The following is a 55,439-nucleotide window of genomic DNA, read 5'->3' as shown; positions in this document are numbered from 1 at the left end:
GTCAGAGGCCGGCGTCCGCAAGGCAGGTTCCCCAGACGTGGCCTCGCCCGAAGCCGCCTGCGCAACTTCTGTGGGCTTCGCACCTTCTGTGGGCCTCGCACCCTCTGCCGGCGCACCGGCTGCAGGAGATTCCGCCTCGGCGGTGTCGTCCGCGGCTGGGTCGTCGACGACGGCGGCCGGATTCTCGTTCTTGGTCGAGCCGACCTTGCTGCGGCCGGGAAAGTAGCTGATGACACGCGCCAACTCCTGGCCCAGGGCGGTGCCCGCAACGACATCAGGAGGCAGCGCTTCGTGCTCAGCTTTCCGTGCCGCCTCCAATGCCTGACGGCCTGCCTCCGTAATGGATACCTCGTTGTGCCGCCTGTCCTGCGAACGGGATTCCCGAACCACAAGCCCGGCACCCTCGAGCCTCGAAAGCACACGGCCAATGGACTGGCTGCGAACCTTGATGGCAGCGGCCAACTCTTCCTGGTTCAGCGGACCGTCCAGGAGGCCCTGCAGCGCGATGACTGCGGCGTGCGTGAGGCCGAGTTCAGCCAAAGCCTGGTCCTGCCTGCGCTGGACAAGCCTGGCGGCCATGGACAGCAGCTGGTGAGGCCCCCACTGCTCCGCGTCAGGATTCGGGACCATCGGTTTAAACCCTTCTTTCCCCTTTGAGCCCGTGCTGACAACACCGCCAGCCCAACACGCCGACAACGCCGGGGCCGGTAACCCGGCCCTGGCGTTAGGCACGTTAACGGCGGGTGTCCTCTACGCCGTCGGTCTCAATGCGCTCCTTGCGGACCTGTTCATCCACCGTCACTTCGTCCGTGACGGTTTCCGTGTCCAGCCTGACCCGCTCGACGGGAACAGTTTCCTTGTCCACCACGGGACGTTCCTCGTGGAGCACCACCTCGTGTTCTGCTTCGCTGATGTGCCGTCCCCTCAGCGCCTCGTCCTGGTTTCCTTCGGTGATCGGTTCACGCTCCAGCCGTACTTCCTCGCGCTGCACGGGAACTGTCTGGGTCACGTTTTCGGTCACCACATACTTGCGCAGACGGGCCCGGCCGGCAGCCTGCCTTTCTGTACCAACATTCAGGCGTTCCTCCGAACGCGTCATGGCGTCGCCATCGGCGAGTCCGGACGTATCACGTTCGAACCTGTCATCCGGAGCGCTGTAAGTTCCACCGCTCCCTGCGGCAGCGAACCCCGCATCCCGCTCGGTGGCGGAAAGGCCGGCAGCGGACTGGTCGGCCGTCCGGCTGGAGTCGGCGCGGCGCCCGTTCGCAGCCTCGGAATAGGTGACGTTGCCGTTTAGCTGGTAGTGCTCGTAGAGCCGGTCCTCTTCTGACGGATCAAGGTGGCCCTCAGCGTCCACGCGTGGTGCGTCCTTGATCTGGTCCTTGCTGTAAGGGACAACAATGTCGGATCCCTCAAGCCGTGCCCCCTCGAGCGGAATGAACGACTCATGGTTCCCGAAAAGGCCAGTCCGTGCCGTCACCCACGTGGGCTGTCCGTTGTCATCATCCGCATACACCTGGCCGAGGGAACCAATCTTGTCTCCGTCTGCGGAGAGGATGTTCCCCTTCTTGTTGAGCAGGCCGTCGATGTGTTCCTTGGTGAGCATGCTGTCTCCTTGGAGTTTGACTTCGTATTCACATTTGGCTGTACACGCTGAGGCCGACGACGGCGCAGCGGCAGGTTAGGACACACTGTCGCCGCCCTGGAACGGCATCTGCCGCACCTGCCAGGGCAATCCGCCGTCGCGGCCGAGACCGGCAATCCGACCTCACACCTATACCCTAAGCATGCTTACTATCAGATTGGCAAGCCTACTTAGCTTTTTTCTTGGGGTCCCCACCCAGGGGGCACGCGGCAAGCTCCCCCAACAGCCACGCCCGCCGCCGCTTTACGCCTGGACGGAAGAAGTGGGGGTGGGAAAAAATGGCAAGGGTGCTTACTATTTATTAGTAAACATGCTTACCATTGCATGCCAGCAACGCTGGTTCCTGTACAGCAGCTGCCCCTTTCGGAAAGAGAGCGCGAAGATGACTGAGAACCAATGGCCGCAGGATGAAGACCTCACCACTCCCGCGGTCCCACAGAATTCGGGTTACGGCGCCGGAACCACCGGCTACGGCGCAACTGGAGCGGGAACCACCGGCTACGGCACTCCCGGCTACCAGGACGATGCGTCCTCGAAGAAGGACGTGGCAAAAGAAGAGGCCGCGAACGTCGCCGACGAGGCTAAAGGTGCCGCCCAGAACGTGGCCGAGACGGCCAAGTCCGAGGCAAAGAACGTCGCATATGAAGCCAAGAACAGCGCCCGGGATCTGCTGCACCAGGCGAAGTCGGACCTGACCAGCCAGGCCGGCACCCAGCAGACCAAGGCCGCCGAAGGCATCCGCACCATCTCCTCGCAGCTGCGCACCATGGCCGACGCACCGGACCAGCAGGGCGTGGCCTCGGACCTGATCCGGCAGGCCGCCGACCGCTCCGAATCCGTCGCGTCCTGGCTGGATAACCGGGACCCGGGCTCACTGCTGAACGAAGTCAAGTCCTTCGCCCGCCAACGTCCCGGGACCTTCCTGCTCCTCGCGGCAGGCGCAGGACTTCTCGCCGGACGCCTCGGCCGCAGCCTGCAGGCCGGCGCCCCTGAAACCCGGACCTCGTCCGGGGTCGGATACGCCACCGGCACCGTTCCGCCCTACCCCGTGCAGCCGCCGGTCACGGAAAGCAGCCTGGACGCCGGAGTCGGCGCGCCGCTCTATGACCAAGCCGAACTTGGAGAACCCGCCTACACCCAGCCGGCCTACGGCGAGACAACCTACGGGGAGCAGGCCACTGATCAGCCCGCCTACGGCGGACCCGCCACCGGCCAGCCTGCCTACGGCGAACCCGCCACCGGCCAGCCGGCCTACGGCGAACCCGCCACCGGCCAGCCGGCCTACGGTGAGCCCGCTACGGGCCAGCCGGCCTACGGTGAACCGGCATACGGCGAACCGGGCGTCGGCGAGCCAGCCATCGGTGAGCCGGGTTATGGCGAGCCGAGGCGGCGGGACACTGATGATACCGAAGGTGGAGGTCGTCCCCTGTGAGCAGCCAGATCCCCGATACCCCGCCAACGGCCGCGCACGCCAAGGCCGACACCACCTCCCTCGGTGACCTCCTGGGCGAGGTCACCCGGGACCTGTCCACCCTGATCCGGCAGGAAATCGAACTCGCCAAAGCCGAACTGAAACAGTCCGGCACCCGCGCCGGCAAAGGCGGCGGCATGCTCGCCGGCGCCGGCATCGCCGGGCACTTCGTCCTCCTGTTCCTCTCCATCGCCCTCTGGTACGCCCTGGGCGAGCTGACGGGACTGGGCTGGTCCGCCGTCATCGTCGCCGTGATCTGGGCCATCATCGCCGCGATCCTGGCCAGTGTGGGACGCAAGGAACTCAAAACCATCAAGGGCATGCCCCAGACCGTCGAAACCGTCCAGGAAATCCCGCCCACCCTCAAACCCAATGGAGACCACCGATGAGTGAGAACCCGGACGCCATCCGCGCCGACATCGAAGCCACCCGCGAACGCCTGGGCACCAACGTGGACGCCGTGGCCGACAAAGTCACCCCGTCCAACATCGTCCACCGCCAGACCAGCAAGGTCAAAGACGCCGTCTTCGGAGTAAAGGACAAAGTCATGGGCACCGCAGACCACGCCACCCACAGCACCTCCGGCAGCCTCCACCACGCCGCGCACAGCACCACCGGCGGCCTCCACCAGGCCACCGACGCCGCCGGCAACGCCATCAGCACCGCCGGCGACGCGATCGCCGACGCACCCCACCAGGTCGCCGCCAAAACCCAGGGCAACCCCCTCGCCGCCGGGCTGATCGCGTTCGGCGCCGGGCTGCTCGCCTCCTCCCTGATCCCGGCCAGCCAGAAGGAACGCGAAGCCGCCGACGCGCTGAAAACCGCCGCCGAACCCATGACCAGCCAGCTCACCGAAGCAGCCAAGGACATGGCCCAGGGCTGGAAGGAACCCGCCCAGGACGCCATGGAAAACGTCAAGGCCACCGCCACCGACGCCGCCCAGCACGTCAAGGACGAAGGCCAAACCGCCGCCTCCGACGTCAAAGCAACCGCCACGGACGCCAAGGACCACGTCCAAAACACGTAGCGGTCAAAACACCTACCAGTCAAAGTACGACGACGGCCGGCCCGCTTAGCGCGGGCCGGCCGTTTGTGTGTGGCCAGGTGCGGCAACAACCGGCCAGAGCCCGGACCCGACTCGGATGACCTTGAGAGCCCGCTCTCCGAAAGCGGCGGAATTGCTGGACTATGCCCCGGCGCACCACCACACTGTCTATTACAGCTGGTCATCCCGCATTTCATGGTTTACCGGTTCCGCAAATCCCGTGCTTATCCGGCAGGTTTCCCGACCGGAAAAAGGCCGGGCCTCGCATTTGGGCCTTCTAATTGCACTGAGAGGACACCGCCATGGAGAACCTGGCAGCCATCCTGCCCCTGATTGTCACTGTTGTCTCGGTGCTTCTGGGCGTTCTGGTCATTTGGCTGGCCGTCAAACTGATGTGGAAGGTGGCCGAGCCAAACGAGGCCCTCATTATTTCCGGATTGACGCGCGGCACCCTGGAAAACACCGACGGTATGGACTTCAAGATCGTCACGGGCAGGGGCGCACTGGTGGTTCCGGGCCTGCAGACCGTCCGGACGTTGTCCCTCACGCTGAACGAGACAGAGCTGAAGGTCTCGTGCGTCACGTCCCAAGGCATCCAGGTGGTGGTCGAAGGCGTCGTCATTTACAAAATCGGGGATGCCCCCGCGTTTATCGCCAACGCGGCACGAAGGTTTCTTGGCCAGCAGCCGAAAATGGAAAGCCAGGTATATAACGTCTTCGAGGGACACCTTCGCTCCATTATCGGCAGCATGACCATGGAGGAAATCATCCGCGAGCGCGATAAGTTGGCGTCCCAGGTCCGCGGCGCGAGCGGCGTGGAAATGGAAAAACTGGGCCTCGTGGTGGATTCCCTGCAGATTAAGGACCTCCAGGACCCCACAGGCTACATCCAGAACATCGCCAAGCCGCACATCGCCCAGGTCAAAGCGGAAGCCCGCATCGCCGAGGCCACCCGGAACCGCGAGGCCGCGGAACGGGAAGCCGAGGCCGCGGCTCAAATTGCGGATGCCCAGAGCGCCTCGGCAATAAAGCAGTCGGTGGCGCAGGCAAACGCCGAACGGGCCAAGGCCAATGCGGCGCAGGCAGGCCCGTTGGCCGACGCCACAGCCCGCCAGCAGGTGGTGGTCCAGGAAACCGAAGTGGCCAAGCTCGAGGCGGACCGCGAGGAACAGAAGCTGCAGACCACCATCCGCAAGCCCGCCGACGCCAAGGCCTACGCGCAGCGGACCGAGGCGGAGGCACAGAAGGCAGCGGACATCAGTGCCGCCGAAGCGCGGGCCAAGCGGACGGAACTCGAAGCCCAGGCCAATGCCCGCAGGGTTGAAGTCGAGGCCCAGGCCAATGCGAGCGCGGCCGCGGCAACTGCAGGGGCCACCCGGGTGACCGGTGAGGCCGAAGCGGCAGCCACGAAGGCACGTGGCGATGCTGCGGCCTCCGCCATCAAGGCCAAAGCCCTGGCCGAGGCGGACGGCATCAAGGCCCGCGGCGAAGCGCTGGAGAGCAACCAGGACGCTGTCATCGCCCAGCAGCTGGCGGAGAACATGCCGGCCATCGTGGCGGCGGCGGCCGAGCCGTTCGGACACGCGGACCAGCTCACCGTCCTGAACGGCGCTGACGGCCTCAACAGCATGGTCGGCGGGATCATCACCCAGGCCGGCTCGTTCCTGCCGCGGCTGTCGACTGCCCTGAAGAATGGGCAGAGCCACGCCAAGCAGCCGCCGAAGCAGCCCGGCGCCTAGGCACAGTACCAGGGAATCCGGGGAAGCCAAGGAACATGGTGCACAGAAACGTTGACCGGAGTCTGACCGGGAAGATCGGCCGGGTAACCGGGCGGATCGGCCCCGGCACCGTCGGGGAAGTCATGCTCCCGTACCGTGGCGGCGTCAGCGCATTCCACGCCTACCCGTTCGACAAGGTCAGTGTCTTTCCGGTGGGTGACGAGGTGCTGGTCATCTACCTCGACCCGCCGCAGACCGTCTTCGTGGACGAGCTGCCGGATGTTCTCCGCCACGAGGAACGCTAGCCCCGCCTGTTAACCCAACTTTCCCTTCCCGGTCACGCCCGCTCCCCCGCACGGTTAGACGGCGGGAACACCGTTGAGGGGTGAGGATCGCTATCGTTGCCGAATCATTCCTGCCGCTGATGAACGGAGTCACGCACTCCATCCTGCGAGTGCTTGAGCATCTGCAGGACCGGGGCGATGAGGTACTGGTGATTGCGCCGTCGACGTCGGACGCTGATGTTCTGGACGTTGTGCACGGCGCGATTGTGCACCGGCTGCCCTCCGTTCCGCTGGCGGGCTACACGAACGTGCGGGTGGCGCTGGGGGGTGTGTACCGGGTCAAGAGAATCCTTGCCGAGTACGCACCGGACGTGGTCCACCTGGCGTCGCCGTTCGTGCTCGGCTGGCGGGCGGCGCAGGCCGCGCATCAGCTGGGGATCCCCACGGTGGCCATCTACCAGACCGAGGTTCCCGGCTACGCCGCCCGGTACGGGGTGCCGTTCCTGGAGAACTGGGCCTGGAACCGGGTGGACAACATTCATCTCCTGGCGTCCCGGACGCTGGTGCCGTCCACTTTCGCGCTGAACCAGTTGCGCGGCCGCGGGATTCGGCGGGTGGGCATGTGGCGGCGCGGTGTGGATACCGCGCGTTTTGCGCCGGGAAAGCGCGACGACGGGTGGCGCGCTTCCGTGGCGCCGGGCGGTGAGCGGATCATCGGCTATGTCGGCCGGCTGGCCGTGGAGAAGCAGGTGGAGGACCTTGCCGTGCTGGCAGACGTTCCCGGCACCCGCATGGTGATTGTGGGCGACGGTCCGCAGCGGGCGGCGCTGGAGGAGGCCCTTCCCAACGCGGTGTTCACCGGCTTCCTCGGCGGTGAGGAGCTGGCCCGGGCCGTGGCGTCGTTCGATCTCTTCGTGCACCCCGGTGAGTTTGAGACCTTCTGCCAGACGATCCAGGAAGCCATGGCATCCGGCGTGCCGGTGGTGGCCACCGGCCGCGGCGGGCCCTTGGACCTGGTGGAGAATTCGCGCACCGGCTGGCTCTATGAGCCCGGTGACTTGGCCGGCCTGCGCCGGCATGTGATGGACCTGATGGGCGACGACGCCAAACGCCGTGCGTTCGCGGCGGCGGCTTACGCCTCGGTACAGGGCCGGACGTGGCCCGCCCTCTGCGCAGAGCTGGTGCGCCACTACAAGGACGTTATTGCCGGCACATCGCTCGTTGAGCGTGCCGAAAACAAGACCCCCCGTACCCAAGGAGCCACCCTGTGAAAATTTCCGTGATCGGCTGCGGCTACCTCGGCGCAGTGCATGCGGCCACGCTCGCGTCGATGGGCCACACCGTGGTGGGGATTGACGTCGACCCCGCACGGGTTGAGCAGCTGGCCAGCGGGCGCGCCCCCTTCTACGAACCGGGACTGGACGAACTCCTGCGCGACGGGCGCGCCACCGGCCGCCTGCGCTTTTCCACTGCCTTCGCCGACGCCGCCGGGGCGCAGATTCACTTCCTCTGCGTGGGCACGCCGCAGGCCAAGACGTCCGACGGCGCCGACCTCAGCTATCTGGTCTCCGCCACCAAGAGTCTCCTTCCGCACCTGGGCCGGGGCGCCGCCGTCGTCGGTAAATCAACCGTGCCCGTGGGCACCGTTGACAAGCTGGGGCGCATGCTCGCGGCACGGCCTGATGTGCTGCTGGGCTGGAATCCGGAGTTCCTGCGGCAGGGCACGGCGGTGAAGGACACGCTGGTGCCGGACCGGCTGGTGTACGGGGTGCGCGGCGGCAGGGAGGGCGCGTTCGGGCGCCGCAGCGACGGCACGCAGAGACCGGCGCGCGGCGTGACCGCCGTGCTGGACGCGGTGTATGAACCGCTGCTGCGCGCCGGCATTCCCCGGCTCGTGTGCAATTTCGCGACGGCGGAACTGATCAAATCGGCGTCGAACGCCTACCTGGCGACGAAAGTCAGCTTCATCAATGCGATGTCGGAACTGTGCGACGCCGCCGGTGCCGACGTCACCGAACTGAGCGAGGCGATGGGCATGGATCCGCGCATCGGCAACCGGTACCTGCACGCCGGGCTGGGGTTCGGCGGCGGCTGCCTGCCCAAGGACATCCGCAGTTTCCGGGCCCAGGCGCAGGCGCTGGAGGTCCGGTCCGTGGACGACTGGATGGGCGTGGTGGACTCCATCAACCTCGGCCAGCGTGCCCGGACCGCGGAGGTTGCCAAGGAGCTCTGCGGCGGCTCGATCGCCGGCCGGACGGTGACCGTGCTGGGTGCGGCGTTCAAGCCGGACACGGACGACATCCGCGACTCTCCCGCCCTGGACGTCGCGCTCCGGCTCGCCTCGGCGGGTGCGCACGTCACGGTGACGGACCCGAAGGCCATCAACAACTCGTGGATGCGCTACCCGCAGCTGCGGTTCGAGGCCTCTGCCACGCGGGCGCTTGAGGGTGCCGAGCTGGTGCTGCTGCTGACCGAATGGGCCGAGTACCGCGAACTGTCTCCGGCCGCCGTCGGGCAGCTGGTTCGACGCCGGACGGTGCTGGACGCCCGGAATGTGCTGGACACTGCGGCGTGGCAGGCGGAAGGCTGGACGGTGCGCGGCCTCGGCACCCAAGCCACCCAGCAGGCTGAGCACGTCTCCGCCGGCTAAGCCGCGCCCCCGCGCCTGGGCCCACGCCGGGTTCCCTGGCCGGGCTTGCGAGGTTAGGGTGCCGGCGGGGCCTAGCCAGCCTCTATGATCGAGGTGAGGGGGTGGACGCTCAGTGAGTTTCTCGCGGTCTCACGCAACGGTGGCATGACGGCGGCTTCCCCACGCCCTGAGGGGGATCCGGCCGCCAGTACCGCTGCCCTGTTCGACGCGCTGCCGGACGCGGTACTGGTGGTGGACGGCGGCGGCGTCATCGCCCAGGCCAATGCCGCCGCCGAGCGGCTCTTCGGCTACGGCAGGCTTCAGCTCGTGGGCCGGGACCACCGTATGCTCCTCGCCGAAGGCTACCGCAGCGGTTTCGGCCGGCTCTTCGCCAGCCTGCGCAGCGAGTCCGGAGACAGCGCCGCCGCGCAGACCCCTTTCGAGTCCTACGGTCTGCGCAGTGATGGCACGGAGTTCCACGGCGAAGTGGCCTGCTCGCTGCTGGAGTCCGACGGCGGCCCAAGCCTGGTCGCGTCGGTCCGGCCCACCTTTCACCGGCAGGAGGCCGACGCCGAGCTGCGGGAAGCGATGTCGCTGCTCAGCGCTACCCTGGAGTCCACGGCCGACGGGATCCTGGTGGTGGGCATCGACGGCAAGATCGCAGGCATCAACGAACAGTTCACCAAGATGTGGGGTATCCCACGCGAACTGATGGCCACGGGCGATGACGCAGCAGTGATGGAACACGTGCTTGGGCTCCTCTCGCACCCGGAGAGCTTCGTGGACAAGGTCAACGAGCTGTACGCGCACCCCGCCGCGGAAAGCCACGACACCCTGGAGTTCCTCGACGGCCGCACCTTTGAACGGTACTCACGGCCGCAGCGGGTGGGAAACGTCGTGGTGGGCAGGGTCTGGAGCTTCCGCGACGTGACGCCGCGGCGCAAAGCCCAGGAACAGGCCCGGCAGGCCATGGCGGATCTCGCCGAGCAGGCCGCGCAGCTCAAGGCCATGGCGTTCCAGGATCCGCTCACGGGGCTGGCGAACCGCAAGCTGTTCCATGACCAGCTGTCGGAAGCGCTGCACGGCAGCTCCAGTGCCGCCGTCGACGTCCTCCTCCTGGACCTTGACGACTTCAAGGAGGTCAACGACATCCTTGGCCACGCCGCCGGGGACCAGATGCTGGTGGAGGTGGCCCGGCGGCTGCGGGCATGCGTCCGGCCCGACGACACGGTGGCCCGGCTGGGCGGTGACGAGTTCGTCGTGCTCCTGACCGGAGCCACGGATGCCGAGTCCGTCGCGGAGCGGATCGTGCAGTCGCTCAACGTCCCCGTGCGGATCGAGGGGTCCATGCTGCGGCCCAGCCTGAGCCTGGGGATCGCTTCACTGAGCGAGGACGCGGTGGCTGCGTCGGAGCTGCTGCGGCGAGCGGATGTGGCGATGTATGCGGCCAAGGCCGCCGGCAAGAACCGGTATATGCGGTTCAAGCCGGAGATGATGACGGCCCTGGTGCAGCGGACGGACATGGAAGCCGGACTGCGGCTCGCCGTCGACAATGACCAGATCAGCGTGAGCTACCAGCCGGTTGTGTCGCCGCGGCTGGGCGAGGTGATCCAGTTCGAGGCACTGGCCAGGTGGGAGCGCGACGGCAGGAACGTCCCGCCGTCGCAGTTCATTCCGACGGCGGAGCGCAGTGGGCTGATCTCGGCGATCGGTTTGCAGATGATGCGGGAAAGTTTCATTCAGCTGGGGCCCTGGCTTTCGGGCGGCACTGGCCGCTCACTCGCCGTGAATGTGTCCGGTGTGCAGCTGGGGGATTCCGATTTCGCCAGTAGCGTGCTGGGCATGTCCGAGTCCCACGGGATGGATCCCCGGCAGCTGGTGCTGGAGGTGACGGAGAGCGTGTTTTTCGACGCCGACGACAACCTGATCAGCCAGCTGGCGAGCCTGCGCAGCGCCGGCGTACGGGTTGCGCTCGATGATTTCGGCACCGGTTACTCCTCGCTGGGCCGCCTTCAGGATCTGCCGGTGGATGCGGTGAAGATCGACCAGTCCTTCGTCTCCATGGTCCGCACGGGGGCGGAGAAGCTGCCGATCCTCAGCTCCATGATCAACATGGCCCACAGCCTGGGTCTCAGTGTCACCGCGGAGGGTATCGAAACTGCCGAACAGGCCGCCTACCTGACGGACCTGCAGTGCGACGCGCTGCAGGGCTACCTGTTCTCGGTTCCCGAATCCGAGGCCGGGCTCAAGCAGGCCATCAGCCGCTCAGCCGTAGCCCTCGAAGCCCTCGACGGTCTTCGCCTGCGCCGCTGATTCCAAACGCTTCCTCAGGTTTCGTCGCCTCAACCCAAACCCTCCCGCGGCTTCCGCCGCTTAATCCCAAACCCTCCCGCAATGGCCTCATTGAGGGGCCTGCTTGGCAGACCCTCAAGGTTTTGCCAAGTCAGCGACGACCAGCTCCAGGCTGCGGTCCCAGAACTTACGCGCCAGCTCGGCGTCGTAAGCCTGCTTGTTGGCCTTCGCCAACGCACGCTTGACGTAGAAGGCCCCCGGCATCCAGTCCCTTCCGGGCGTGGATGTGGCGAGCCATACGAGAGTATCGGCGCCCTGCTCGGCCGAGAGCAGGAACCGGTTCAACACGGTCTTGTAAGCATGCCGGAACCAGCTGGTGGACTCCGCCGCAAAGTTGGTGGCCACGACGCCGGGGTGGAAAGCCGCCGCCGCAATGCCGTCCTTCCCATAGCGGTTCTGCAGTTCCGCGGTGAATAGGATGTTCGCCAGCTTCGCGGTGCCGTAGGCGCGGTTTGTTGAGTAGCGCCGCCTCGAGTTGAGATCTGTCAGATCCAGCCGTCCGAATCCGTTGGCAGCACTGGATGTGTTGATGATGCTTGCATGGCTTGCGGTGAGTATGTCCATCAGCTCGGTTGTGAGCAGGAACGGTGCCAAATGGTTGACCTGGAACGTCCTCTCGTGGCCGTCCAGGGTCAGCTCGTGGCCGCGCATGATCCCGCCGGCATTGTTCACCAGGACGTCGATCCGCGGGTATCTTTCGCGCAACGCCGCGGCAAGCTCACGCACTTGCCTCAGCTCCGCGAAGTCGCAGACAAAAAAGTCGACGCCGAGTTCCGCACCGACCGCTGCGGTCTTCTCTGGGGAACGCCCGACGACGACGATCCGCTCCCCTGCCCACGCCAGGTTCCGCGCGGCTGCTGCCCCGATGCCGTCGCTTGCGCCGGTAATGACAATGGTGCGCTGGGGCATGAGGTGTCCTTTGCTGTGGTCGAGCGCTGAACCGGAGACGGGTCCCCACAGACAACGGCGCCCGGCCGGGCAATGTTCCCGGCCGGCCCCATGGCTCTTCACAGTTGAGGGTGTAATCGCTGGCTGGATGTGGGCTGGCGCGTCGGTCCCGGGGCAGCGATGCGCAAACGCAGCCGGAGGCCCGATCTTGTGTCACCGTTCGCAGTGGACTTCTTCGTACCCGCTCAGACCGGTCAACGGCGCACCCGATAGCGCAGGTGAAGCACCCGGTTGCCCTGAATCACCACGTCGGGATCGTCCAACAGGTGCTGTGCGTGGACCGACCCGAAGTAGCGCTTGCCGGACCCGAACACGACGGGTACGACGTCCATGCGCACCTCGTCGATCAGGCCCGCGGCAAGCACCTGGCCACCGACGTCGCCAGCGGCGACCTCGACGATGCGGTCGCCCGCGAGCTCCTGCGCCTTGGCCACGGCTGCCTCGACGCCGTCGACGAAGTGAAACGGCGCCTCGGGGTCCCAGCCCTCGGGCTTCGGCCGGTGCGTCACGACGACCACGTGGTCGACCCCGGCCGGAGGCTTCCCGTCCCAGCCGTCCGTCATGTCGAAGACGTGGCGGCCGACGATTGTCGCCCCGATCTGGTCCCAGTACGGCCGGGTGTAATCGTAGGACGTCTGCGACACCTTCACCTCGCCGCTCTCGTCCAACGGGACGTCACCGCTGGACAACCAGTCGAACAGCGGTCCGGGCTGGTCGTTCTCGTCCGCGACGAAGCCGTCCACTGACACCGAGCTGTACATGACCACCTTGCCCACGGGGCTCTCCTTGCTTTGGTTTGCCCCATCTTAGCGAGTCGTGAGTTGCGGGCGTGTGATCGTCGGCGGCGGTGGTCGGCGCGTCCGTGGGCGGGTAGGGGTCGAGGTCTCCCGAAGATGGAAGTTCTCACACTGCCCATCCGGAAGATCTCGACGTGCCTGACGCTACCTCTGGGCGGGCTTTGCCTGCCCTCGCCGGCCTCTTCAGTTCCGCGCGCCCCTGGCCGGGCGGCGACTCTAAACGCCTCAGGCCCAGATGGATGCATCGGGGCCCGGGGCGTGGGTGAATGGTGGCTTAAATGCGGGAGAGCCCCGACCATGGCTGGTTGGGGCTCTCGACCGTTTTTCTAATGGTTGTCCGGCGGTGACCTACTCTCCCACACCCTCCCGGGTGCAGTACCATCGGCGCTGTGGGTCTTAGCTTCCGGGTTCGGAATGGGACCGGGCGTTTCCCCCACGCTATGACCGCCGTAACCCTTGCTCCTCCGCCGCGGCCGGGCCGTGACGGGGAAATCTTTGTGGTTACAACCTTCCTGCCTGGTGAGGCAGGTGTGGTGTTGTTATTCAATTTTATCGGTTCTCAAGCAACGGGTTTGTTGGTTGGGAACCACATAGTGGACGCAAGCAGTCTTGTTATCTTTTTACCATCCCTGGTTGCAAACGCTTTTGAATCCGTTTGCGGGATGGTGTGTGGTGTAAGTTATCGGCCTATTAGTACCGGTCAGCTTCACGAGTCGTTAGTCCTCGCTTCCACATCCGGCCTATCAACCCAGTGGTCTGGCTGGGGGCCTCTCACACACAAGGTGTATGGAAATCTCATCTCGAAGCGAGCTTCCCGCTTAGATGCTTTCAGCGGTTATCCCATCCGAACGTAGCTAATCAGCGGTGCACTTGGCAGTACAACTGACACACCAGAGGTTCGTCCGTCCCGGTCCTCTCGTACTAAGGACAGCCCTTCTCAAATTTCCTGCGCGCGCAGCGGATAGGGACCGAACTGTCTCACGACGTTCTAAACCCAGCTCGCGTACCGCTTTAATGGGCGAACAGCCCAACCCTTGGGACCTACTCCAGCCCCAGGATGCGACGAGCCGACATCGAGGTGCCAAACCATGCCGTCGATATGGACTCTTGGGCAAGATCAGCCTGTTATCCCCGAGGTACCTTTTATCCGTTGAGCGACGGCCATTCCACAATGTACCGCCGGATCACTAGTCCCGACTTTCGTCCCTGCTCGAGATGTCTCTCTCACAGTCAAGCTCCCTTGTGCACTTACACTCGACACCTGATTGCCAACCAGGCTGAGGGAACCTTTGGGCGCCTCCGTTACTTTTTAGGAGGCAACCGCCCCAGTTAAACTACCCATCAGGCACTGTCCCTGACCCGGATTACGGGCCGAAGTTAGATGTCCAAAGTGACCAGAGTGGTATTTCAACGATGACTCCACCCGAACTGGCGTCCGGGCTTCAACGTCTCCCACCTATCCTACACAAGCCACTCCGAACACCAATACCAAACTATAGTAAAGGTCTCGGGGTCTTTCCGTCCTGCTGCGCGTAACGAGCATCTTTACTCGTACTGCAATTTCGCCGAGTTTATGGTTGAGACAGCGGGGAAGTCGTTACTCCATTCGTGCAGGTCGGAACTTACCCGACAAGGAATTTCGCTACCTTAGGATGGTTATAGTTACCACCGCCGTTTACTGGGGCTTAAATTCTCAGCTTCGCCCTTGCGGACTAACCGGTCCTCTTAACCTTCCAGCACCGGGCAGGAGTCAGTCCGTATACATCGTCTTGCGACTTCGCACGGACCTGTGTTTTTAGTAAACAGTCGCTTCCCCCTGGTCTCTGCGGCCCCGATCCCCTCCCGGTCGCTAGTACCGTTCAAGGTTGGGGCCCCCCTTCTCCCGAAGTTACGGGGGCATTTTGCCGAGTTCCTTAACCATAATTCTCTCGATCGCCTTAGTATTCTCTACCTGATCACCTGTGTCGGTTTGGGGTACGGGCGGCTAAAACCTCGCGCCGATGCTTTTCTAGGCAGCATAGGATCACCGAATCCCCCCTTTACGGGAGTCCCGTCAGATCTCAGGCACATGAACAGCGGATTTGCCTACCGTTCGCCCTACATCCTTGGACCGGGACAACCATCGCCCGGCTCGGCTACCTTCCTGCGTCACACCTGTTAATACGCTTGCCTCCCAGGATCAGGTCCCGCGCTCCACCAAAAACCGCACACCACAAGGGTGATTGGTCAGGTCTCGGGCGGTTAGTATCCCCTGTTCAACATGGGCGGTTTTTCGCCGGTACGGGAATATCAACCCGTTGTCCATCGACTACGCCTGTCGGCCTCGCCTTAGGTCCCGACTTACCCAGGGCAGATTAGCTTGACCCTGGAACCCTTGATCATCCGGCGGACGGGTTTCTCACCCGTCTTTCGCTACTCATGCCTGCATTCTCACTCGTGTAGGCTCCACCGCTGGTTTACACCGCGACTTCACCGCCCACACGACGCTCCCCTACCCATCCACACTCCTGAACCACAAAGGCTTGGAAAATATGTGAATGCCACAACTTCGGCGGTGTACTTGAGCCCCGCTACATTGTCGGCGCGGAATCACTTGACCAGTGAGCTATTACGCACTCTTTTAAGGATGGCTGCTTCTAAGCCAACCTCCTGGTTGTCTTCGCAACTCCACATCCTTTCCCACTTAGCACACGCTTAGGGGCCTTAGTTGGTGGTCTGGGCTGTTTCCCTCTCGACTATGAAGCTTATCCCCCACAGTCTCACTGCTGCGCTCTCACTTACCGGCATTCGGAGTTTGGCTGACGTCAGTAACCTTGTAGGGCCCATTAGCCATCCAGTAGCTCTACCTCCGGTAAGAAACACGCAACGCTGCACCTAAATGCATTTCGGGGAGAACCAGCTATCACGAAGTTTGATTGGCCTTTCACCCCTACCCACAGCTCATCCCCTCCATTTTCAACTGAAGTGGGTTCGGTCCTCCACGACGTCTTACCGTCGCTTCAACCTGGCCATGGGTAGATCACTTCGCTTCGGGTCTAGATCACGCCACTGCAACGCCCTGTTCAGACTCGCTTTCGCTACGGCTTCCCCACACGGGTTAACCTCGCGACGTAACACTAACTCGCAGGCTCATTCTTCAAAAGGCACGCCGTCACAGCTACAAGGCTGCTCCGACGGATTGTAAGCACACGGTTTCAGGTACTGTTTCACTCCCCTCCCGGGGTACTTTTCACCTTTCCCTCACGGTACTGGTCCGCTATCGGTCATTAGGGAGTATTTAGGCTTATCAGGTGGTCCTGACAGATTCACACGGGATTTCTCGGGCCCCGTGCTACTTGGGATACTCATCAAAGGCGGCGCACAGCATTACGGTTACGGGGCTCACACCCTCTACGGCCGGCCTTTCAAGACCGTTCACCTATACCAGCACTCACACCTCCCCGGTCCGGCAGAACCAGGACAACAAGTCCCACAACCCCGCCCATGCAACGCCCGCCGGCTATCACACATGGGTCGGTTTAGCCTGATCCGCGTTCGCTCGCCACTACTAACGGAATCACTGTTGTTTTCTCTTCCTGCGGGTACTGAGATGTTTCACTTCCCCGCGTTCCCTCCACGCACCCTATGTGTTCAGATGCGGGTCACCAGATCACTCGCGCGTCTGGCGGGGTTTCCCCATTCGGACACCCTGGGATCACAGTCCGGTTATCGACTCCCCCAGGCTTATCGCAGATTCCTACGTCCTTCTTCGGCTCCTAATGCCAAGGCATCCACCGTGTGCTCTTAAAAACTTGACCACAAAAGATCAAAAAACACTTTCGAGAGAACCACGGAAACCAACCCCACACCCCGAAAGATGCACGGCCAGATCCAGGTTCATATTCTTGGAAATTGCTTCTTATAAAAGATGCTCGCGTCCACTATGTAGTTCTCAAACAACAACCCCGTACCACACACCCCACACACAACCCCAAAAGGTCAACCGTGCGATCCGTGCAGCCAGGAAACCAGAAACACAAGTCCCGGAAAACAGGCAGCCAAAACCACCCCTCCCCCGGCCCTGTTGCCTCAGGACCCAACAGTGTGCCAAACACAAAACCACACAACCCCCGCCCCCGCCGTTCCAGGACAGCCACCCACAAGGGGCACACCATCCGTACTGAACCAGGACAAAAACCATGCAGCCGCTATTTGCTGATATTCCACCCATGAGCACCCGCCGCAGAACAATCGCCTGCGCAACGGGCCTTTACTCCTGACAACCCCCCCACACCCGCATACACGGGGCAAGGGAACTGTAGGTGCTCCTTAGAAAGGAGGTGATCCAGCCGCACCTTCCGGTACGGCTACCTTGTTACGACTTAGTCCCAATCGCCAGTCCCACCTTCGACGGCTCCCTCCCACAAGGGGTTAGGCCACCGGCTTCGGGTGTTACCAACTTTCGTGACTTGACGGGCGGTGTGTACAAGGCCCGGGAACGTATTCACCGCAGCGTTGCTGATCTGCGATTACTAGCGACTCCGACTTCATGGGGTCGAGTTGCAGACCCCAATCCGAACTGAGACCGGCTTTTTGGGATTAGCTCCACCTCACAGTATCGCAACCCTTTGTACCGGCCATTGTAGCATGCGTGAAGCCCAAGACATAAGGGGCATGATGATTTGACGTCGTCCCCACCTTCCTCCGAGTTGACCCCGGCAGTCTCCCATGAGTCCCCACCACTACGTGCTGGCAACATGGAACGAGGGTTGCGCTCGTTGCGGGACTTAACCCAACATCTCACGACACGAGCTGACGACAACCATGCACCACCTGTGAACCGGCCCCAAAAGGAGAAACCACATTTCTGCGGCGGTCCGGTCCATGTCAAGCCTTGGTAAGGTTCTTCGCGTTGCATCGAATTAATCCGCATGCTCCGCCGCTTGTGCGGGCCCCCGTCAATTCCTTTGAGTTTTAGCCTTGCGGCCGTACTCCCCAGGCGGGGCACTTAATGCGTTAGCTACGGCGCGGAAAACGTGGAATGTCCCCCACACCTAGTGCCCAACGTTTACGGCATGGACTACCAGGGTATCTAATCCTGTTCGCTCCCCATGCTTTCGCTCCTCAGCGTCAGTTAATGCCCAGAGACCTGCCTTCGCCATCGGTGTTCCTCCTGATATCTGCGCATTTCACCGCTACACCAGGAATTCCAGTCTCCCCTACATCACTCTAGTCTGCCCGTACCCACCGCAGATCCGGAGTTGAGCCCCGGACTTTCACGGCAGACGCGACAAACCGCCTACGAGCTCTTTACGCCCAATAATTCCGGATAACGCTTGCGCCCTACGTATTACCGCGGCTGCTGGCACGTAGTTAGCCGGCGCTTCTTCTGCAGGTACCGTCACTTTCGCTTCTTCCCTACTGAAAGAGGTTTACAACCCGAAGGCCGTCATCCCTCACGCGGCGTCGCTGCATCAGGCTTTCGCCCATTGTGCAATATTCCCCACTGCTGCCTCCCGTAGGAGTCTGGGCCGTGTCTCAGTCCCAGTGTGGCCGGTCACCCTCTCAGGCCGGCTACCCGTCGTCGCCTTGGTGAGCCATTACCTCACCAACAAGCTGATAGGCCGCGAGTCCATCCAAAACCACAAAAGCTTTCCACCCCCCACCATGCGATGAGGAGTCATATCCGGTATTAGACCCAGTTTCCCAGGCTTATCCCAGAGTCAAGGGCAGGTTACTCACGTGTTACTCACCCGTTCGCCACTAATCCCCGATGCAAGCACCGGATCATCGTTCGACTTGCATGTGTTAAGCACGCCGCCAGCGTTCATCCTGAGCCAGGATCAAACTCTCCGTTGAAGAAAAACAGACACAACCAACACCCCCGGAAATAACAGGAACGAAGGCTGCACAAAATTTGAAACCAGCCAAAAACACCAGGCCACACCACGGGGGTGGGCAGCCCGGCAAATTCAACCAATTTAATAAAAAATCGGTATCAACAAACTTGGCACACTATTGAGTTCTCAAACAACAGACACACCCGGCACCACCCAAACCAACGTTCAGGATCGCTCCGGAGCAACTTTTCAAACTTACCCGGTCCGGCGAAGCTTTGCAAATCAGCGTTTCCGCGAATTTCGCTTGCAGGGAGGTCCCCGGCCCGTCCGCGGCACACCGTTTAGTGCACCATTTTTCAGGCCGTTTGAAAGGGGTCGGTCGCTATTTTTCCGCTTCAGCGGCGGCGACTCGAAAGACTCTACACGGCGTCGGAGGCACGCGCAAATCGTCCCCGGCTCGAGGACGGGAGTCACAGAAGCGAGCCGTTCTGGACATGCTGTGCGGACAGCAGGTGCTGCCCGCCAGCCGTCGTTATCCCTCATCGAAAGTGGCGTTATAGATGCTACTTTGCGCGTCCCCGGCTCAACTAGACAGAACAGTCTGTCTCGCATAAGTTTCAGGTAGATCGACGGCCCCCATGGGCGGAGATCCGTGTATCGCTGAAGCAGAAACGGCGGATCAATGTACATGTCCTTAGAGGAGCCCAAATGGACGCCACCAAGTTTGAACAATTTGTCGCCGAGGCGCTGACCACGGAACGGGAAACCGACACGGTGCTCGGTCCGGACGAGCTTTACGGCCTATACACCAGCTGGTGCCTGATGCATTCGTTGCAGCCAGCCGCCCCGGACTCGCTGTTTGCGGCACTCAAGCAGCGCGGCATCGATCCCGCGAACTGCGAGCTGGCCATGACCGGGCCCGCAGCCGCCGACTACATCCTGGCAAGCGCCCCCAGCCTTATCTAGGCCGAACCGAAGAAAGAGCCGATGCAAGTCGGCTCTTTCTGCGTACCCAAGACCCGGCATTTGACGCACACTGCTGTCACAACGCTTCAACGCACTTATAACGCCGGCCCGGGGGGCCCGGCGGGAAAATCAAGGTACCTAATGGCCGTACAACCCGGCATTGCAGAAGGCACAGTCGTCGGCGGAAGGTACCGGGTGGTGGAACAGATCGGTTCCGGCGCCATGGCCAACGTGTACCGGGCAGTGGACGTGTCCCTCGAGCGCGAGGTAGCCCTCAAAGTCGTCAACAGACGCACCACATCACAGGAAGCAACACGCGACGACGACGCCGAAGTAAAAATCCTCGCGGCCCTGAACCACCACAGCCTCATCACGCTCCTTGACGCCGGCATCGACCGCGAAGAGCCCTGCCGCACCCGCATCTACCTGGTGATGGAGCTGGTGGAAGGCCCTGATCTCAAGCGCCGCCTCGCCGAAGGCCCGCTCTCCTCCCGGCACACGGCGGAGATCGGCTACGACGTGGCGGACGCCCTCGCTTACATCCATGAAAGCGGCGTGGTTCACCGGGACGTCAAGCCGGGCAACATCCTGGTCTTCGACTACCAGCACGACACAGCCCGGATGCATGCGAAGCTGACGGACTTCGGCATCGCGCTGATGGCTGATGCGCCGGACCTGCACGACGGCGGATTCCTTGGCACCGCCGGCTACCTCAGCCCGGAGCAGGCGAAGGCCGAGCCCATCGGGCCGCCCAGTGATGTCTACTCGCTGGGCCTGGTGCTGCTCGAGTGCCTGACCGGGCAGCAGGCATTTCCCGGCGACCCGCTCCAGAGCGCCCTCGCTCGCCTGATGGACGACCCCTGTATCCCTGACGACGTCGAACCGGAGTGGCGGCTGCTCCTGGCCGCCATGACGGCACGGAATCCGGATGACAGGCCCTCGACCACCGAGGTGAGCCAGGCCCTGTATGAGCTGTCCCTGAGCAGCCGCGGAAAGCACAAGGTGGACGCCAGCGTCATTCCCGCCGACGAGGAAGCCCGGATGGAGGCGGTGCGCAGCTACGGCATCCTCGACACTCCCCCGGACGGCGCCTTCGACAGGATCACGGCGCTGGCCTCCAGGCTCTTCTCAGTGCCGGTGGCCATCGTGTCGATCGTGGATCATGACCGGATCTGGTTCAAGTCCCACCACGGCGTGGACGTGGAGCAGATCAGCAGGGACCCCGGCCTCTGCGCGTCAGCGATCCTGCAGGACGAGCTTTGGGTGGTGGAGAACGCCCCGGAGGATCCGAGGACCTTGCTCAATCCGCTGGTCGCGGGCGAGTTCGGACTGAAGTTCTATGCCGGGGCTCCCCTCAAGACCCGGGGCGGCTACAATCTGGGAACCCTGTGCATCCTGGACTTCGAACCGCGCACCATGACACCGGAGGAAAGCGCCAATTTGCGTGACCTGGCCGCGATGGTCATGGCCGATCTGGAACTGCGGCTGGAGGCGGCCGCAGGCCTGCCCGGCACTCCGCAGGGTCCGGCCGTCGTCAGTTAGGCGCCGCCATCCGGCGTCGATAGTAACGTCGGGCAGTAAAAGCGACGGGGTGTATGTCAGGACATGCCTCTTCCCCACAGGCACCACAAGTTTTTCCTAGGTTGCTGCAACCACCATGGGTGCTATCTGTAAGCGCAATTGGGGGCGACTTGGACCTGTGTTCAGCATTTTTTCCCGCCTCCAATACACAGGAGGTCGGCAATGGCAGTCTTGGACATCCACATCAACGACGGCTTCGTTGCGATGGTGGACGGCTCGCTGGTTTACCATCGGGGCTTCGGGGACCGCCGCACCGCGGTCAACGATCCGAACCCGGCACTGGCGCTTACCCCGAGGGTCATCACGGCAAACGGCCGGGTTGCGGCCAGCAGGACGTATCCGCTGGGTGCGCCGCTGCCGCCGCATGGAAGGCCGTCGCCGCTGCGGCCGGACCCTTCATTCACCCGGCAGTTCCTTGCCCGGCGAGGCTACTGGGCCAGCTTCTTTCCGCCCCGGACTCTGATCGCCGAGACGGGCAGCACCATCGAAATCATGGTGCACAACAACCTCGCGCAACCGCATGAGATCCGGTTCCATCGTGCCGGCCCGAGCGGGGCGGACATTGGCTCGGGCCAGGTCGCTCCCGGAAAAACGAAGCTCCTGAGGTTTCCTGCGCCCTTGCCTGGGACCTACGTGTACACAGACCCCGGCAACCAGCCGGTGGAACGGACGCTGGGCCTCTACGGAGCACTGGTGGTGATCGACCCCCGCAATGCCTGGCGGCTTGCCCCGGGCGCGGCGGAGTTCGAGCGCCAGTGGCTGTGGCTGTGCCACGACGTCGATTCCAACTGGGCCCGGATCGCGTCGAGGGGTCAGACGGTCGATCCTCGTGCCACGCCGGCGGTGCCGGACTACTTCACCATCAATGGGTTCGCCGGGTTCCAGTCACTCGCCGTCACCACTGACCTGGAGTTCAACGAGCGGCGGCATGAGGACACCCTGCCTTCAGGCCATCCGCGGGAGACGGATGTGCGCAACTTCAGCGCCACGCCGTCAGCCGGGGCCATCCGCACTGGACACCTCATGCGGATGCTCAACGCCGGCATCGTGGATCACCAGCTGCACTACCACGGCAACCATGTGTGGACCGTGCGTGCCAATGGAATCGACTTTCCCCGGTCGCACGGCCGGGTGTCGCCCCAGGGGGATGTGGTGCTCCAGCAGTGGGAGGACACCGTCCAGCTGCAGCCGCTGGAGCGCAAGGAGGCAATCCTTCCGGTCCGGAGGCCGCCGGAGGCGATCGACCAGGTGTGGAACACCAGGGACGAGGACTGGACGTATCCCATGCACTGCCACGCGGAGCCGTCCCAGACGGCGCGCGGCGGGCTGTATCCCGGCGGCCTGGTGGCGGACTGGGTGCTGGCCGGCCAGCCCGCCCCCGTCCAAGGGACGCCGCCCACGGCCGCCGATCCGCACCACACGTTCAGGAGCCAGGTGGACTTCTCGTCCGATCAGCCCCATGAGGGCAGCCCGGAAACCGAATTCCCGCAGAAGCCTGACGTCTTCCTCCTGATGGACTTCTTCAACCGGAAGTTCACCTTCCCGGACGGCTCCGAGCATGAGATGTGGAGCTTCGAGGGCAACAAATTCGGACGCCAGATCCCCGGAACAACGGTGAGGATGCAGGAGGGGCAGCTGTTCCAAGCCACCCTCAAGCCCAGCAAGAGGGTCCACACCATCCACTGGCACGGCATTGAACCGGACCCGCGGAACGACGGCGTGGGCCACACCTCCTTCGAGGTCACGGGACACTACACCTACCAGTGGAGGCCGGACGTCGCCGAACGCGGCAACCCCAACCGCGGCGCGGCAGGCACCTACTTTTACCACTGCCACGTCAACACACCACTCCACGTCCAGATGGGCATGTTCGGGGCTATCGTCGTTGATCCCCGCCCCAACCCCGCTCTGCCGGCGCCCGCCGGGACGCGCCGGCATAGCTTTGAAGGTCCGCTGTATGACATCGCCACCGAAACCTTCATCGCGCCCTACTCGCTTGATCCGAGGTGGCATGAACTGAACCATGCTGCCGGACTCAACGGCGAGGATGCGGGGCTCAACCGCTTCGAGCCCAAGCACTTCTTCCTCCTGGGCGGCAACATCCCCAGCCGGCCAAGGGGCGACGACATAGTCTGGGCCATCTCCCAGATGCGGGCCAACGTGGCGCGTGCCGGCAAGTACCCAACTCTGGTACGCATGGTCAACGTGGACTACTTCCCCACGCTGACGAAGATCACGGACTCGGCTGGCAGGCCAGCGAAAATCGCCGAGCTGATCGCCCACGACGGCCGGCCCTTCTGGACCACGCCCAGCCCCACAGGACCCGCGGTTCACCCGTCGGTGGCCGGGCAGCCGCTCCTGACCGACATCATCAAGTCCGGCGCCGCGGAGAAGTTCGACTTCCTGCTGCGCCCGCCGACTCCGGGGAAGTACACCATCAGCATCAGCTTCCTGCACTGGATCACGTCGGAGGTGCTCGCCACGCGGACAGTGACGGTCACCGCGGCCTGAGCGGGTGCCCAGGGGCCGCTCGTTAAAGCTCGACGGCGGGAGGGCGACAGCGTCGCCGCCCTCCCGTCGCCGGGGTACTTTTGGTGACCCGAAAAGTGCAACAGTCCCGGCCGCTGACTCACGCGCAACCGGCTGCTACTGTGGCGGCATGGAAGCTGGTATGGTCCGCCCCAGGAGCGGCAAGATGATCGCGGGCGTCTGCGCGGCGCTGGCTGCGCGGTTTGGTATTTCCAAGGCACTGGTCCGCATCGGCTTTGTGCTGTTCGGCCTGTTCGGTGTCGGGGAACTGGTCTACATCGCCCTGTGGATCCTCATCCCCAAGGAGCGTTAGGCCTCCCGAAAAAGGAGAACTACCCGCCGACGTGGTGGATGGTGAAGGCGGAGAGGAAGCCGACCGCAGCCACCAAGCCGGTGAGGTTGTGGTGCTCCTCGAAGGCTTCGGGGATCATCGTGTCCGCGAGCATGGCGAGGATCCCGCCGGCGGCGACGGCGGTGATGAAGGCAACCATGCTGTCCGGCGCGGTTTCAAGCGCCGTGTAACCGATCAGCGACGCGAGCCCGCACAGCAGCGCGATGCCGCCCCACACCCCGAAGACATACTTGGCGCTGCGGCCGGCTTTCTTCATGCCCGCCGTGCTGGACAGCCCTTCCGGGACGTTCGAGATGAAGACAGCGGCGAGCATGGCCGGGCTCACCGTGCCTGCCGTGATGAGGCCGAGGCCGAGGACCACGGATTCCGGGATGCCGTCCAGGAGTGCCCCGACGGCGATGGCCGTGCCGCTGCCCGGAGCGTCCTTTTCGGAGGGCTGCTGACCCTTGGACCGCTTCCGGTGCTTGGCTCCGGAGCGGGCCAGCAGTGCGTTGGCGCCCACGTAGACCACCGCGCCGGCGAGGAAGCCGAGGACCGTGGGCCAGAGTCCACCGCCCTGCACGGCCTCGTCGACGAGTTCGAACGCCAATGCGGAGATGAGGACGCCGGCGCCGAACGCCATGATCGAGGAGACAAGCTTCGCGGGGATGTTCCATTTCCAGGACAGTCCCGAGCCGAGAACCAGCGCTCCGCCGGCAAGAGTTCCCCAAAAGAGCGCCTGGGCCCACATGGGCATGGGTGTCCGCCTTTCCACGGGCCGCGAGGCCTCGTTGAGCTGGAGGGACGGCATTGTTCAGTTGCGCCCGCCCCTGGTCCACGAGCATTCTCGCAGACGGGACGTACCAACCCGTGGCGGCAGGCCGCAGATGCGGCGCGTCAGTTACCGGGGGTCTGTTACCGGGGGTCAGCTACAGCGGGTCAGGTGCGGGCCGGAGCCGGTGCCAGCCGCGGGTGATGCTTGCCCAGGTCGCCCACATGGTGGCCGTGGCTGCGGCGAGTGTCATTGCAGCTGTGACGGTCTGGCCGGCGGCGAAGAAGCGGATGGTTAGTCCGGTGAGGTAGGCGAGCCCGACGGCGGCCGCCACACCCAGCGCGAACAGCACCAGTCCCGCTGCGGTACTGAACGCGCGCTTCGCGGCTTTCGGTTTGGCGGTCGCGTTCCGTTCAATGCTGTCAAAGTCAGCGCGCTCAACCTCGGCCCGGTTCAACTGCAGCAGGTAAGCGGTACCGGCGTCGGCCCTGCCGGCCTCCGCGGTGCCGATGCGGTCGGCACTCTGTTCCGGACCGGCGTGGGGCGCCACGGCGAGGTTGGCATCAGGCTCATCCCGTCCTTCAGATGCAGCATCAGGTTCCGCACGTCCGGCGCCGGGTGCTTCAGCGTCCGGGTCGGCGTCAGTGCGGACGCGCCGGCCACGGCGGCGCTTGCCAACCGCCGTCGTCGGCTGTTCCCAAACCTCGGCCAGAGTGGAGAAGCCGCGGGTGGCCGCAATGGCGAGCACAATCTGGGCGCATGCCAGCGCGTGCGACTGCGGCTCGTGCCGCCCGACCGGCGGAAGATCCAGGGCGGCGAGGACGTCGCTGAGGTGGTGCCGCGGCAGGGTCAGGTGGTCCTGGGCGAGGTGCAGCGCGCAGTAGAAGTCCGTGGCCGGCAGGTCCAGGTGCTGGTGCTCGGTGGCTTTGCGCATCACGGAGGCGTCGTAGGCGGCGTCGAACGCCACGAGCGGGTCCTCACAGACGAACTGGAGGATGCCTTCGAGGGACATCTCCCAGTCGGCGGCGTTCTGGACGTCCTGTTCCGCAATGCCGTGGAGCTCCACGTTGATGGGATCAAAGTCGTCGATGCCGGGCGGCGGCTTGATGAGCCACGACGCCGTGTCCACGATGTGCCCGTCGCGGACCTTCACCAGGCCGACGGCGCACGCCGAGCCGCGGTGGCTGTTGGCCGTTTCGAAGTCGATTGCCGTAAAACTGATTCCTGACATCCTTGCCTCCCCAGGGCATAGCACGGGAGGTCTCAAGCGCCTTTGCTTGTGACCTCCCGCACATGACTTCGCCATTCTTGCAGAAGAGATGCCGGATTACGTGCTCAGCGGAAATGTGACGTGCATCATTCAGCCAATGAAAGACCGTTGAAACCCTGCCCCGCCCGGAGTGCCACGGCCCGGACGCCTGACCGCCCAGTCCGGCTGGTTGAGCTTGTCGCCGCTGGTTGAACTTGTCGAAACCTACCGCCCTGGGTTCGGATCAACGCCCTCCGAGGCGGCTAGCCCGCTCTCGTTCTCGTCCGCCGTCGGAGTACCCGACAGTGCGACTGGCTCCTCGGGGTGCGGATGCTCTTTTTGCCGGGCTTCCTGGAGATGCTGTTCCAGCTTCTCTTCTGCGTCCCGCCTTCGCTGGCCGACGGTGCGCATCTGCTGGGTGGTGGGTGCCGCATGTGCGTGCAGGCGCGGTCCATGATCCGGGGAGAACTCGCTCATAATGGAATCGTCCCACCGGAGGGACCCGGTGGCTACCCATTCAGAACAGCCCGCCGGTCCGCTGGTTGACCTTATCGAAACCCGCACGCCCGAGAGATCCCACAGGCTCAACCAGCGGGCTTACCGCTCCGGGTTCAGGTCCTTGCGGAAGATCACCATGCCGTTGGCGTTGCGGAGGGTGACTGAGAAGACATCGTCCTCGCGGAGGTCCACGTGGCCGAAGTACTGGCTTTCGCCGCTGCGCGGGGACTCGCCGGCGTAGGCACCGGCCCGGGAGAAGACCACCTCGGGGCCGAAGGTGCCGTCCATCTGGTTGGGTCCAAAGCTGCCGGCATTGATGGGCCCGCCCACGAACTCCCAGAAGGGGTCGAAGTCCCGGAAGGCGGCGCGCTCGGGCGAGTAGTGGTGGGCGGCGCAGTAGTGCACGTCCGCGGTGAGCCACACAATGTTTTTAACCCGGTTGCGCTTGAACGCGGACAGCACGCGCGCGATCTCGAGCTCCTTGCCCAAGGCGGCGCCGGCGTCGCGGTTGGCGAGGGACTCCTGCGCTGCGGGGCCGTCGGGGACGATGATGCCCAGCGGCAGGTCTGCGGAGATCACCTTCCAAGTGGCCTTGGACTTGCTGACCTCGCGGATGAGCCAGTCGGCCTGCTCCTGGCCGAGGATGTGCGTGAGGTTCGTTTCCTTGCCGTCGGTGTTGGGGTCCTTGAACGTGCGCATGTCCAGGCAGAAGACGTCCAGCTGCGGGCCCCGGGGGATTTTGCGGTAGATGCGGGCCGGTTCGAAGCCGGTGCTGCCGTCGCTGAGCTGGGCGATGGGCTGGTACTCCTGCCAGGCCTGGCGGCCGCGGGCGGCGAGGACGTCCACGCGGCGCTCGGTGTAGCGGGCGTCCGTGAGGATCTGCCCGGGGTACCAGTTGTTGTGGGTCTCGTGGTCGTCCCACTGGGCGATGACCGGGACCTCGGCATAGAGGGCGCGGATGTTTTTGTCCATGAGGTTGTAGCGATGCCGGCCCCGGTACTCCTCGAGGGTTTCGGCCACCTTGGAGACCTCGTCGGTGACGAGGTTGCGCCAGATCTGGCCGTCGGGCTCGGTGACCTGGGCGGGGATGGGGCCGTCGGCGTAGATGGTGTCGCCCGAGTGGATGAAGAAGTCCGGCTTGGTGGCGAGCATGGCCGCATAACCGCGCATGCCGCCGATGTCCTCGTTGATGCCCCAGCCCTGCCCCGCGGTGTCGCCAGTCCAGACGAAGCTCTGGCCGCGCTTGCTTCCGGCGGCGCGGGACCAGGGGCTGGTGGCCTTCGAGCCAGGCGCGGTGCTGAATGAGCCGCGGGCGGTCTCGCCGGCGTTGCCGTCCTGGTCCTCGAAGTGCAGGGTGAGCGTGAAGCGGGTTCCCGAGGGCAGGCCGCGGGCGTGGATCTTCGAGGTGAAGTCGGTGGCGTCGCTGGCAGTGGTTCCGTGCAGTACACGGTTGAAGGAGCGGCTGCCGCGGAGCGCGGACCCGTCCTCGTCGACGGCGAGCAGGTTAGCCACCAGCCGGCCCGGTCCCGACGCGCGGGACCACAGGACGCCCGAGTTGGTGGTGACGTCTCCGGTGGAGATGCCGGAGGGGAGGGTCAGCCGGTTGCGGACCAGCGGAACCGCGGACGGCCGGGCTGCGTGGGCGGGGACAACCAGCGAAGGGGCGACGGCGGCAGCACCGGCAGCTGCGATGGCACCTTTGAGGACGTTTCGGCGGGTGAGGGCAGTCATGGGGCCATCGTTGACCGGCCGGGTTAAGGGCCGGCGACGGCGGGGTGAACCGGGTGAAGCACGCCGGTGACAAACCAGATCGAGTTCCTTGGCACGTAATGAAAATTGTCTTCTAAGCCTGAGAAGCAGGGTCTAACCCATTCTGGATTATGCAGTTCAGCGCGAAGGAACCTCATCCACGAACGCCACCGGCGCCACGGCTTGCTGGTAGAGCTTGAGGGCGTCGGGCACGGCCAGGTTGCCGAAGTTCAGGGATAGCTGCAGGCCCTCCAGCTGGGCGTTGGCGGACTCGGCGGCGCTGACCTTTTCGCCCAGGGCGCGGGAATTCGCGAAGTTCGTGGCCAGCGCGGCGGCGACGGAGAAAATCACGGCCGCCAAACAGAGGAACCGCCAAACGATGGAGTCGTCGCCGAGCGAGAAGATCCCCTGGACCGCCTCGGTGAATCCCGTGCCTCCCACTGCCGGACCGGCGGTCAGCATGGCGGCGAGGGCACTGCCCACGATGCTGATGTTCGAGAGTCTGTTCCGTCGTGGCCGCTCACGTCCCAGATAGGAGCGGATGGCCTGCTGCTTTTGGTCTATGCGCTCGGACAGCCGTTGACGCGTATCCGCGGATTCGTCCATGGTCTGCAACAGCCTTTCTCCCCCCGTCGACGTTTTGGATCAGGATCCCACCGCACTCATGTCCGGTCCAGACTCGGCTGCTCCGGGCCCGCCGCCTGCCACAGGACGCAGATCAGCAAGGCGCCGGCCAGAGTTCGCCGCAGCCGCAGAAAGGCCGCAGCCACAGAAGAGGAAGGGGTGGGAGACGGCGCGAGTCGTCGACTGGCGACTGCTGCATGTCTGCCGCCGGTGCCCGTCAGCGCGAAGGCACCTCAGTCACGAACGCCACATGGGAAACGAACTGCTTGTACAGCATCGCTGCTTCGTCAATCGCTATGTGGCCGAAGCCCAGAGACAGTTGCAGCCCTTCGAGTTGGGCGATTGCCGTCTCCGCTGCGGTGACCTTTTCGGCCACAGCCTGCGAGTTGGCGAAGTTGGTGGCGAGCCCGGCCCCGACGGACAGAATTACCGCTCCCAGGCAAAGCGCCCTCCACACCACGGAAGCGTCGTCCAGGGAGAACATGCCCTGGACTGCCGCAGTGAACCCAGTACCCCCGAACGCCGGGCCCGCTGTGAACAGGGCAGCCAGCACACTCCCGACAACGCTGAATTCCGTGAGCTTATGCCGGCGGGGCCGGAGCCGCTCCAGGTAGGAGTGGAGTGCGGACTGTTTTTCCTCGATGCTCTCGGACAGCCTCTGGCGCGTCTCCGGCGAGTCGTCCATGGCGGTATCAGCCTCCCTCTCCGACGGTAGTTGCGATCAGGATCCCACCACCCTGAAATCCGGTCCAGAGTCGAGCTGCTGGCGACAGTCCCGACTCACCTGACTGCCCGATCCGCCGGTTCGCCGGAACGTGCCGAGAACGCCGGAAACTTCCGGCGTCCTCGGCAGGCTTCCGGCGAATTCGTGGCGCGAAGGAATGGCCGGACGCCTGTGATCCCCGCGAGACAGGGTTGTCTCTCTGTCCGGTACACGGAGGCTTGTGTACGTTATTGCCACGGGGCTGCAAGGGCGCAGCCTGCGGAGCTGGGACACGGGGACGAGAGGCGAGAAGTATGACAAAGACGACTGGAGTGGCGCCAAAGCTGGCTAAGGCATTGGGCATCGTTCTGGGCACAGATCAGATCCCGGTCCGGCTGCGGTCCTGGGACGGGTCAGAAGCGGGGCCCGCTGATGCGCCGCTGATCGAGTTCACCTCCCGCCGGGCGCTGCGGCGGATTCTGTGGTCGCCTGGACAGCTGGGCCTGAGCCGGGCGTACGTTGCCGGCGAGATCAAAGCGCACGGCGACATCTTCGCGGCCTTCGCCGCACTCAGCTCGGCCGGCAAGTTCGCCCAACCCGGCCCGTTTAGCAAGCCGACGGCAAGCGAAGTGTGGACGCTGGTGAAGACCGGCGTCCGGCTTGGCGCGCTGGGCCCCAACCCCGCTCCCCCGCCGGAGGAAGCAAGGGTGGAAAAGCACGGCAGGCGGCACAGCAAGAAGCGCGATGCTGCAGCAATCTCGCACCATTACGACGTCGGCAACGACTTTTACCGGCTGGTGCTCGGCCCGTCGCTGGTGTACTCGTGCGCGGTCTGGTCGGACGAGAACGCAGGTCTCGATGCTGCGCAGGAAGCCAAACTCGACCTCGTCTGCCGGAAGCTCGGACTGGCCCCGGGCATGCGGGTGCTGGACGTGGGCTGCGGCTGGGGAAGCTTCGCGCTGCATGCCGCCGGGCGGTACGGGGTGAGCGTCGTCGGCATCACGCTGTCCACCGAGCAGGCAGAGCTGGCCCGCAAGCGGGTGGCCGAAGCAGGGCTGACGGAACTCGTGGATATCCGCGTCCAGGACTACCGCGATGTGACCGATGGCCCCTACGACGCGATCAGCTCCATCGGCATGTCCGAGCACGTCGGCCGCGAACAGCTGGGCCGCTACGTCTCGCAGCTCCACGGGCTGCTGCGGCCCGGCGGCCGGCTGCTCAACCACGCCATCTCCTGGAACGCCGGTCCCACCGAGGAAGATCCGGATTCGTTCATCCCCCGGTACGTCTTCCCCGACGGCGAGATGCTCAGCCTGGGCGAGATGGTCGTGGCGCTGGAGGGCGGCGGCTTCGAAGTGCTTGACGTCGAGGCCCTCCGCCGGCACTACGCACTGACGCTGCGGGCCTGGGTGAAGAACATCGAGGAGCAGTGGGACGAGGCAGTCCGGCTGACGTCAGACGGCCGCGCCCGCATCTGGCGGCTTTACATGGCAGCCAGCGCACTCGGCTTCGAGGGTGGGCTGACGGGCGTGAACCAGGTGCTGCTGCAGAAGGCCGGCGGCGAGGAGCCGCCGCTGCGGCTAAGGAACTGGGCAGAATAGACCCACCGGTCCCCGCGAGATCTCGACAAGCCCGGTCAGCGGTCGCCGCCGGTAGAGCCAGTCGAAACCAAGAAAACCACATAAGGAGCAAGGACAATGGCTAACATTCTGATGGTCGTCTCGGCGGCCGATTCGCTGACCATGAAGGATGGCAGCCAGCACCCCACGGGATTCTGGGCCGAGGAGCTGGTGGTGGCGCATCGGACCCTGCAGCAGGCCGGACATGACGTGGACTTCGCCACTCCCGGCGGCGTTAAACCCACCGTGGACAAGCTCAGCCTGCAGGCGGACACCGTTGGCAGCGAGGAGCGGGCGGAGGATTTCCGCGCCTATCTGGACATGATCGACGTCGACCTTTTTGCGCCGCTGGTGCTGGCCGACGTCGACATGTCCGGGTACGACGCCGTCGTACTGCCTGGCGGGCATGGCCCCATGGCGGACCTCTTCCAGGACAAGGACCTCGGCCGCATCCTGGTGGAGGCGGACGGCGCCGGCAAGATCATCGCGCCCTTCTGCCACGGGCCGGCGGGCCTGCTCAGCGCCACGGCCGACGACGGCGCGTTCGCTTTCACGGGCCGCAAGGTGACGGTGTTCACCAACTCGGAGGAACTGGGCGGCGGCACCGGCGAGAACACTCCGTGGCTCGTGGAGACGGCGCTGCGGGAGAAGGGCGCCAACGTGGAAACCGGCCCGGACTGGGCCAGCCACGTGGTGCGCGAGGGCAACCTGATCAGCGGCCAGAACCCGCAGTCCAGCGAGGACGTGGCCAAGGAGGTCATCAAGGCCCTCACCGAGTAGGCACTGCTGGTTCAGACAGCAACGGCGGCGCCCTCAGTCCCCCATGCCGGGCTGGACCCGCACGAAGTCGACCTTGTTGCCGGGGTTGGACCGGCTTTTCTGGTGACGCGAGAAGCCCTTCGCGTCCAGATGGTTCTGTGCGCGGTACTCGGCCAGGGCTTCGTCGTACGCCTGGTTGAGCCGCTTGCCGGAGACCTCCTCCACCGAGCCGTCGGAAAAGGTGACGGAGACGAGGATGCTCTCCGGGAAATGCCGGTTCATCCGGATGAAGCCTTCGGCATCCTGCTGCAGATTGATCAATGTGGTCCGCCTTCTGGTTGAGGAGTTCCAGTCTGCCGCACTTTTGCAAGAACGGCGGACATAAGTACGACGGCGGGAGGCCGGCAAATCTGCCGGCCTCCCGCCGTCGTACCTGAGAAAACGGTAGCTAACCGGCCAGCCCGGCAACGGCGAAGATGGCCGCGGAGATGCCGAAGCCCATCACGCCGATCAGGGTTTCCATGACGGTCCAGGTCTTCAGTGTGGTCTTGACGTCCATGCCGAAGAAGCGGCCCACCATCCAGAAGCCGGCGTCGTTCACGTGGGAGGCGACGACGGAACCGGCGGCCGCGGCGATGACCAGGGCGGCCACCTGCATGCCGTTCATTCCGGCAGCCGCGACGCCCGGGGCGATCAGGCCGGCGGTGGTGGTGAGGGCAACGGTGGCGGAACCCTGGGCGATGCGCAGGATGGACGAGATCAGGAAGCCGGCCAGGATGAGCGGGATACCCATGTGACCCAGGACGTCGGCCAGCGCGTCGCCGATGCCGGAGGTGCGCAGCACGCCACCGAACATCCCGCCGGCGCCGGTGATGAGGATGACCGAGCAGACCGGACCCAGCGAGGATTCGAGCAGGTTCTCCAGGACGCCGTTATGGACACCGCGGCGGGCGCCGAGGACGAACATCGCCACGAACACCGTGATGAGCAGCGCCACCGGGGTTTCGCCCAGCGTGCGCAGGAACTGGAACCACTGTTCGTTCTTGACGGAGGCGGGCAGTACACCGGCGGAGGCTGCGGTGTTCAGGCCGGTGTTGATGAAGATGAAGAGCAGCGGCAGGAGCAGCAGGCCCATGATGGTGCGGAAGCGCGGCGGGTGGGATTCAGCCTCGGGCGTGGCGTGGCCGAGGAGTTCCGGCACCGGGAGGTGCAGCTTCTTGCCGGTCCACAGGCCGTACAGGTAGGCGGTGAGGTACCAGGTGGGGATGGCGGTGATGAGGCCGGCGATGGTCACCAGGCCGATGTTCGCTTCAAAGAAGGCCGACGCCGAGACAGGGCCCGGGTGCGGCGGCAGGTAGATGTGCATCACGGAGAATGCGCCGGCAGCCGGGAGGCCGTAGCGCAGCACTCCCCCGCCCAGGCGGTGAGCAACGGCGAAGACCACCGGGAGCATCACCACGAGGCCGGCGTCGAAGAAGATGGGGAAGCCGAAGACCAGCGAGGCGAGGCCCAGCGCGAACGGGGCGCGCTTCTCACCGAAGATGCCGATCATGTAGTCGGCCAGCACCTTTGCGCCGCCGCTGGTTTCCACGATGCGGCCGAGCATGGCGCCCAGGCCGACGAGCAGGGCCACGGTTCCGAGGGTCGTCCCGAAACCGTTGATAAGCACCGGGACCACCTGGTTGGCGGGGATGCCCGTGGCGAAGGCGGTGCCGAGGCTGACCAGGATCAGTGCAAGCAGTGCGTGCATGCGCAGCCGGATGATCAGGAACAGCAGGACGCCGATCGCCACTGCCGCGATGAGCAGCAGCGGTCCTGCGCCCAGCGTTTGGGTCCATCCTTCGATGGTCATGGTTCTCCTTTGAAGCAGATTTCTTGGGGTTGGGTGCCGCGCCCCGAAGTGCATGGCACCCGGGTGGTGCAGCTAGTTGGCGCCGGGCGCCAGGTTGGAGGGAAGCTCCTGGTTGGAGGGAAGCTCCTCGTTGGAGGGGAGCTCCAGCGCAGCCAGGATGGCGCCGATGAGTTCCTCCGGCGAGCGGGTGATGTCCAGGCGGAGGCTGCCGGCCTCCAGCTCCTCGGCGGTCAGCGGCTCCAGGGTGGCCAGTTGGCTGGGAAGGAGCGTGGGCGGCATGAAGTGGCCTTCGCGTCCCTGCATGCGCTGGCTGATGAGGGCGGCGTCGCCGTGCAAGTGGATGAAGAGCACGCGGCCTTCGGCTTCGGACAGCAGCTTGCGGTAGCTCTGCTTGAGGGCGGAGCAGGTGAGCACCGTGCTGTAACCGGCCCGGGCCTGTTCGGTCATCCAGTTCTGGATCTGCTGCAGCCAGGGCCAGCGGTCCTCGTCCTGCAGCGGAATGCCCTGGCTCATCTTGTCGATGTTGGCCTGCGGGTGGAACTCGTCCGCCTCCGCGCTGGCCCAGCCGAGGTGCTTGGACAGGGCAGCGGCAATCGTGGACTTGCCCGAACCGGCAACGCCCATCACCACCAGATGCGTGGCTGGATACTGCATTTTTACCTCCGAAGAAGACGTCTTTGGCTTGTGGAAGAAGCTCAATCTGCAGCCCAACTCGAACTGCGCTGGAGATAAGGTATCACCAATCCGGCCCAAAGATACTATCTTTGCGTGTCACAGGTCATACCTTTGCCTTCGTCTTCCGGTACGCTGGAGGAGCGCTTCAGCGCAAAAGGAAGGCAGGATCATGTCGACGGCGACAGAAGACCGCGCGGACAACACGTACGGCGGCGGGTTGTCACCCGCCATGCACGAACGCGTCCTTGACGCTGTGGGCGTGGCCATCGCGTCCGGCGCCCTGGCCCCAGGAAGCCGGCTGACCCTTGAGGGCCTGCAGCAGGAGTACGGGGTGTCGCGGACCGTGGCGCGGGACACCATGAAGGTCCTCGAATCAATGAACCTGATCTACTCGCGCCGGCGGGTGGGAATCGTGGTGCAGAGCCAGGAGCTCTGGAACTTTTATGATCCCAAGCTGGTCCGGTGGCGCCTGGCGTCCGAGCGCCGCGCCCAGCAGTACGCCAGCCTCACAGAGCTGCGCATCGCCGTCGAACCGATTGCAGCGGCAGGTGCCGCCCGCCGGGCAAGTGCAACGGAGCGCAGCCAGCTGGTGGCTCTGGCCGCGGACCTGCGGCGGCTGGGTGAAGCGGGTGAGCTGGAGGCGTTCCTCGCAGCCGACATCGCTTATCACCGGCTGCTGCTGAAGAGCTGCGGCAACGAGATGTTCTCGTCTCTCGAAGGAATGGTGGCCGAGGTGCTCACCAGCCGAACCCATCAGGGACTCATGCCGTTCAAGCCTCGGCCCGAGGCCCTCGACGCCCACGAGGAGGTGGCCGCAGCCATCGCCGGCGGGGACGCCACGGCCGCAGAGACCGCCATGCACCACATCCTGGACGAGGTTCGCGAGGCGATGGGGCTGCACTAGGACGCTGGGCAGACTAGTACGCTGGGCGGACCTGGACGCCGCCCGGCACAGCGACGCTGAGTCGCGTTCTGTGAACATCGCCGGCTAACCGCTGCGTCTGAACGACGACGGCGGGAGGCCGGCATGCGTTGCCGGCCTCCCGCCGTCGTACTTCCCGGTGATGCAGCTGCCAACCGCTAGAGCCGCGCCTCCGAGAACGGCACGCTGGGCAGCCGGCCCGCGTGCCACGCCTCAGTGGAGCGTTCGCTGGGAGTGTGGCCGCGGCCGTCATGCAGGATGGCACGGACCGTGGCGCCCGCAACCCAGAGTCCCGCAAGAACGATGATGATGAACAATTCCATGGTGTTTCCCTCGGATGGGTGGTAGTGCTGATTGGTGATTTCAGTGTGTTCGGCGGGCGTGTGAGCAAGCGTGTGAGGCGCCGCAGACACCAAAAAGCCGCCGCGGTACCATGAGCCGTATGGCCGAGACATGGATCCGGCTCCTCGGTCCGCCGCGGATCGAGTCCCCTGGCGCAAGTCCTGCACAGCCCCGTGGCCGCAAGGCCTGGGCCGTGCTGGCCTACCTTGCGCTGCAGGCTGCGGGTACCGGACGGTCCAGGACCGCCTCGCTGCTGTCCCCGATGCCGCTGACCCGCTCGGTGCGCTGCGCTGGAACCTGTCGGAGCTGCGGCGCACCCTCGACGGCGTAAGGATGGCGGGCGATCCCCTGCGGCTGGAGATGCAGCCGGCCTGGCGCTGCGATGCCGTGGAGGCAGTCGCGTCACCCGGCAGCTCGGGCCTCGATCCCCGCCGGCTCGACGGCCAGCTGCTGGAGGGCCTGTCCTTCGCCGATTGCCCGATGTTTGATTCCTGGGTGGCGGACCAGCGCTATCGCCTGGACAACTGCGTTCTGTCCCTGCTGTACGAGGCCGCGCTGGCCGCCCTTGCTGCGGATGAGCCCGCCGAGGCAGTGGAACTGGCGACGCTGGCACTGCACCGGGACACGTTCCACGCGGACTGCAACGCCGTCCTGGTCAAGGCCCTCGTGGCACTCGGCGAGCACCAGCGGGCCAGGGACCATGTGGCCAAGTGCGCAGACCTCTACCGCCAGGAGCTCGGCCTGCCGCTCCCGGCGGAGATCCGGCGGGCGCTGTCAACTGCGGCTCCTGCCGAACCGGGCGTGCCGGCCACGTCAGCAACGGTGCGATCGTATCTGGATGCCGGCGGCGCGTCCCTCCTGGCCGGCGCCGTCGACCGGGGCCTCGATCAGCTGCGGCTCGCCGTCGTACTCGCCCAGCGCAGCACTGACCGGCACCTGATCGCCGAGTCCCTCGTGACGCTGTCCGGCGCGCTGATCCACCAGGCCGGCGGCCGGGGCGCCGAGGTGGCGGACTTCCTGCACCGAGCGTTGTCGGCGGAAGGGCCCGACGGCGCCTCCCGGACTTCCGCCGCGGCGTACCGCGAGCTGGGCTACCTGTCAGTGCAGCGGGGTGTGCCGGACCGTGCGGCCGGTTGGCTGGGCCGCGCGATGCTCGCTGCCGAGGGGTTCCCGGACGAACAGGCCCGGATTCTCGGCATACAAGGCATGCTTGCCTCGGACACCGCGCACTATGAGGATGCCGTGGTTGCGCTGACGGCGTCCGGCAGGCTGGCGAAGGCGGCCAAAAACCGCCGGCAGCAGGCGTTCAGCCGGGCACTGCTCGGCCGGGTGCAGCTGCTGCAGGGGGACGCGGAAGCAGCGGCAACGTCCCTGGACCGCGCGCTGGAGTGGGTGGCGGCTGAACACTGGACGGCGTTCGAGCCGTTTGTCAGCGGGCTGCGCGGGGAAACCTATCTCGCTGCCGGCAGGCTCGAAGAAGCCGCGGAACTCATTGACCGGTCGTGGGTGCTGGCCGATCTTGCCGGCGACCACTGCTACATGGCGTTGGCGGCCGGCGCCGAGGCCCGGCTCTTCCTGGCGCACGGCGACCTGGCCGCGGCGCAGCACTGGGTTGAACGCGGGCTGGAACCCAAGCCCTGGTACCTCTGGTATTCGGCTCGGCTGCTGGATGTGGCCGTGGAGGTCGCCATCGCGGCGGGCTCGCCCCGCGCTTCGGAGTTCGTTGGCAAGCTGGACGAGCTGGCCAGCCGCAGCGGGATGCGCGAGTTTGTGGTGCGGGCGCGGTCGCATCGGGCGCTGCTCGGAGACGAGGCGGCCGCGCAGACGGTGCCGTGGCTGGCCAACGAGATCGACAGCCGCGCGCTGAAGGCGTTCCTCGCAGAGCGCGGGACCCCCGCCTCTTGAGTCCGAGGAACCAGCCTGTGGAAACGGCGCTCGTCGAGCCCGCTTGCACTCGTCCCTAAAATCACGGATGATTCCAGCACACGCGGGTTAACAAAAAGCAGGGCCCGTCCGAAGACGGGCCCTGCTCAGAAACCTTGCGGCCCCAGAAACTCTATGGAATTAGAGAGCCTGGATGTTGACGGCCTGGGGACCCTTGGGGCCCTGCTCGGTTTCGAAGGAAACCTTCTGGTTCTCTTCGAGGGAGCGGAAGCCGCCGGAGTTGATCGCGGAGTAGTGTGCGAACACGTCCTGGGAAGAGTCATCGGGGGAAATGAAGCCGAAGCCCTTTTCAGCGTTAAACCATTTGACGGTGCCAGTAGCCATTATTTTTGTCCTTCGTGAAGGTGGAGGAAAAGTCCCGACTTTCGGGTCCTCCGGCGTGGGGTGTTCAAAACCGCTACTTCAGAAGAACGCGGACTTTCGACCGCGCGTACTGCCTGAACTACCAAATACAAACACAACAACGGTCTCTACTCTACACGAGATCCAGCCGACACCTCGCCAAACTTGCAGGTACAACCTTTGGAGCCGGCGCAGGCCGGGATCAAGAGAACCTATTCCTGCCCGTTGCCATCCAGCGCCGGACTGTACGCCGTATACCCGGGGCGCAGCCGGACCGACCGCTCGCTGATCACGGCGATGTCCTCCCACATCACCAGGAAGGATCCCCGGTGCCGCCACCGCAGCAGCCCCGGCAGCGGCCAGGGCTGCGTCAGGCTGTTCCGTTCGTAGCCGAGGAACGACGACGCGCTGTGCGGGCTGACCACCAGTCCCAGCAGGCGGGCGTCTGCCATCAGCCGGCGCGGGGCGCCGTCCACCACAAACCGGGCGTCGGCCACGCGCCCCAGCCGCACGCCGTCGTCGTCATGCACCGGAGTGCCCAGCAGGTCACCGAGGATCACGGCGGCCTCCCGATCCCGGAATCCGGGCGATGATCTTGTCGCGGATCCAGCGCTCCACCCAGTCGGCGTCGAGGCCCTGGCCGCTGACGCCGAGCCGGACCACCACACCAACGCTGGCCACGTCCGTCCACGGGATCCGGATCAGCCGGGACGACGGCGGCCTGCCGCCGAAAATGCGCGTGCCCAGGACGGGACCGGTCAGCAGTGCGGTGAGCACCGGGGCCGGCGTTTCCTCGGGAATCACCGTCCCTAAGGGAGTCTCCGGCTGGCCCTCGGGGGCACCGAGTTCGAGGTCGTCCACGGTGGTGACGGGGACGCCGTCGGAATCCAGAACCTGGCGGTCCAGCAGGTGCAGCTGGGCGTCCAGGGTCTGCCCGGCCACAGGAGGAACGGGCGGCAGCGGGCGGGGTGTTTTCATGCGCCGGCTCCTGTCACGATCATCAGGGGTATGGCGGCCAGCGAGGCCACGAGGATCACCACGAGGTAGATCATCGCCACCAGATTCACGCCCCGGCCATTGACGTGTTTGCCCATGTATTGGGGATCATTGGCCACGATCAGGATGGGCAGGTAGGTCAGCGGCAGCGCCACGGCGGAGAACACCACGGAGTATTCAGTCACCAGCACCGGATCCACGCCGGTGGCCAACACCGCGATGCCCACCAGCAGGCAGATGATCATCGCCAGGTGGAAGCGGGCGGCCGCCGCGGGCTTGCGGAACTTGCCCCAGGACCAGCCGAAGAACTGCGCCAGCGTGTAGCCACTGGACAGCGTCGTCTCCAGGGCCGCCCCGAACGTCGCGGCCATAATCCCAAGAAGGACGACGGCGAGCCCCAGTTTCCCGGCACCCGCCGCCACCGGGAGGATCACCTGGGAGAGGGAGGTGACGGCTATGCCGGCGGGGAGAAGGACGACGGCGGCGCACGCGGCAATCGCGACGGACAGCAGCCCGCCCAGCGGGAACCCCACCAAGACGTTGATCCGCGACTGGATCAGGTCCTTGATCTTCCACCCCTCCTCCACAGCGCCGGAGGAGAAGAAGAACACCTCGTACGGTGTCATGGCGGCGCCGAACAGGGCGATGGCGAAGTACCAGTAGGTGGCGCCGGTCTCCTCGGCCGGGACGGCGGGGATGGCCTGGCCGGCCAGGTTGCCCCAGTCCGGCTTGAGCAGGAACAGCGCCACGGCGAAGACGATCAGGGTCAGGCCCAGGAGCCCGGTGACGTTCTCCATGATGGAGAACTTGACCCGCCAGATCACCAGCCACACGGCCACCGCAGCCAGCGGAATCCAGAGCAGGTAGTTGACGCTGCTGGCCAGCTGAAGGGCCAGGGCGATGCCGCCGATTTCCGCGGTTACGGTCATCAGGTTGATGAGGAAGGAGGCGGACAGGTTCGCCAGTCCGGCCCTCGGCCCCAGCCGTTCCCGGATCACCTCGAAGGTGGCCCGGCCGGAGGCTGCCGCCACCCGCCCGGACATGTTGGCGAACACGCAGATGCCGACGACGCCGACCAGCACCACCCACACGAGCGACAGCCCGAACCGGGATCCGACGACGGCGTTGGTCACGAGGTCGCCGATGTCCACGAACCCGCCAATGGCGGTCAGGATGCCGAGGGCGACGCCGAGCAGGCGCTTCACTTCTTGCCCACCTTGGCCGTGAGCTGCGACAGCGCGTCCTCAGCCGCGGCGAGCGCCCGGTCCCCGTCCGAAAGGGAGGGCCCGCCGTCGTCGGACGATGCGGCGTTGCGCGCAGTGGTGAGGCTGGCGGCTGAACTATCCAAAACCTTCACCGCCTCGTCCCGCACCAGACGGTCCTCGGGCGAAGCGGGTGAGAGTCGCAGGACGGTGTCGCGGCTGGTCTGCACTTCCTTGAGGGCGTCGTCGAGCGCGGTGGAGGTGGCGGCCCGGGTGAGCTTGCCGCCGGAGTCCAGGCCCACGGCAAGCTTGGCGGTGGCGATGGCGGAGGAGCTGTCCTGGGCGGCGGTGGAGACGGTGTCCGTGACAGCGCTGCCGGCGGAGCAGGAGGTGAGGACGGCGAGCGCCCCGAGGCAGGCGACGGCGTGGAGTGCTTGGCGGCCCGTCCGCGCTCCGGCTGGCCTGGTCAGCACCTTTCCTCCAGCCTCCGGGCAGGCCCGGTTCGTCCGAAACGCCGCTGCATTTGGTTGCCTTGAGCTATGTATAGCACTGCGCGCAGGGAAACAGCAGAGGGCCGCGGAGGCAAGTTGCCGGGCTGCCCGGCGGCGGTGGCCGGGGCCGGCGGGCGGGCGTATGATCCCGGCATGGAAGGGCACGCAGCCGTGCCCGTGACATGCTGCCCTGAGCCCTGCTATCCGGAGGTGCACCGATGGAAATGCCCAAAGCGACCGAGGCTGACAAGGAACACTTCCGGGCGGTGGTGCCGAACCATCCCGAGGTGGTCATCAAGCCGATGTTCGGGAACCTCGGGGCGTTCGTCAACGGCAACATGTTCGCCGGGCTGTTCGGGCCCACCATCGGCATCAAGCTCTCCGAGGCGGACCGGACGGTGCTGGAGTCCTCGGAGCGGACCGTTCCCTTCGGTCCGGCCGAGCGTCCCATGGGCGGGTACACCGGCCTGCCGGAGATGTGGAACGAAGAGGGCGACGGCGACGACGCGCGCGCCCGGGCGTGGACGGAGAAGGCGTTCCAGTACGTCGCCAGCCTGCCGCCGAAGGCCGCCAAGGAACCCAGGCCCAAGGCCGGCAGGAAGTAGCCATGATGGCGAGTACGTTGATCTTGCCTGCCGTTCATCCGCGCTCTAAAATTAGATAAGTTAGTTTTAGAATGCGGGCGGTTGAGATGGACTGGCAAGGCTGGGCGCTGTTCGGGCTGCTCGCCACCGCAGCCCTGACTGCAGTGATGATTGCCTTCCAGATGGCCGGTTGGACCCGGCTCGACCTGCCGCTGGTCCTGGGCAGCCTCGTCACGCCGGATCCGGACAAGGCGCGGATCGCGGGCTTCTTCATCCACCTGGCAGCAGGGCAGGTCTTCGCCCTCGGCTACGCGGCGGTCTTTGCGCTGTTGGGCAGGGCCACGTGGTGGATCGGCGCGCTGCTGGGGCTCCTTCACGTTGCCGTGGCGCTGACGGTCATCCTGCCCCTGCTGCCCGGCATCCATCCCAGAATGGCCAGCACCAGGGCCGGTCCCGCCAGCCGAGCAGCCCTTGAACCGCCGGGCCTGCTGGGCCTGAACTACGGAATCCAGACGCCAGCGGTGGCCGTGGCGGCCCATGTGGTCTACGGCTCCCTGCTCGGGCTGCTCCTCACGGCCAGTTGACGGCTCCAAAGAGGGAGAAGGTGAACGGAATCATGGACGCCAGGCACTCCCCCGCCCTTGCGGATTACGGGCTGCTGGGAGACACGCGCACGGCTGCCCTGGTCTCGGCCGACGGCGGCGTCGACTGGCTCTGTGCGCCCACCTTCGACGGCGACCCCGTCTTTGGCGCCCTGCTCGGCGGCCCCGAGGCCGGCACTTTCCGCGCCGGCCCGGCGCTGCCCGCCGAGCGCCTCGTCCGCCGGTACCGGCCGCACACCGCGACGATCGAGACGGTCTGGGCCACGGACGGCGGCACGCTGAAACTCACCGAAGCGATGGTGGCGGAGGTATCGGGCCGCCTGCTGCCCACCACTCTCCTGATCCGGCGGCTGGAGGCCAACGGCGCACCGGCGGAGGCCGCCGTCGTTTTTGACCCGCGTTTTGGCGAGCGCCACCTTCACCCCCGCGTCCGGCAAGGGCAGCACCTGGTGTGCGAATGGGGCGCGCTGGCCATGTCGCTTGGCTGCAGCGGCGGGATGCGGGTAGAACCGTGCACGACGACGGCAATCACCGTTGAACCCGGACGTCCCGTTGTGATGGTGCTCGCCCTGGCGTACACGGAACCCCTGATCTGGGTCGATCCGGAAACCGCCTGGGACCTGGTGGAAGCCGACGAGGCCCGCTGGCGGGAGTGGGCTACCGGCATCAGCGAGGACGTGCCGTTCCGGGAACCTGTGGTGCGGAGCCTGCTGACACTCAAGCTGCTGACCTACTCCCCCTCGGGCGCGCCGGTCGCGGCTCCCACCACGTCCCTGCCGGAGGATCCAGGCGGCATCCGGAACTGGGACTACAGGTATGCGTGGCCACGGGACGCCAGCATCGGCATCGCCGCCTTCCTCGCCCTGGGCAAAGACGGCGAGGCCCTGAACTTCCTGAACTGGCTCCTGCATGCCAGCCGGCTGCAGCGGCCCCGGCTGCCTGCCCTGCTGACCCTGACCGGAGGGCATGTTCCCCGCGAGCGCACCCTGCAGAACTGGCCGGGCTACGTGGGAAGCGCTCCGGTAAGGATGGGGAACGGCGCCGCCCACCAGCATCAGCTGGACGGCTACGGCTGGGTCCTGGACGCCGCGTGGAACCTCGTCCGGCAGGGACACCGGCTCAATTCGGAGACATGGCGGGCGATGCGGGGGTTCACCGATCTCGTCGCGCGGCGCTGGCCGGAACCGGACGCCGGCATCTGGGAAATCCGCGCGGACGCCGCGCACCACGTGCATTCCAAGATCATGGGCTGGCTCGCCTTGGACCGGGCGCTGCGGATCGCCAGGACCCACCGCATCAGCACCCGGCGGCGGCTCCGGTGGGAAGGCGCGCGAGACGCGGTCGCCGCCGACATCAAGGCCCGGGGATTCGACACTGCCAGAAACACGTACACCCGCTCGTACGGCTCGGGCGACCTCGACTCCGCCCTGCTGATCCTCCCTGTGACCGGCTTCGAGGAAGCCGGCTCTGCACGGGTGCGGGGCACGGTGGATGCTGTGTGGACGGAACTGTCGGCGGGCTACCCGTTCCTGTACCGCTACCCGCCGGGCCAGGACGGGCTGCCCGGGAACGAGGGGGCCTTCCTGCCCTGCTCCTTCTGGCTCGTCCAGGCCCTCGCCCTCACGGGACGGGCAGCGGAGGCCGCGGAAATGTTCGAGTCGCTGCTGGGGGTCGCCGGTCCGCTGGGTTTGTTCAGCGAGGAGATCGACCCCGCCAGCGGGACACTGCTGGGAAACTACCCCCAGGCCTTGACTCACTCCGCACTGGTCCAGGCAGCCCTGGCCCTCCGTGACGCTTCTTGCGGGCAACGGCTGGGCGAGCCCGTCGAAACCGAGCCTGCCGAAGCCAAGGCTGACCCCGCCGGTTGAGCCCCCCCGGTTGAGCCTGCCGAAACCAACGCTAGGTCAGTTGTCCTGCCTCGGACCGGCGGTGAAGACGTTCTTCGCGACGGTCATGGCCGACATGGCCTTGGGCCATCCGGCGTAGAAGGCGAGGTGGGTAATGGCTTCGATCACCTCCTGCTCAGTGAGGCCGTTCTGCTTGGCGTAGTCGAGGTGGAAGGTCAGCTGCTCGGTGTTGCCGCCGGCGACCAGCGCCGCGACCGTGATGAGGCTGCGGTCACGCGGGGAGAGCTCGGGGCGTTCCCATACCTGGCCGAACAGGACGTCATTGGTGTAGCCGATGAGCGCGGGTGCGAAGTCGGCGAGGGGGTTTTCGGGCACGTTGATTCTTCCTTTCAGCGGGTTTTCGCCGGAGGTCGACCGGTCATGACACGAGTCAACACGCACCTCCGGCCGCGCGGGAGCCCCGGCCGATACGGGGTCCGTCGAAGCATGGTACTGACAGGGCCTCCCTCGGAACCGGATGGTGGACGTAGCGTGGTCGGCATGGACAACCGCAGCGAGATCCGTGAGTTCCTCGGCACCCGGCGAGCGAAGCTCACCCCGGAGCAGACGGGCCTGCCCAAGTTCGGTGGCACCCGGCGCGTCCCCGGGCTCCGCCGCGAAGAGGTCGCGCTGCTGGCCGGCGTCTCGGTCGAGTACTACACCAAAGTCGAACGCGGCTCGCTTGCCGGGGTCTCCGAAAGCGTGCTCGAGTCGCTCGCCACGGCGCTCCAGCTGAACGAAGCCGAACGCGAGCACCTCTACAATCTGGCCCGAGCGGCGTCACCTTCGGCGCGGCCGCAGGGCAAGCCCAGCGGGGCCGTGACCCCCAGCGTGCAGAGGCTGTTGGACTCCATGGTGGGCGTGCCCGCGTTCGTCCGCAACGGCCGGCTGGACGTCCTGGCGATCAACGGCCTCGGGCGCGCCTTGTACTCCGAGGCGTACGGACAGAACACCGGAACCGTGAACCTCGCACGTTTCGCTTTCCTCGACCACCGCTCGCACGTCCTGTACCCGGACTGGGAGAAGGCGGCCAGCACCTCCGTCGCGATCCTCCATACCGAGGCGGGCCGTGACCCGTTCAACAAGTCCCTCGCCGACCTGATCGGGGAGCTGTCCACCCGTTCGGAGGACTTCCGCGCCCGGTGGGCACGGCGCGACGTGCGCCTCCACCGCGGAGGCTACAAGGACTTCCGCCACCCCGCCGTCGGAGACCTCCACCTGGCGTTCGACGCCCTAATGCTCCCGAACGCGCCCGGGCTCACGCTCACCGCCTACAGCGCCGACCCCGGCACCCCGTCAGAGGACGGCCTCCGGCTGCTCGCCAGCTGGGCGGCCACCGCGGCCACGGCGGCGACAGAATCGACTTCCACAACCAGCAAGGAGAACGCATGAACATCGAACCCACCAACCCCACCAGCAAGAACCCGCCCGAGCAGTTCGTCGGCGATGTGTGGCTGGACCCGATCGCGCTTCCGCACGAAAGCGACCAGCGCATGGTCGTGGCGACCGTCCGGTTCGCTCCCGGCGCCCGCACCGCCTGGCACTCCCACGCCCGCGGACAGTACCTCCGCGTCACCCAGGGCGTCGCACGGTTCGGTGGCCGCGATGGCAAGATCATCGAGGTCCACCCCGGCCAGACCCTGTACACCCCGCCCGGGGAAGAGCACTGGCACGCCGCCGCGCCCGGCTGCTTCATGGAGCACATCGCCATGCTGGAGAACGGTGACGACCCCGCCACGACCACCACCTGGCTCGAGCACATCACCGACGACGAGTACAACGGCACCCAGTCCTGACCCTTCCCGGGACCCCCGACGCCGGAAGCACCCCGATCAGACCCATCGACCACCACGGAGACCGAAAATGCACACACGAACTCTCGGACAAGGCCTGAACGTCTCCGCCGTCGGGCTGGGCTGCATGGGCATGTCGCAAAGCTACGGACCCAATCCCGGCAGCCGCGAGGACATGATCGCTGTGATCCGCTCCGCGTACGACCTCGGGGTGACCTTCTTCGACACCGCCGAGGTATATGGACCACACGTGAACGAGGAGCTGGTGGGTGAGGCTTTGGCGCCCATCCGCCAGCACGTGCAGGTGGCGACCAAGTTCGGGTGGCGCATCGAGGACGGAAAGAGCGTCGGCCTGGACAGCCGGCCCGAGCAGATCCGCCGCGTCGCCGACGCCTCACTGAAGCGCCTCCGCACCGATGTCATCGACCTTTTCTACCAGCACCGCGTCGATCCGGACGTCCCCATCGAGGACGTCGCCGGCACCGTCGGTGAGCTGATAGCAGAAGGCAAGGTGCGGCACTTCGGACTCTCGGAAGCGTCCGCCGGGACCATCCGCCGTGCGCACGCGGTGCAGTCGGTGACGGCGGTCCAGAGCGAGTACTCCCTGTGGACCCGCGATCCCGAGGCGGAGGTGCTACCGACGCTGGCCGAGCTGGGCATCGGTTTTGTGCCCTTCAGCCCCCTTGGGAAGGGCTTCCTCACCGGCACTGTCAGCGCGGCCTCTGCCTTTGCCGAGGGCGACGTCCGCGCCACGATCCCCCGGTTCACGGAGGAGAACCGTTCCGCAAACGCCGCGCTCGTGGAGCATGTTGCCGGCCTCGCCCGGAGCAAGGGCACCACCCCGGCGCAGATCGCGCTGGCGTGGCTGCTCGCGCAGCAGCCATGGATCGTGCCCATTCCGGGCACACGCCGCACCGCCAGGATCGAGGAGAACGCCGGCGCCACGACCGTGCCCCTGTCTGCGGATGAGGTCGCAGACCTGGACGCGCTCGCCCGGCGGATCGGCGTGCAGGGCGCCCGGTACAACGACCTGCACCTGGGACTCGTTAACGGCTGACGCCCCGTGTCGCTTCCCTTAGGCGGCGGTGGCCCGGCGGGCCGTTCCGCGATTGAGCGCCAAGTGGCCGCCCAGGAAGCCGGCTCCTGCCACGATGGCGTTGCCTGCCAGGCCGAGCTTCACTGCGAGCGCGTGCCGGCCACGCATCCGCGCGATCAGGGATCCAAGGAGAAGGAAGACGGCGGCGTCGGCCCCGAGTGCGTGCACCGCGCCGACCCGACGCTCGCTGTCCGTCATTTCCGCCCAGTCACCGGCTCCAGCAATAGCGGTTGGTACAGCGGCCGCCAGCCCGGTTCAACCAAGACCATGGCACTATGACGCGCCTGGGGTCCTCCGGCAACGTCAAGGATGGACGCGCTGAGCCAACATCCGAGCGTCACGTCGGTGAGCAGCGGATGCACGGAGTGGCCGAGGACGCCGGTGTGAAACGGGCTGCGCCGTGCCCAGTCGATAATCGGCCCGTAGGCGACCTCTTGGGCGGCAGCCACGCGTTCCGAGAAGGAACTGTCGCCCACTGCGCGGGCCACACGTTGCGGCAGTGACACTTCGCTCATGGTCAGTCACGGTACGCCCGCGCGGCACGGCTGCATAGAGATGGCCGCTGAGCCCGGTGTCATGTCTCCGGTCCGGCTGGGCTTCCCCCAGCCGCAGCGGTCGCGTCAAGCGGAACATAGTCGCCGTGCCGGTGGACGATCTTCCACTCTCCGCCTTCGCGGCGGTAGACGTGGGTGACGCGGACCTTGGTGGACTGGGGCGGACCGCCGTCGACCGACAGGTCAGCGCGCTCGAACCCGACGGTGTACGCAAGGTCCCCGCAGGCCCCGGCGGCCAGCAGCTCGAAACTGTAAGCGGTGCAATTCGAGAACCGTGACGCCACCCAGCGAAACGTCCGACCGACGGCGTCCCACCCCACGTTGGACATGCCCATCGCGCCCAGTAAGGTGACCGGATCGGAGCGTGACCACAGGGCCATTCTCGGCTCCACATCGCCGTTGTGGATCGCCGTTTCCGCTGCTATCTGTCGGTCCAGCATGGCGGTCAGGAAATCGTCGAGCTCGCTCATGTCCGTCTCCTTCGCCGACCGAGGCGTCGCGTCGTGCCCATCGGGGCTTTGCCGTCAGAGTGACAGTTCCCAAGCATCGCGTCAACGGGCAGAGCTGTACAGGGAAACCCGGCCAGGATCCTGACCTGGCTGCAGCCGCGCCGGGCAGTCAACGCCCCATTTGGGTTGAAGCGCAGTCCGGGCTGGCAGGGCCTGCAGGATTTTCCCAACGTGTCCGGCGGACACTGGCGTCGTTGCATCCAGGTCTCTGCAGCCCCTTGGGGGGACGGCGAACCCGCGGCCATTCGTCGCGGGTTCGCTGTATGTCGATACATACGATCCCAATGTCTGGAGGAGACAATGACGTCTCGCAGGGAAGTACTGAAACTGGGTGCGGTGGGCGCTGCTCTGACCGGAGTGTTGCCCGGCGGCGCTGGGCCGGCGGCGACCACGGAACCTATTAGTCAGAGTCAGCTTGCACCGCAGAACACGCCGGTCCCTTTCAGGGCTGTCTTCCGGCGGCCTCCGGAGCTCGTTCCGTTTCAGCGGGGTTTCGATGGCGGCGACCCGCGTCGCCCATTCGAGCGCTACGCCCTCACCCAGAAACTCGGACAGGCCCGCATGCTGCCGGGCCTGTCCACCACCGTGGCCGGGTACAACGGGATCTTCCCGGGTCCCACCATCCGGGCCAGGCAGGGCAGCCGGATCGAGGTCCGGATCCGCAACGCATTCCCCCAGAACGGCCTGCTCCAGCCGGGGACATTCAGCACCTCCACGCACCTGCACGGCTCGGCGTCCCTCCCCCAGTACGACGGCTATGCCAATGACATCACCGTCCCCGGTTTCTTCAAGAATTACCACTATCCCAACAGGCAGGCAGCGCGGACGCTTTGGTACCACGACCACAAGCACCACATCACCGCCCAGAATGTGTATTCCGGACTGGCCGGCTTCTACCCACTGACGGACCGTTTCGAGCGCGCGCAGCTGCCGCAAGGGGAGTTCGACGTGCCGCTGATGCTTTCCGACGCACTGTTCCAGTCGGACGGCTCGCTCGGGTACAGCGACAACAGCCAAAAGGGACTCTGGGGTGACGTGATCCTGGTCAACGGCGTGCCTTGGCCAACCATGAAGGTCAAGCCGCGCATTTACCGTTTCCGCGTGCTCGTTGCATCGATCTCACGCTCCTACCGGCCCGCCCTCTCCAACGGCGAACCCGTCTACATCGTAGCCACCGACGCCGGCATGACGCCGGTGGTCCAGGCCGTTTCGTCATGGCGAATGGGCACTGCGGAGCGCACCGAAATCCTGGTCGACTTCCGCAAGTACAGGCCCGGGCAGACCGTCGACCTGCGCAACCTCAGCAACAAGAACAACATCGACTTTGCCAACACGGACAAGATCATGCGCTTCCAGGTGGTCGCCGATTCGGGCTCCGGTGCAGGGTCCATCTCCTCGATCCCGTCGCGGCTGGACAACGGGGGGTCGCCCACCGCGGCCCGTGGCGGCATCGACACCATGAGCCTGACCCCGCAGATGGCCACGGTAAAGAGGCAGCTCAGGTTCGAGCGCCAGAACGGCCAATGGAGCATCAACGGCGTCCGGTGGGAGGACGTGGAAAGGTCCGGGTTCACCAAGCTGTTCGGCAACCCGCAGCCTTTCGCCGTCGAGCAGTGGACCATCATCAACCAATCCGGAGGATGGTTCCATCCAGTACACATCCACCTGATCGACGCCAAAATCATCGCCCGCAACACCAACGGCGGCAAACCATTCGCCTGGGAGCTCGGCCCCAAGGACGTCTTCTACACCGGTGAGAACGAGTCCATCACCGCGCTGATGCAGTTCGACACCACGGCGCAGGAGGGAGGGCGGTACATGATCCATTGCCACAACCTGGTGCACGAGGACCACGACATGATGGTTCAGTACGCGGTAGCCAATCTGCGGACCAACGACCCCATCACCGCCGCCCCGCCCAAGCGTGACCCCCTGCCCGCGAACGCCTTCCCACCGGTGTACCGGCCGCTGTTCCCGCCGGGGACGTGAGATGGATCGATGACCGAAGCCCGTCCGCGCGTACCGCGTCGTCCGGCCTGGACCAGGCGGCCCGCAGACAACGTCAGTCCCGCGCTTTACAATGAGCATTCACAGGCAGGTGCGCGGGCGCTCCTGCCTCGTTCGGGGCGGTGTGACGCCGCCCCGGACGGATCATGAATGGGGATGACTGATCATGAGCGACGGCGCACCTGACTCCGGGCCAGAACCCCGCGCCGTCCCGCCGCGAAAGCCGCCGAATCCTCCGCGTAGCGGAACAAGGAAGGAAAGTCCGACGGCGGCCAACGGGCCGCCTGCCCCGCCCGCCATGCGGGTGGCGAGCAGGGAGGAAAGTCCCGCGCCGCCGTCGCTCGACAACTACTCGGAATTCATCGCACGGCTGGACGCAGCGGCCGGCAAGCTCACACCGCGGCGGGATGCCCTGGCCACGGCTCTTGGCGCTGCCGAACTGCTCCTCACCCAAAACCAGGCAGGGCTCAAGCTGTGGGGTCAGCGCCTCTCGCTCATCAGTCAGCTCCTGACCCGGCACAGCGGAACCAATGAGGCGCGGAGATACGGCACCCTGAGGGAACTTCATGACGTGGCTGCCAAGATGGAGCGGATGTTCACCAGCCGCACGCAGCGCGTCCAGGAAGTCTGCCATTCGATCAGGGCGCGCCGGGACCAAATCAACACATCGCTGTTTGAACTGGAGAAGAGCAGGGTCAAACTGACGTCGTCGCGCATGCTCGCGCTGGAGCGGGAAAATCTCCGGAGGGTCGCCGATGATCTTTCCCCCTCCCCGGAGGGCATCAGCCTCGGTTTCCCGGATCCTGCCCTTCGGGAAAGTCTTCGGGAAGCGCGGGAAGCAATCAGTATGGCCGAGGCCCTGCTGGAAGTGAAAGGGAACTGATCATGCCAAGTCCACGCACCGCGTCCAGGGAAGTCTGCAGCTTCACCTCCAAGCAATGGAGCGGCAGGCCGGCCGACGGCGCCGGCTCCATGTTCGGAGGGTTTTCCGTCATCGGCTTCGTCCTGTGCCTGCTCCTGATGACCTTCACGCCTGCCCTGAGGGATGTCGGCGCCACCATGCTGTTCGTCGCAGCCTTCGCCACAGCGTTTACGATCCTGGCCATCCTCGGCAAGAATTCCAGCGAGCGGGCGTTCCTGCAGGGGCTGACCGGGACCGTCAATGACGTGATGCTTGAACTGACGGCGGACCGGACGAACCAACTCTCACCGGACGGGCTCCGCTCACTTCTCGTCGAGGGCGGGAGCCTCCCGCTGCTGGTGAGCGGGGTGTCCGGCCTGCACCTGAAGGCCGTCCCGCAGCCCTCACCGAAGCCGCAGCAGAATGCCAAGCCGAAAACTGACGTAGTCACCACGACGCGGATCGTCATCGCAGCCACGCCACCGGATTACGGCATTCGCAGCTTCGACCGGCTCCTGGAGACGGCGACGACCGACCCCGGCTTCAACTCGGCCGCGTCGTAGTGCAGCCACCGCTCGGTGGCGGCATTGGGAAAACTGGACAAGTATGAATCGCACCGGCACGTCAAACGAAAGCCACAGATGGGGGCCACATGGTGGTTGACTTCATACTCCTGCTCGTTGAGGGAGCGCTGACTTTCCTCGAGCACCTTTTCCTTCACGGACGGGCCTCGCGGAAAGGCAAAGTCCGCAAGAGCCTGGAGCGCCGGAGAGCTCAACACTCCGAATAGTTGCTGAGCCGCTCGGACCTCCTGTTACGAAATCAAACCTGTCGAAACCCAGCCCTTCCGGTTGAGCCTACGGCTGGACAACACTTACGAGTTCTGACCGGCTGCCCGTCTCGAGGTCCTCGGTGAGGACCAATGACTTGACCTGAGGGCAGTAATATTTGTGCTCCCGTGAGTGTTTCTCAAGCGGCGTCCAGTCGTAGACCTTGACGCAGTCGGTGTATTTGCCGGTTTTCGTGGAGACGGTCTGGCCGGTGGCGACGGTATCCCTCATGTCTTCCGCGTTGCCAATGTAGAACTCCTGCCGGTAGGAATCACCAACGCGCTGCTCGTCCTTCATCCAAATCCCGGCTTTTGCACCGTCTTTCCCATGAAGGAAGCTGCCCGAGTGGTGCAGCAGCAACCCATTCCAGTAGTTGTTCACATCTTCCCCGAAGTACCACACGTCACCGTTCTTGTGTTGTGCAAGGTAGTCTCTGGTTTCCTCCACCAGTTGCCCGTTCTTGTATTCCTTGTCCAGATAGATGACGGTCTCAAAGCCCTCTATCTGCTTCTTCTCCGGCAGGATCTCAATTTCGATCCGTTCGGTGACTCCTCCTTGGCCAGTGGTCTCGTACGTCATTTTCTTGCCGACCGGGAGAGCGAAGTATTTGTTGGTGATGTCGGTCGTGAAATCCGAGGGACTGATCTGCGGGTTGTACTCCCCGGCCCGGCTCCTTTTTATGTTGTCGTTGTAAAAAAACACCGCCCCGCCGGCAACCAGAAACAGGACGAGGACACCGAGGAATATTTTGGTTCGTAGAGCCATGCCCTTCCCACTCCTTCTGAGTAGAAATTTCTATAAAGGGTCAGAGCAACGATGCTTGCCCATGGCCATAGCAAAAAGGTAGTGCAGTTCGCCCGGAACCAGAACCCACCAATGGAAACAACGCGTGGGGGACCAAATGCTCGACGTGAAGCGCATCTACTCGACGGCCCGGTTGCTCCTGTTCAGCAGGATGTTCGACGGCGTGCTGGCCGCGGCCGCGCTCGGCCGCAACCGGCTCTTACTGGACTGCCGACTCTGGCGCCTGTTCACCAACTCGCGTATCGGCCTGACGGTGGACAAGCAGCCATTCGTTGCCCTCCCGCCGATAGATGTTCGTCGTGCGGAGGGCCACGTCGTCCAGATCGGCCCCTCCCGCAACCCGAACCCTAAACCGCTCGATCAGCACCACGTAGGCAAGATCTCCGACCACGACCGTGGCAACGTTCTCCATGGACACGACCGCACCGTCACGGTAGATCGCTGCCGCCTTGGCGATGCTGGCCGCGACGTTGTCCCACCCTCGGGAAACGCCGCCCAGGGGGTTGGCCAGGGTCACCTCGTCGTTCTTGGCGAACAGATCCTGCGACGGCGCAGGATCGCCCTTCAGGATCTCGTCAAGCGCGGCACGCAGACGCTCGACCACGCCATCGAAGTTTGAAGCAACCATCACCCTCACCACTCCCACAGGACCACGCCTTCTGGCGCTGCCCCCAGTATGCACCTCAGCGTCCCGATAGCGCCTCCGTTTCAGAACGATGCGCCCTCCGGACCCGTCCCGTTTCACGGATGCCGACTGCAGCACTGCGGGTCCCCATGTTCACCCCGAAATTATGAAGTGTATGGAGCCAATGAAGGCCGGCAGGGCTGCGAGCACGGCCAGCACGATGAACGCAGTCAGGGTAGCCCGGTCACGGTAGCCGGGCCAGATACATCGTGCGGCATGGGCTTCGGCCGAACAGCAAGTATGCCGGCGGTGAGCGTCGCCAGACATAGCGGAACGGGATACAGCGATGCGGCGGCAGCCACAAATGTGGCCGGAAGTGCCAGCAGGAACATCCATCCTGCCCACCGCGGAAGGAGCTCCTGGCGCCGGGTCCACACTCCAAGGAGCAGGGTTCCCACGAGCACCGACAGGAACCCGAGCAGGAATATTAACCACGCCCACATGCGGGCATTGTCCGCCTCGTAGGGCAGATGGCTGAAGAGCCTGAATTCGGCCACGTTGCCCGCCATCATGAGCGCAAATCCGAGAACTACTGAGACGGTGGCAGTGAGTCCCAGAGCGGGTTCCGCTCGGGTTCTGTAGCGCAGGAACAGTCCGATGAAGCCGCAGGCCATGAGGGCGAAAGCGAACACCCAAAGCTGCGAGTTGGCCTCGTAACGGTCATATTCGGCTGATCCCGGCGGCCCCCAACCCCCAGCCATCAGAACCATAAGTGAAATCCAGGCGACGGCGCCGATTATGCCGAGCCAGCCAAGAGCTGAAGGGACCCTGTACATCCGTGTCTTCTCTCCAAGAAGAGCGAAAGAACCGTGGCCGGCAATGGTACTCAGCAGCGCCCTTGCCGGGAAGACTGTCTAGACCTTCGCCGCTGCTTTCCTCGCGGTCAGGTCGAATACCCTGAAACCCGCGGTTAGCCCAAGGGCCACTACCGTGACCGCGGTATTCAGCCAGAAGTTCGAGACCCTCCTGACCGCGGTCGCGCTCCCGGGTGTGCTCGTGCTCGTCCGCATCGGCCATCCGACGTGTGCCACTGGTATCGGTCGGCGCGGAGGCGTAGCGTCGGTTTGAGCAGATGATCGCCGGAGGATCCGCTCGGCGCTTGTACGGCCCTGAGCCGTTGAAGTCGATCCTTTGAAGGAGCAGGGATGGCTGGATGGAATGCCGACACTGCTGCAGGTTCGCCAGGGCCAGGCGCAGTCACCCTGGTGGAAGGCGCATGCTTCTGCATCTCCTCGGCGAACGGCGACATTCATCCGGACTACCCGCACGGGGTTTTCTATGAGGACACCCGCATCCTGTCCGGCTGGCATCTGACCGTCAACGGAGCCCCACTGGAGCCACTGGCGGCTAAAACCAAGGAACCGTACCGGGGCCTGTTTGCCGGCCGCGTCCCCCGCCCGGATGGGCACGCGGACAGCCCGCTGATTGTCGAACGCCTCCGCGAGGTCGGCGCCGGTATCGTGGAGCAGATCACCGTCAGAAATTACGCGCCGGTCCCCGCCGAATGCGTGGTCTCCCTCAAAGTCGACGCGGACTTCGCTGACCTGTTCGAGGTGAAGGAGGCGCGCATCCAAGGGCGTTGGAACGAATCCCGTCAAGCCGACGGCGACGCGCTGACCATCCGGGCCGTCTGGCAGGACATTCGGAAGGGCGTCGTCGTGTCGGCCAGCCGCGCAGACGCCACACCCGAAGCCCTGACATACCGCACCGTGGTCCCACCGCACGGACAATGGAGCGCCACTGTAAGCGCGGTGCCCACAGCAGACATGTCAGGTCCGGCGGCGCAACCGTTTGTTCGTTCGGACGCCGGCGGACTCTCTCCGCGCGACCTCCGCAGGCAGGAGTGGGTGTCAAAGATTCCAGTGCTGCGCATGGGCAATCGCTCCATCGAGCGGACGCTTCGCCGCAGCTATGACGACCTTGGGGCACTTCGCATCGAGGACCCCGACCACCCCGACCGGATCGTGGTGGCCGCCGGCGCGCCCTGGTTCATGGCCCTGTTCGGCCGGGACTCACTCTGGGCATCCCTCATGGCGCTGCCGGTGGATCCGTCACTGGCCTTCGGCACCATCCAAACCCTCGCCGATCGCCAAGGCAGCGTGGTCGATGAGATGAGCGAGGAGGAACCCGGGAAGATCCTGCACGAGGTCAGGCTCGATGTCTCCAGCGGACTGGCGCTGGGCGGCAAGTCCGCCTACTACGGCAGCATCGATGCGACCCCGCTGTTCGTAGCCTTGTTCGGCGAAGTCAGCCGCTGGGGATTCGCCCCGGAAACCATCTCCTCCCTGCTGCCGCATGTTGACCGGGCGCTGGACTGGATCCGGGACTACGGCG

52 protein-coding genes and 3 rRNA genes (2 of these 55 running past the window's edge) are annotated in these 55,439 nt (G+C 65.2%); 26 read left to right on the top strand and 29 right to left on the bottom strand.

All coding sequences use genetic code 11. From position 1 onward, the window contains the following. Together QFZ23_RS06855 and QFZ23_RS06850 are read right to left on the bottom strand one after the other, a co-directional pair. Positions 1-630 carry the 5' portion of a MarR family winged helix-turn-helix transcriptional regulator gene (locus tag QFZ23_RS06855; protein ID WP_306921551.1) on the bottom strand. 96 nt of this gene lie to the left of the window's left edge, so only the first 630 of its 726 coding nucleotides appear in the window; the start codon lies at positions 628-630; its stop codon lies beyond the left edge, outside the window. Between the two features lie 103 nt (positions 631-733). Then, the gene (locus QFZ23_RS06850; RefSeq protein ID WP_306921549.1) at positions 734-1,606 is read right to left on the bottom strand and encodes a PRC and DUF2382 domain-containing protein; all 873 of its coding nucleotides are present in this window, start codon (positions 1,604-1,606) and stop codon (positions 734-736) included. Between the two features lie 421 nt (positions 1,607-2,027). Here QFZ23_RS06850 and QFZ23_RS06845 point away from each other — a divergent pair, with 421 nt between their 5' ends. The 8 genes from QFZ23_RS06845 to QFZ23_RS06810 all read left to right on the top strand — a co-directional run bounded on the left by QFZ23_RS06845 (position 2,028) and on the right by QFZ23_RS06810 (position 11,105). Beyond that, the gene (locus QFZ23_RS06845; protein ID WP_306921547.1) at positions 2,028-3,077 is read left to right on the top strand and encodes a hypothetical protein; all 1,050 of its coding nucleotides are present in this window, start codon (positions 2,028-2,030) and stop codon (positions 3,075-3,077) included. Next, a complete protein-coding gene (locus QFZ23_RS06840; protein WP_306921545.1) occupies positions 3,074-3,505 on the top strand; it encodes a phage holin family protein in 432 nt (143 codons plus the stop codon). The genes QFZ23_RS06845 and QFZ23_RS06840 overlap by 4 nt, the downstream gene beginning before the upstream one ends. Further along, complete coding sequence (locus QFZ23_RS06835; protein ID WP_306921543.1) at positions 3,502-4,143, top strand: DUF3618 domain-containing protein; 642 nt, start codon at positions 3,502-3,504, stop codon at positions 4,141-4,143. Before QFZ23_RS06840 ends, QFZ23_RS06835 begins: the two co-directional genes overlap by 4 nt. A gap of 320 nt (positions 4,144-4,463) precedes the next feature. Continuing rightward, the gene (locus QFZ23_RS06830) at positions 4,464-5,900 is read left to right on the top strand and encodes a flotillin family protein (RefSeq protein WP_306921540.1); all 1,437 of its coding nucleotides are present in this window, start codon (positions 4,464-4,466) and stop codon (positions 5,898-5,900) included. 38 nt (positions 5,901-5,938) lie between these two features. Then, positions 5,939-6,184, top strand: coding sequence for a hypothetical protein (locus QFZ23_RS06825; protein WP_306926717.1), 246 nt, complete (start codon positions 5,939-5,941; stop codon positions 6,182-6,184). Positions 6,185-6,264: 80 nt separating this feature from the next. Beyond that, on the top strand, positions 6,265-7,434 hold the full coding sequence (locus QFZ23_RS06820) for a glycosyltransferase family 4 protein (protein WP_306921539.1): 1,170 nt from the start codon (positions 6,265-6,267) through the stop codon (positions 7,432-7,434). Beyond that, positions 7,431-8,813, top strand: a complete 1,383-nt coding sequence (locus QFZ23_RS06815; protein ID WP_306921537.1) for a UDP-glucose dehydrogenase family protein — start codon at positions 7,431-7,433, stop codon at positions 8,811-8,813. Before QFZ23_RS06820 ends, QFZ23_RS06815 begins: the two co-directional genes overlap by 4 nt. 144 nt (positions 8,814-8,957) lie before the next feature. Further along, the gene (locus tag QFZ23_RS06810; protein ID WP_306926715.1) at positions 8,958-11,105 is read left to right on the top strand and encodes a putative bifunctional diguanylate cyclase/phosphodiesterase; all 2,148 of its coding nucleotides are present in this window, start codon (positions 8,958-8,960) and stop codon (positions 11,103-11,105) included. Positions 11,106-11,219: 114 nt separating this feature from the next. Here the strand turns inward: QFZ23_RS06810 and QFZ23_RS06805 are convergent, their stop codons facing one another. From QFZ23_RS06805 to QFZ23_RS06785, 5 genes are all read right to left on the bottom strand, one after another. Continuing rightward, entirely contained in the window at positions 11,220-12,053 is an 834-nt protein-coding gene (locus QFZ23_RS06805; protein ID WP_306921536.1) for an SDR family NAD(P)-dependent oxidoreductase, read from the bottom strand. A 233-nt stretch (positions 12,054-12,286) separates the two neighbouring features. Continuing rightward, positions 12,287-12,868, bottom strand: a complete 582-nt coding sequence (locus QFZ23_RS06800; protein ID WP_306921534.1) for a dihydrofolate reductase family protein — start codon at positions 12,866-12,868, stop codon at positions 12,287-12,289. A 356-nt stretch (positions 12,869-13,224) separates the two neighbouring features. Continuing rightward, positions 13,225-13,341 (bottom strand): 5S ribosomal RNA (rrf, locus tag QFZ23_RS06795). A 217-nt stretch (positions 13,342-13,558) separates the two neighbouring features. Further along, positions 13,559-16,686 (bottom strand): 23S ribosomal RNA (locus tag QFZ23_RS06790). Positions 16,687-17,201: 515 nt separating this feature from the next. Beyond that, positions 17,202-18,727 (bottom strand): 16S ribosomal RNA (locus QFZ23_RS06785). The 16S, 23S and 5S rRNA genes sit together here, the layout of an rRNA operon. Before the next feature lie 689 nt (positions 18,728-19,416). Between QFZ23_RS06785 and QFZ23_RS06780 the strand changes: the two genes are divergently transcribed. The 4 genes from QFZ23_RS06780 to QFZ23_RS06765 all read left to right on the top strand — a co-directional run bounded on the left by QFZ23_RS06780 (position 19,417) and on the right by QFZ23_RS06765 (position 24,097). Further along, positions 19,417-19,674 (top strand): hypothetical protein, encoded by a 258-nt coding sequence (locus tag QFZ23_RS06780; protein WP_306921533.1) that lies wholly within the window; start codon positions 19,417-19,419, stop codon positions 19,672-19,674. Between the two features lie 141 nt (positions 19,675-19,815). Beyond that, positions 19,816-21,216 carry a GAF domain-containing serine/threonine-protein kinase gene (locus QFZ23_RS06775; RefSeq protein WP_306921531.1) on the top strand — a complete coding sequence of 467 codons (1,401 nt, stop codon included), beginning with the start codon at positions 19,816-19,818 and terminating at the stop codon, positions 21,214-21,216. A 201-nt stretch (positions 21,217-21,417) separates the two neighbouring features. After that, complete coding sequence (locus QFZ23_RS06770; protein WP_306921529.1) at positions 21,418-23,766, top strand: multicopper oxidase domain-containing protein; 2,349 nt, start codon at positions 21,418-21,420, stop codon at positions 23,764-23,766. Positions 23,767-23,914: 148 nt separating this feature from the next. Next, entirely contained in the window at positions 23,915-24,097 is a 183-nt protein-coding gene (locus tag QFZ23_RS06765) for a PspC domain-containing protein (RefSeq protein WP_050934442.1), read from the top strand. A 19-nt stretch (positions 24,098-24,116) separates the two neighbouring features. Here the strand turns inward: QFZ23_RS06765 and QFZ23_RS06760 are convergent, their stop codons facing one another. The 6 genes from QFZ23_RS06760 to QFZ23_RS06735 form a co-directional block, all read right to left on the bottom strand. Further along, on the bottom strand, positions 24,117-24,872 hold the full coding sequence (locus tag QFZ23_RS06760) for a ZIP family metal transporter (protein ID WP_306921523.1): 756 nt from the start codon (positions 24,870-24,872) through the stop codon (positions 24,117-24,119). A gap of 172 nt (positions 24,873-25,044) precedes the next feature. Next, positions 25,045-26,118: an exonuclease domain-containing protein gene (locus tag QFZ23_RS06755; RefSeq protein WP_306921522.1), complete on the bottom strand. Its 1,074-nt coding sequence runs from the start codon at positions 26,116-26,118 to the stop codon at positions 25,045-25,047. Between the two features lie 243 nt (positions 26,119-26,361). Further along, positions 26,362-26,613: a hypothetical protein gene (locus QFZ23_RS06750; RefSeq protein ID WP_306921520.1), complete on the bottom strand. Its 252-nt coding sequence runs from the start codon at positions 26,611-26,613 to the stop codon at positions 26,362-26,364. A gap of 120 nt (positions 26,614-26,733) precedes the next feature. Beyond that, complete coding sequence (locus QFZ23_RS06745; RefSeq protein WP_306921519.1) at positions 26,734-28,365, bottom strand: alkaline phosphatase D family protein; 1,632 nt, start codon at positions 28,363-28,365, stop codon at positions 26,734-26,736. A 156-nt stretch (positions 28,366-28,521) separates the two neighbouring features. Then, entirely contained in the window at positions 28,522-28,989 is a 468-nt protein-coding gene (locus QFZ23_RS06740; protein ID WP_306921517.1) for a hypothetical protein, read from the bottom strand. A gap of 235 nt (positions 28,990-29,224) precedes the next feature. After that, positions 29,225-29,692 carry a hypothetical protein gene (locus QFZ23_RS06735; protein WP_306921515.1) on the bottom strand — a complete coding sequence of 156 codons (468 nt, stop codon included), beginning with the start codon at positions 29,690-29,692 and terminating at the stop codon, positions 29,225-29,227. A 332-nt stretch (positions 29,693-30,024) separates the two neighbouring features. Between QFZ23_RS06735 and QFZ23_RS06730 the strand changes: the two genes are divergently transcribed. Further along, entirely contained in the window at positions 30,025-31,311 is a 1,287-nt protein-coding gene (locus tag QFZ23_RS06730) for an SAM-dependent methyltransferase (protein WP_306921513.1), read from the top strand. 96 nt (positions 31,312-31,407) lie between these two features. Next, complete coding sequence (locus QFZ23_RS06725) at positions 31,408-32,109, top strand: type 1 glutamine amidotransferase domain-containing protein (RefSeq protein ID WP_306921510.1); 702 nt, start codon at positions 31,408-31,410, stop codon at positions 32,107-32,109. A 33-nt stretch (positions 32,110-32,142) separates the two neighbouring features. Here QFZ23_RS06725 and QFZ23_RS06720 read toward each other — a convergent pair whose 3' ends face one another. The 3 genes from QFZ23_RS06720 to QFZ23_RS06710 all read right to left on the bottom strand — a co-directional run bounded on the left by QFZ23_RS06720 (position 32,143) and on the right by QFZ23_RS06710 (position 34,594). Then, complete coding sequence (locus tag QFZ23_RS06720) at positions 32,143-32,409, bottom strand: hypothetical protein (protein ID WP_306921509.1); 267 nt, start codon at positions 32,407-32,409, stop codon at positions 32,143-32,145. 127 nt (positions 32,410-32,536) lie between these two features. Next, positions 32,537-33,940, bottom strand: a complete 1,404-nt coding sequence (locus QFZ23_RS06715) for a GntP family permease (RefSeq protein ID WP_306921507.1) — start codon at positions 33,938-33,940, stop codon at positions 32,537-32,539. Positions 33,941-34,012: 72 nt separating this feature from the next. Then, positions 34,013-34,594 (bottom strand): gluconokinase, encoded by a 582-nt coding sequence (locus QFZ23_RS06710; RefSeq protein WP_306921505.1) that lies wholly within the window; start codon positions 34,592-34,594, stop codon positions 34,013-34,015. Positions 34,595-34,784: 190 nt separating this feature from the next. On the opposite strand from QFZ23_RS06710, the gene QFZ23_RS06705 reads away from it, so the two are divergent. Then, positions 34,785-35,519 carry a FadR/GntR family transcriptional regulator gene (locus tag QFZ23_RS06705; protein WP_306921503.1) on the top strand — a complete coding sequence of 245 codons (735 nt, stop codon included), beginning with the start codon at positions 34,785-34,787 and terminating at the stop codon, positions 35,517-35,519. Between the two features lie 176 nt (positions 35,520-35,695). On the opposite strand, the gene QFZ23_RS06700 is transcribed toward QFZ23_RS06705, so the two are convergent. Then, positions 35,696-35,860, bottom strand: coding sequence for a hypothetical protein (locus QFZ23_RS06700; RefSeq protein WP_306921501.1), 165 nt, complete (start codon positions 35,858-35,860; stop codon positions 35,696-35,698). 130 nt (positions 35,861-35,990) lie between these two features. Between QFZ23_RS06700 and QFZ23_RS06695 the strand changes: the two genes are divergently transcribed. Continuing rightward, positions 35,991-37,784 (top strand): SARP family transcriptional regulator, encoded by a 1,794-nt coding sequence (locus QFZ23_RS06695; RefSeq protein WP_306921500.1) that lies wholly within the window; start codon positions 35,991-35,993, stop codon positions 37,782-37,784. A gap of 159 nt (positions 37,785-37,943) precedes the next feature. Here QFZ23_RS06695 and QFZ23_RS06690 read toward each other — a convergent pair whose 3' ends face one another. From QFZ23_RS06690 to QFZ23_RS06670, 5 genes are all read right to left on the bottom strand, one after another. Continuing rightward, positions 37,944-38,147: a cold-shock protein gene (locus QFZ23_RS06690; RefSeq protein ID WP_190606256.1), complete on the bottom strand. Its 204-nt coding sequence runs from the start codon at positions 38,145-38,147 to the stop codon at positions 37,944-37,946. Between the two features lie 230 nt (positions 38,148-38,377). Beyond that, a complete protein-coding gene (locus QFZ23_RS06685; protein ID WP_306921498.1) occupies positions 38,378-38,725 on the bottom strand; it encodes a PRC-barrel domain-containing protein in 348 nt (115 codons plus the stop codon). Beyond that, positions 38,712-39,143, bottom strand: a complete 432-nt coding sequence (locus tag QFZ23_RS06680) for a hypothetical protein (protein WP_306921496.1) — start codon at positions 39,141-39,143, stop codon at positions 38,712-38,714. Before QFZ23_RS06680 ends, QFZ23_RS06685 begins: the two co-directional genes overlap by 14 nt. Next, on the bottom strand, positions 39,140-40,366 hold the full coding sequence (locus tag QFZ23_RS06675) for an Nramp family divalent metal transporter (protein WP_306921495.1): 1,227 nt from the start codon (positions 40,364-40,366) through the stop codon (positions 39,140-39,142). The genes QFZ23_RS06680 and QFZ23_RS06675 overlap by 4 nt, the downstream gene beginning before the upstream one ends. After that, the gene (locus QFZ23_RS06670; protein WP_306921493.1) at positions 40,363-40,836 is read right to left on the bottom strand and encodes a hypothetical protein; all 474 of its coding nucleotides are present in this window, start codon (positions 40,834-40,836) and stop codon (positions 40,363-40,365) included. The genes QFZ23_RS06675 and QFZ23_RS06670 overlap by 4 nt, the downstream gene beginning before the upstream one ends. Before the next feature lie 236 nt (positions 40,837-41,072). On the opposite strand from QFZ23_RS06670, the gene QFZ23_RS06665 reads away from it, so the two are divergent. The 3 genes from QFZ23_RS06665 (at position 41,073) to QFZ23_RS06655 (ending at position 43,908) form a co-directional block, all read left to right on the top strand. After that, positions 41,073-41,459 carry a TfoX/Sxy family protein gene (locus QFZ23_RS06665; protein ID WP_306921490.1) on the top strand — a complete coding sequence of 129 codons (387 nt, stop codon included), beginning with the start codon at positions 41,073-41,075 and terminating at the stop codon, positions 41,457-41,459. A gap of 86 nt (positions 41,460-41,545) precedes the next feature. Next, positions 41,546-42,022, top strand: coding sequence for a hypothetical protein (locus QFZ23_RS06660; protein ID WP_306921488.1), 477 nt, complete (start codon positions 41,546-41,548; stop codon positions 42,020-42,022). Between the two features lie 32 nt (positions 42,023-42,054). Beyond that, positions 42,055-43,908, top strand: a complete 1,854-nt coding sequence (locus QFZ23_RS06655; RefSeq protein ID WP_306921486.1) for a glycoside hydrolase family 15 protein — start codon at positions 42,055-42,057, stop codon at positions 43,906-43,908. Positions 43,909-43,944: 36 nt separating this feature from the next. On the opposite strand, the gene QFZ23_RS06650 is transcribed toward QFZ23_RS06655, so the two are convergent. After that, positions 43,945-44,262, bottom strand: a complete 318-nt coding sequence (locus QFZ23_RS06650; protein ID WP_306921484.1) for a carboxymuconolactone decarboxylase family protein — start codon at positions 44,260-44,262, stop codon at positions 43,945-43,947. Positions 44,263-44,427: 165 nt separating this feature from the next. On the opposite strand from QFZ23_RS06650, the gene QFZ23_RS06645 reads away from it, so the two are divergent. From QFZ23_RS06645 to QFZ23_RS06635, 3 genes are all read left to right on the top strand, one after another. After that, the gene (locus tag QFZ23_RS06645) at positions 44,428-45,318 is read left to right on the top strand and encodes a helix-turn-helix transcriptional regulator (RefSeq protein ID WP_306921482.1); all 891 of its coding nucleotides are present in this window, start codon (positions 44,428-44,430) and stop codon (positions 45,316-45,318) included. Continuing rightward, positions 45,315-45,722: a (R)-mandelonitrile lyase gene (locus QFZ23_RS06640; protein WP_306921480.1), complete on the top strand. Its 408-nt coding sequence runs from the start codon at positions 45,315-45,317 to the stop codon at positions 45,720-45,722. Before QFZ23_RS06645 ends, QFZ23_RS06640 begins: the two co-directional genes overlap by 4 nt. Positions 45,723-45,789: 67 nt before the next feature. Then, positions 45,790-46,776, top strand: a complete 987-nt coding sequence (locus QFZ23_RS06635; RefSeq protein ID WP_306921478.1) for an aldo/keto reductase — start codon at positions 45,790-45,792, stop codon at positions 46,774-46,776. 18 nt (positions 46,777-46,794) lie between these two features. Here QFZ23_RS06635 and QFZ23_RS06630 read toward each other — a convergent pair whose 3' ends face one another. Genes QFZ23_RS06630 through QFZ23_RS06620 form a run of 3 tightly spaced genes read right to left on the bottom strand, consistent with a single transcriptional unit; the run spans position 46,795 to position 47,839 of the window. Beyond that, positions 46,795-47,013 carry a hypothetical protein gene (locus tag QFZ23_RS06630; RefSeq protein ID WP_306921476.1) on the bottom strand — a complete coding sequence of 73 codons (219 nt, stop codon included), beginning with the start codon at positions 47,011-47,013 and terminating at the stop codon, positions 46,795-46,797. After that, positions 47,010-47,330 (bottom strand): hypothetical protein, encoded by a 321-nt coding sequence (locus QFZ23_RS06625; RefSeq protein ID WP_306921474.1) that lies wholly within the window; start codon positions 47,328-47,330, stop codon positions 47,010-47,012. The genes QFZ23_RS06630 and QFZ23_RS06625 overlap by 4 nt, the downstream gene beginning before the upstream one ends. A 59-nt stretch (positions 47,331-47,389) precedes the next feature. Further along, positions 47,390-47,839, bottom strand: coding sequence for a YybH family protein (locus tag QFZ23_RS06620; protein WP_306921471.1), 450 nt, complete (start codon positions 47,837-47,839; stop codon positions 47,390-47,392). Between the two features lie 600 nt (positions 47,840-48,439). Between QFZ23_RS06620 and QFZ23_RS06615 the strand changes: the two genes are divergently transcribed. The 3 genes from QFZ23_RS06615 to QFZ23_RS06605 all read left to right on the top strand — a co-directional run bounded on the left by QFZ23_RS06615 (position 48,440) and on the right by QFZ23_RS06605 (position 51,349). Then, on the top strand, positions 48,440-49,867 hold the full coding sequence (locus tag QFZ23_RS06615; protein WP_306921469.1) for a multicopper oxidase family protein: 1,428 nt from the start codon (positions 48,440-48,442) through the stop codon (positions 49,865-49,867). Positions 49,868-50,051: 184 nt separating this feature from the next. Further along, entirely contained in the window at positions 50,052-50,768 is a 717-nt protein-coding gene (locus QFZ23_RS06610) for a hypothetical protein (protein ID WP_306921467.1), read from the top strand. Between the two features lie 2 nt (positions 50,769-50,770). Continuing rightward, positions 50,771-51,349, top strand: a complete 579-nt coding sequence (locus QFZ23_RS06605) for a hypothetical protein (protein ID WP_306921466.1) — start codon at positions 50,771-50,773, stop codon at positions 51,347-51,349. 294 nt (positions 51,350-51,643) lie between these two features. Here QFZ23_RS06605 and QFZ23_RS06600 read toward each other — a convergent pair whose 3' ends face one another. The 3 genes from QFZ23_RS06600 to QFZ23_RS06590 form a co-directional block, all read right to left on the bottom strand. Continuing rightward, on the bottom strand, positions 51,644-52,381 hold the full coding sequence (locus QFZ23_RS06600; RefSeq protein ID WP_306921464.1) for a hypothetical protein: 738 nt from the start codon (positions 52,379-52,381) through the stop codon (positions 51,644-51,646). Between the two features lie 238 nt (positions 52,382-52,619). After that, positions 52,620-53,048, bottom strand: a complete 429-nt coding sequence (locus tag QFZ23_RS23690) for a YybH family protein (protein ID WP_373427855.1) — start codon at positions 53,046-53,048, stop codon at positions 52,620-52,622. 227 nt (positions 53,049-53,275) lie between these two features. Then, complete coding sequence (locus QFZ23_RS06590; RefSeq protein WP_306921460.1) at positions 53,276-53,806, bottom strand: hypothetical protein; 531 nt, start codon at positions 53,804-53,806, stop codon at positions 53,276-53,278. Positions 53,807-54,250: 444 nt separating this feature from the next. Between QFZ23_RS06590 and QFZ23_RS06585 the strand changes: the two genes are divergently transcribed. Then, a protein-coding gene (locus QFZ23_RS06585; protein WP_306921459.1) for an amylo-alpha-1,6-glucosidase crosses the window boundary here: on the top strand, positions 54,251-55,439 show its 5' portion. The gene runs 989 nt beyond the window's last position; 1,189 of the gene's 2,178 nt are visible here — the first part of the coding sequence; its start codon is at positions 54,251-54,253; the stop codon falls past the right edge of the window.

Source organism: Arthrobacter globiformis, from assembly GCF_030818015.1.
Lineage (GTDB): Bacteria > Actinomycetota > Actinomycetes > Actinomycetales > Micrococcaceae > Arthrobacter > Arthrobacter globiformis_C.
This window is presented reverse-complemented; position numbering and strand designations above follow the sequence as displayed.

Excerpts from the sequence above, each read along its gene's own strand:
- QFZ23_RS06850 (WP_306921549.1), bottom strand. The coding sequence starts at position 1,606 with ATGCTCACCAAGGAACACATCGACGGCCTGCTCAACAAGAAGGGGAAC.
- QFZ23_RS06845 (WP_306921547.1), top strand. The coding sequence starts at position 2,028 with ATGACTGAGAACCAATGGCCGCAGGATGAAGACCTCACCACTCCCGCG.
- QFZ23_RS06835 (WP_306921543.1), top strand. The coding sequence starts at position 3,502 with ATGAGTGAGAACCCGGACGCCATCCGCGCCGACATCGAAGCCACCCGC.
- QFZ23_RS06830 (WP_306921540.1), top strand. The coding sequence starts at position 4,464 with ATGGAGAACCTGGCAGCCATCCTGCCCCTGATTGTCACTGTTGTCTCG.
- QFZ23_RS06810 (WP_306926715.1), top strand. The coding sequence starts at position 8,958 with ATGACGGCGGCTTCCCCACGCCCTGAGGGGGATCCGGCCGCCAGTACC.
- QFZ23_RS06805 (WP_306921536.1), bottom strand. The coding sequence starts at position 12,053 with ATGCCCCAGCGCACCATTGTCATTACCGGCGCAAGCGACGGCATCGGG.
- QFZ23_RS06780 (WP_306921533.1), top strand. The coding sequence starts at position 19,417 with ATGGACGCCACCAAGTTTGAACAATTTGTCGCCGAGGCGCTGACCACG.
- QFZ23_RS06775 (WP_306921531.1), top strand. The coding sequence starts at position 19,816 with ATGGCCGTACAACCCGGCATTGCAGAAGGCACAGTCGTCGGCGGAAGG.
- QFZ23_RS06770 (WP_306921529.1), top strand. The coding sequence starts at position 21,418 with ATGGCAGTCTTGGACATCCACATCAACGACGGCTTCGTTGCGATGGTG.
- QFZ23_RS06765 (WP_050934442.1), top strand. The coding sequence starts at position 23,915 with ATGGAAGCTGGTATGGTCCGCCCCAGGAGCGGCAAGATGATCGCGGGC.
- QFZ23_RS06760 (WP_306921523.1), bottom strand. The coding sequence starts at position 24,872 with ATGCCCATGTGGGCCCAGGCGCTCTTTTGGGGAACTCTTGCCGGCGGA.
- QFZ23_RS06755 (WP_306921522.1), bottom strand. The coding sequence starts at position 26,118 with ATGTCAGGAATCAGTTTTACGGCAATCGACTTCGAAACGGCCAACAGC.
- QFZ23_RS06750 (WP_306921520.1), bottom strand. The coding sequence starts at position 26,613 with ATGAGCGAGTTCTCCCCGGATCATGGACCGCGCCTGCACGCACATGCG.
- QFZ23_RS06745 (WP_306921519.1), bottom strand. The coding sequence starts at position 28,365 with ATGACTGCCCTCACCCGCCGAAACGTCCTCAAAGGTGCCATCGCAGCT.
- QFZ23_RS06740 (WP_306921517.1), bottom strand. The coding sequence starts at position 28,989 with ATGGACGAATCCGCGGATACGCGTCAACGGCTGTCCGAGCGCATAGAC.
- QFZ23_RS06735 (WP_306921515.1), bottom strand. The coding sequence starts at position 29,692 with ATGGACGACTCGCCGGAGACGCGCCAGAGGCTGTCCGAGAGCATCGAG.
- QFZ23_RS06730 (WP_306921513.1), top strand. The coding sequence starts at position 30,025 with ATGACAAAGACGACTGGAGTGGCGCCAAAGCTGGCTAAGGCATTGGGC.
- QFZ23_RS06725 (WP_306921510.1), top strand. The coding sequence starts at position 31,408 with ATGGCTAACATTCTGATGGTCGTCTCGGCGGCCGATTCGCTGACCATG.
- QFZ23_RS06715 (WP_306921507.1), bottom strand. The coding sequence starts at position 33,940 with ATGACCATCGAAGGATGGACCCAAACGCTGGGCGCAGGACCGCTGCTG.
- QFZ23_RS06710 (WP_306921505.1), bottom strand. The coding sequence starts at position 34,594 with ATGCAGTATCCAGCCACGCATCTGGTGGTGATGGGCGTTGCCGGTTCG.
- QFZ23_RS06705 (WP_306921503.1), top strand. The coding sequence starts at position 34,785 with ATGTCGACGGCGACAGAAGACCGCGCGGACAACACGTACGGCGGCGGG.
- QFZ23_RS06700 (WP_306921501.1), bottom strand. The coding sequence starts at position 35,860 with ATGGAATTGTTCATCATCATCGTTCTTGCGGGACTCTGGGTTGCGGGC.
- QFZ23_RS06695 (WP_306921500.1), top strand. The coding sequence starts at position 35,991 with ATGGATCCGGCTCCTCGGTCCGCCGCGGATCGAGTCCCCTGGCGCAAG.
- QFZ23_RS06690 (WP_190606256.1), bottom strand. The coding sequence starts at position 38,147 with ATGGCTACTGGCACCGTCAAATGGTTTAACGCTGAAAAGGGCTTCGGC.
- QFZ23_RS06680 (WP_306921496.1), bottom strand. The coding sequence starts at position 39,143 with ATGAAAACACCCCGCCCGCTGCCGCCCGTTCCTCCTGTGGCCGGGCAG.
- QFZ23_RS06665 (WP_306921490.1), top strand. The coding sequence starts at position 41,073 with ATGGAAATGCCCAAAGCGACCGAGGCTGACAAGGAACACTTCCGGGCG.
- QFZ23_RS06660 (WP_306921488.1), top strand. The coding sequence starts at position 41,546 with ATGGACTGGCAAGGCTGGGCGCTGTTCGGGCTGCTCGCCACCGCAGCC.
- QFZ23_RS06655 (WP_306921486.1), top strand. The coding sequence starts at position 42,055 with ATGGACGCCAGGCACTCCCCCGCCCTTGCGGATTACGGGCTGCTGGGA.
- QFZ23_RS06645 (WP_306921482.1), top strand. The coding sequence starts at position 44,428 with ATGGACAACCGCAGCGAGATCCGTGAGTTCCTCGGCACCCGGCGAGCG.
- QFZ23_RS06640 (WP_306921480.1), top strand. The coding sequence starts at position 45,315 with ATGAACATCGAACCCACCAACCCCACCAGCAAGAACCCGCCCGAGCAG.
- QFZ23_RS06635 (WP_306921478.1), top strand. The coding sequence starts at position 45,790 with ATGCACACACGAACTCTCGGACAAGGCCTGAACGTCTCCGCCGTCGGG.
- QFZ23_RS06630 (WP_306921476.1), bottom strand. The coding sequence starts at position 47,013 with ATGACGGACAGCGAGCGTCGGGTCGGCGCGGTGCACGCACTCGGGGCC.
- QFZ23_RS06625 (WP_306921474.1), bottom strand. The coding sequence starts at position 47,330 with ATGAGCGAAGTGTCACTGCCGCAACGTGTGGCCCGCGCAGTGGGCGAC.
- QFZ23_RS06620 (WP_306921471.1), bottom strand. The coding sequence starts at position 47,839 with ATGAGCGAGCTCGACGATTTCCTGACCGCCATGCTGGACCGACAGATA.
- QFZ23_RS06615 (WP_306921469.1), top strand. The coding sequence starts at position 48,440 with ATGCTGCCGGGCCTGTCCACCACCGTGGCCGGGTACAACGGGATCTTC.
- QFZ23_RS06610 (WP_306921467.1), top strand. The coding sequence starts at position 50,052 with ATGAGCGACGGCGCACCTGACTCCGGGCCAGAACCCCGCGCCGTCCCG.
- QFZ23_RS06605 (WP_306921466.1), top strand. The coding sequence starts at position 50,771 with ATGCCAAGTCCACGCACCGCGTCCAGGGAAGTCTGCAGCTTCACCTCC.
- QFZ23_RS06600 (WP_306921464.1), bottom strand. The coding sequence starts at position 52,381 with ATGGCTCTACGAACCAAAATATTCCTCGGTGTCCTCGTCCTGTTTCTG.
- QFZ23_RS23690 (WP_373427855.1), bottom strand. The coding sequence starts at position 53,048 with ATGGTTGCTTCAAACTTCGATGGCGTGGTCGAGCGTCTGCGTGCCGCG.
- QFZ23_RS06590 (WP_306921460.1), bottom strand. The coding sequence starts at position 53,806 with ATGGCTGGGGGTTGGGGGCCGCCGGGATCAGCCGAATATGACCGTTAC.